Source organism: Lysobacter sp. DMC104, from assembly GCF_056313665.1.
On sequence record NZ_JBQUZW010000005.1, the window covers coordinates 115344 to 171646 of the forward strand.

The following is a 56303-nucleotide window of genomic DNA, read 5'->3' on the forward strand; positions in this document are numbered from 1 at the left end:
CTTGCCGTCGCGATCGGGGCAGCCGCGATGCACGTAGCGCACGTCGTGCAGCGTCATCGGCCCGGACGCGGGGCCTTCGGCGCGCGACCACGTCAGCGAATCGCCTTCGGGCAGGCGCGCGACGATCTGCCGCAGCAGCACGTCGCGGCCGCCCAGCGTGTTGAGCAGCCAGTACAGCAGCACGACCGCGCCGACGGTCAGCGCCGCCAGCGACAGCGCGCCGCGGATCGCCAGCCAGCGCAGACGCGCGCGGCGACGGTCGCGCAATTCGGCGATGCGCGCCTCGCGCGCTTCCTGCGGCTGCGGCGGTTCGACGGGCGGGGTGTCGGGCGGATTGTCAGGCATGGGCTCGTCCGTGCGCATGGCTCAGAGATCCGCGCCGAGGTTGATGTGCAGCGTCACCTTCGAATCCGGATCGTCCAGGCCGTGGCCGATGTCGATGCGCAGCGGGCCGACCGGCGATTTCCAGCGCACGCCGATGCCGACGCCGGTGCGCCAGCGGTCGATGCGGCCGTCGAAGGCGCTGCCGCCGTCGACGAACACCGCCGCGCCCCAGGTCGGCGTGAAGTAGCGCTCGTACTCGGCGCTGGCGACGACGACGTTCTTCGCGCCGACCGAATACAGGCCGCGGTCGGTCTCGATGCGCGGGCCGATCTCGCGGTAGCCGTAGCCGCGCACGCTGCGGTCGCCGCCGGCGTAGAAGCGCAGGCTCGGCGGCATGTCGACCAGCGCGCCACTGAAGGTGTGGCCGAGTTCGCCGCGCACGATCAGCCGGTCCTGCGGGCCCAGGCCGCGGAACCAGCTGCCGCGCACGTGCACCTGGGCGAAGTTGGCGTCGGAGCCCAGCGCGCTGGCGCCGGCGCGCAGCGTGAGCGCGCCACCGAAACCACGGCGTGGCGCGATGCGGTCGTCGACGTTCGCGTATTCGGCGACCAGCGCCGGGAAGGTGGCAGTGGCGTAGCGGTACTGGACCGGCGCCAGCGCGCCGCCGCCGTCGTCGGCCAGCGCCGGGTAGGCCCAGCGTTCGCGCAGCACGTGCATCGACGCGACGAGGTTGAGGTTGCGGCTGTACTGGCCGCTGCGGCTGCCGACGAATTCCATCCGTCGCGAGTCGATGTAGTCGGTCTGCTCGTCGGCGAACTGCAGGCCGGCGGTGTACCAGCCGTCGCGCCACGCGAACGCCGGCACGCGGTACTGCAAGGTCAGCGTCTTGCGCTTCTCGGCGTAGTCCAGCTGCGCCAGCGCCTTGTGGCCGCGCGAGTTGAGATAGCGCCGCTCGACGCCCATCGACACACCGGCGCCGCTCTCGGTGCCGTAGCTGGCGCCGAGGCTGTAGATGCTGCGCTTGGCCGGCGTCAGCCGCACGGTCACCGGCACGCGGCCGTCGACGGCGTCCTCGGGCCGCGGCTCGATGTCGATGCGGCTGAAGTAGTCGAGCCCGTCGAGCGACTTGCGCAGGCGGTCGAGGCGGCCCTGGTGGTAGTACTCCCCTTCCTTCCAGTAGATGAAGCGACGCAGCAGCGCGTCGCGCACCGCCGGCTTCGGGCCCTGGTCGAAGACCACCTCGCCCATGTCGTAACGGTTGCCGCTGTCCCAGCGCAGGTCGATGTCGGCGGCGCGTTCGGCGCGGGTCACTTCGACGCGACGGGCGAGGAAATCGGCGTCGAAATAGCCGCGCTCGGCGAGGCGGCGGGTGATGAACGCCTTGCTCTTCTCGTAGGTCGCGTGCTCGAACACGTCGCCGACCTTCGGCTGGAAGGCGTCCAGCTCCTGCTTCAGGTAGCGGTCGTCATGGCCTTCGCCCTCGATGGCGACCGTCGCACTGCGCACGCGCACCGGCTCGCCGGGCGCGACCGTGATGCGCACGTCGACCTTGGCCTCGGGCGCGAGGCCTTCGACCGACGCGGGCACGGTGGCGATGGTGATCTGCGGCGAATAGCGGCCGAACGGTTCCAGCGCCTCGCGGGCCTCGTCTTCGGCCACGCGCAGCAGATAGGCCAGGCGCGCATCCGACACCGCCTTGCCCTGCGCATCCTCCAGCGACAGCGCGGCATGGACGTTCGTGGTCATCGCCGGATCGAGGCCGGTGACGTCGACGGTGCCGATCGTCGCCGCGTGGGCCGCGCCGCAACACAGGACACACACGGCGGCGGCGACGGGACGAGGGGCGATCGGCATCGCGACAGGATAACCGCCGCCCGCGACACCCCGGCCGCATGACGCGGCGGCCGTTCATCTTGCAATCGAGGCCGCGCGCGATCGTGCGCGGCCTCGGCGGGACGCAGACCCGCAGGATCAGGGCGCGTTCGATGCCACCGGCGCCGTGGCCGGCGGCAGCTGGTCGGCGTACTTCTTCATGCACTTCGGAATCGGCTCGGAGGCCAGCACGCGCGGCTGCCAGCTGCGGTTGGGTTCCGGGTGCGAATGGTCGGCGGCCAGCACGTAGCGGGTGCAGGGTTGCATGTCCACCGAGAACGGCTGCGCGGTCATCTCGCCGCTGGGGCCGCGCTTGTAACTGGCCAGGCGCAGGCCATGGCGGCCGGGCGCGAGTCGGTAGACCGACTGGTCGGGGAAATCCATCGAGCCGTCGATGACGGCGACCATCACGTCGTACTGCGCGAGCTTCGCGTCGGTCCGACCACCGACGCTGATCTCGGCCCAGGGGCCGTCGGCGGCAAGGGCGAGAACGGGGAGACACGCACAGGACACGGCCAGCATGGCGAGGGACTTCCGACGTCGCATGACGGCACCTCGAAGCATCGGGAACGCCATCACTCTAGGCCCGCCGCATGACAGCCCGCCGAGACTTCCATTTCAGATTTGCACGACCGCGGTGCGCGGCGCGGCGATCGGACCTGGCGGTCAGACCGGCCGGAACGTCTCCAGCCCCGGCATCGGCGGCTCGCCGGCCTTCGGGCGGAACTCGCCGGAGGCGGTGTCGAAGACGTAGTCGTCCTTCCACGTGTCGTAGTGCCGCATCACCTCGTGGATGGCGCGGGCCACGTAGACCACTTCGGCGTCGGTCATGGTCGGATGCAGCGACACCCGCACCCAGCCGGGCTTGTTGCTGAGGTCGCCGGCATCGATCTGGCAGGTGATCCGGTGCGAGGTCTCGGGGTCCACGGCCAGCAGGATGTGGCCGTAGGTGCCGGCGCAGGAACAGCCGCCACGCACCTGCACGCCGTAACGGTCGTTGAGCAGGCGCACGATCAGGTTGTGGTGCTTCTCCAGCGAATAGAACGAAAAGATGCACAGGCGGTCGCACTGCTCCGGCTCCAGCAGCTGGATGCCCGGCTCCTTGCGCAGCTCGGCGAGGAACAGCTCGCGCAGTTCGCGCTCGCGCGCCTCGATGTTGGCGACGCCCATCGCTTCCTTGACCTCGACCGCCAGCGCCGCGCGGATGGTCTGCAGGAAGCCCGGCGTGCCGCCGTCCTCGCGTGCCTCGATGTTGTCGACGAAACGGTGGCCGCCCCACGGGTTGGTCCACGCCACGGTGCCGCCGCCGGGGGCATCCGGCACCTTCAGCCGGTACAGCGAGGCATCGAACAGCAGCACGCCGCTGGCGCCGGGACCGCCGAGGAACTTGTGCGGCGAGAAGTACACCGCGTCGAGCTTCTGCGCCGGGTCGGCCGGGTGCATGTCGATGTCGACGTACGGCGCCGAGGCCGCAAAGTCGACGAAGCACACACCGCCGTGGGCATGCATGATCGCGGCCATCTCGTGGTACGGCGTGGCGATGCCGGTGACGTTGGAGCAGGCCGAGAACGCGCCGATCTTCAGCGGCCGGTGCGCGTTGCGGCGCAGGATGCCCGGCAGCGCGTCGACGTCCGGGCGACCGCAGGCGGCACGCGGCAGGATCTCCACGTGCACCGCGCATTCCTCCCAGCTGGTCTGGTTGGAGTGGTGCTCCATGTGCGTGAGCACCACCAGCGGTTTCTCCTCGTCGCGCATCGCCACGCGGTCGGCCACGTGCTCGGGAATGCGCAGGCCGAGGATGCGCTGGAACTTGTTGACCACGCCGGTCATGCCCGAGCCCTGCGCGATCAGCACGTCGTTCGGGCCGGCGTTGCAGTGGCGTTTGATGATCGCCTGCGCCTGGTGGTAGGCGTGGGTCATCCGCGTGCCGGTGAGCGTGGTCTCGGTGTGCGTGTTGGCCACGTACGGGCCCAGCACGTCGGCGATGTAGTCCTCGATCGGCCGGTACAGGCGACCGCTGGCGGTCCAGTCGGCGTAGACCACGCGCCCGTCGCCCTGCACCCGCGGGTCGACCAGATCGTGGCCGATGACACCGGCGCGGAAGGGAGCGAACCAGGCTTCGAGGCTGGCCGGACGGGGAGCGCGGAGAGGGGCGGCGGCAGGCATATCGATATTATGCCTCGTCATTTGCCACGGTCGCAGCGGTATGGCATGCGCGCCGCCAGCCGGTTGCGCCGCTTCGCCCCTCATCCGCCCTGCGGGCACCTTCTCCCCGCGCGCGGGGAGAAGGAGATGGGCCGGGTCGGACATGCCCCGGTCACGGCCCGCGTCAACGTGGCGCAACGGATGGGCTGAAGGAAGCACCATGGGCGCCTGCCGGGCACCCTCTCCCCGCCTGTGGGGAGAGGGTGCCCGGCAGGGCGGGTGAGGGGCACGACGGATCAGACCGACAAATGCTCGATCGCGGCGACATTGCCGAGGCGGTCCGCGAGGCGTTGCAACAGCCCGGGCAACGAGCACGCCCCATGGCTCACACGGACAAACCTTTTCCGGCAGCGCTATCGGGCTGCGGCCCGCCGCCCCTCATCCGCCCTTCGGGCACCTTCTCCCCGCGCGCGGGGAGAAGGAAATGCGGTCGGGCGGAAGCGGTCGGGGGGCGCGTCCGGCGTGCCGTGTCAGGGGAGGTTTGGCGGGTGTGTCGCCGGATTTCCTCCGGCAAGCTCGGCGATTGGCTGCCCGTCGCCCTTCATCCGCCCTGCGGGCACCTTCTCCCCGCGCGCGGGGAGAAGGAGATGGGCCGGGTCGAGTGCTTGGCGCGCGTGCCTCAGGGCGCCGGCGCGACGGCGGCGTCGCCGAACTTCTTCCGGCAGCGCTTGATCGGGGTCTGCCCACGCAGCTCCGGCGCCCAGTGGCGGTTGTCGTCGCTGGTGCCGGGCGTGCGCCGGCCGATCAGCTCGTAGTTCATGCACGGCTGCATGTCGATGGCGAGGGTCTGCACCACCAGCGCCCCGGCGGTGTCGGTGCGCTGGATGGCGACCGTGATCTCGTGCCGGCCTGGGGCAAGCTGGTAAAGGGTTTCCGGATCGAAATCGCGTTTTCCATCGATGGCGATCATCACCAGCGACTCCTGGCGCGGATCGGAAGCCTTGGGCTGGCCCAGCAGGACCTGCGACCACGGCTTCGACTCATCGGCGAAGGCGGGCGCGGCGACGGCAAGGACCAGCAGCACGGACAGGGCGAGTCGGGACATGGGCGCACCAGTGATCAGGAAGGGGGATATGCCTGACAGCGGAGAACGGCGGGCAACGGGATCATGCACCCGCGCCGCCACCCCATGCGACAACGCCCCTCTCCCCATGCGGGAGAAGGGTTGGGAAAGGGGCCGATGATCCGCGTCGCTCGCCGGAGGCCATCCCTCTCCCCGCCCGCGGGGAGAGGGTGCCCGGCAGGGCGGGTGAGGGGCGCGGCGGATCAGACCGAGAGATGCTCGATCGCAGCCACGCTGCCGAGGCGGTCGGCGAGGCGCTGCAGCAGCGCGAGGCGGTTGGCGCGCACGGCCTGATCGTCGGCGTTGACCATCACCTTGTCGAAGAAGGTGTCGACCTCCGGGCGCAGCCGCGCGAGGTGGCCGAGCACGGCAACGTAGTCGCGGTTCGCGAGCAGCGGATCGGTGTCGGCGATGGCCTGCTCGACCACGTCGTGCAGCGCGCGTTCGGCGTCCTCGACGAACAGCGTGGCGTCGACCGACGCCGGGATCGCGATGTCGGCCTTCTTCAGGATGTTGCGGATGCGCTTGTTCGCCGCGGCCAGCGCCTCGGCTTCCGGCAGCTTCACGAATTCGCCGATCGCGCGCAGGCGGCGGTCGAAGTCGAGGAGGGAGCCGGAGGTCGTCGCTGCGTTCGTCGCGACTTCCGTCGCTCCCACAGTAGACGTCGTCGCATTCGAATCGTCGCCGGAAGATACGCCTTGGGATTTGCTCGCAGCCCCACCTGTGGGAGCGGCGTGAGCCGCGACCGGGCGCATCAGCGCGGCCACGGCCTCGAACTGCTGCGGGGTCACACCTTGATCGGCGTAGTAGGCGCGGAGGCGGTCTGGCGTGAATTCAAACAAACCAAGCATTGTTCCTGCAGTAATTGCAGCCTGACGTGCTAGCTGATCTTGTGCAGCATCCCATTCGGGAGTGAACAAAAGCTCGTTTACGTCTTTCTTTTCTCCTGACAACAAGTTCGCCAAATCATGAACAGCTTGGCCAGGAGGAGGTGGCAAGAAATTGGTAAGCGCCTTTGACAGGCGATAGTCAAAGTTGAAGTCAAACTCGCCCTCAATCACCGTCCTCGCCAACCCCAGCGCATTGCGCCGCAGCGAGAACGGATCCTTGTTGCCCGTCGGCTTCAGGCCCGCGGCGAACCCGCCCGCCAGCGTATCCAGCCGTTCCGCGATCGCCAGCACCTGCCCGAGCTTGCTCGGCGCGATGTCATCGCCCGCGAAGCGCGGCATGTAGGCTTCGTCGATCGCATCCGCCAGCTGCTTGCGTTCGTCGGCCGACAGATCGTCCAGCAACGCATCGTGCATCGCGTAATAACGCCCCGCGATGCCCTGCAATTCCGGGAATTCGTTGACCATTCGCGACTGCAGGTCGGCCTTCGCGAGTTCGGCCGCACGCTTCGCGAGCTTCGGATCGACGCCGACTTCAGCGGCGATGCTTTCCGCCAGCGCGGCGACGCGCGCGACCTTGTCGGCGACGGTGCCCAGCTTCGCCTGGTACGTCACCGTCTTCAGGCCGTCGTTCATCGACGCGAGGCCCTGCTTCAGGTCTTCGTCGAAGAAGAACTTGGCGTCGGCGAAGCGCGGGCGAATGACACGTTCGTAGCCCTTGCGGACTTCGCTTTCGTCCTTCGATTCGATGTTGGCGATGCCGATGAAGTGCTCGGTGAGCTTGCCGGCGACGTCGAGCACCGGGAAGAACTTCTGGTTGGCTTCCATCGTCGCGATCAGCGCTTCCTGCGGCACCGCCAGGAAGTCGCGCTCGAACGCGCACAGCACGGCCTTCGGCCATTCGACCAGGCACAGCACCTGTTCGAGGTTGTCGTCGGTCTTGCGCGCGGTGCCGCCGGCCTTCGCCGCGGCGGCGTCCACTTCGGCGACGACGCGGGCGCGGCGCTCGTCGGGATCGACCAGCACCTTCGCTGCGCGCAGGGCGTCGACGTAGTCGCCGGGCGTGGCGATCCACACCGGCTTCGGCGCTTCGAAACGATGGCCGCGGCTCATGCGGTCGGCACGGATGCCCAGCACGTCGCCTTCGACGACCTGATCGCCCAGCAGCAGCACCAGCCAGTGCACCGGGCGCGCGAAGCCGACGTCGCGTTCGCCCCAGCGCATGGGCTTGGGGATCGGCATGCCGGCCAGCGCCTCGCGCAGCACGTCCGGCAGCAGCGCGGCGGTCTTCGCGCCGGGCTTCACGCTGCGCAGGACGAAGCGCTCGCCCTTCTGGTCGCGGGTCTTGTCCAGCGCGGTCCACTCGACGCCGGCCTTGGCGGCGAAGCCTTCCAGCGCCTTCGTCGGCTTGCCTTCGGCATCGAGCGCGATGTTGAGGTACGGGCCCAGCACTTCGCTGTGCTGCTCGGGCTGCTCGACGGCAACGCCGGGCAGCAGCACGGCGAGGCGACGCGGCGTGTACAGCGGCTTCGCGCCCGCGCGATCGAAGGCGACGCCGCGCTTGGCGAGGCCGTCGACGATGCCGTCGAACAGCGCCTGCGCGAGGCCGGGCAGCGCCTTGACCGGCAATTCCTCGGTGCCGAGTTCGATGAGGAGGGGGAGCATCTGGGTCATCGGGTCAATCCTGTCTGCGCTTCGCCGCCCTCGGGACCGTAGAAGATCACCCAGGTGGCGAAGTCGTCGCTGAAATCGAGAAAGCGGTGGTCCATGCCGGCCGGGACGAACAGCAGTTCGCCGGGGCAGAAATCGCGGGTTTCGCCGTGGCAGAAGAACTTTCCGGTGCCGGCGATGATGACGTAGACCTCGTCGCGCGCGTGCGCCGCCTGCAGGTCGTGCCCGCGCGGCGCGTACAGTTCGGCGACGAGGCTGCCGTGGCTGAAGACTTCGAGGAAGCGCGGCGAGTCGCCGAGCCGGGAGACGAGATCGGGCGTCAGGCGTTCGGGCAACGGGTTCATGCGCGCGGCACCCCGGTGGCGTCGGGCTGGAAGAACGGCGCGTGGTAGCGGCGGAAGACCGGCAGCGCTTCATAGCGCGCATGGCGCGCGCGCAGGGCGGGATACGCGTCGAGCGGTTCGGGCACGGCTTCGTGCACGTAGGTGACGAAGCAGGCGAGGGTGATGTCGGCCTGGCTCATGCGTTCGCCGACCAGCCACTCGCGATCGCCCGCGGCCACGCACGCGCGTTCCAGTTCGCCCAGCGCACCGCGCATCTGCGTGCGGCAGCGTTCGACGAACGGCGCGTGGTGCAGCGCCTCGGGGCGGAACACGCGCTCCATCACCACCTGCAATCCCTTCTCGACCGCGCCGGTGGCGAAGGCGATCAGGCGCAGCGCGGCGCGACGATCGGGGCCCGACGGCGGCATCAGCGCGCGCTCGGGGCCGACCACGTCGTCGAGGTGTTCGAGGATCATCGCCGACTCGATCAGCGGCTCGCCGTCGGCCGGCACCAGCACCGGCACGCGGCCGAGCGGGTTGTAGTCGCGGATGCGGTCGAAGTCCTTGCCCACCGACCAGTCACGATGCTCGAACGGCAGGCCGAGCAGATCCATGCTCACCGCCACCCGCCGCACGAACGGCGAGTCGAACATGCCGATCAGCAGCGGCGCGGCGGCGCTCACGCCGCCGCCTGCGCGCCCAGCGGGGCGAGGCCCAGCGCGGCGCGCCTGGCCTCGTCCTTCAGGCCCGGGAAGCCGAGCTTCTCGCGCTGGGCGTGGTAGGCCTCGGCCACCGAGCGGGCGAGGTTGCGCACGCGCAGGATGTAGCGCTGGCGTTCGGTCACGGAGATGGCGCGGCGGGCATCGAGCAGGTTGAAGCTGTGGCTGGCCTTGCAGACCTGGTCGTAGGCCGGCAGAGGCAGGCCGAGCTCGACCAGCTTCAGCGCTTCTTTCTCGCAGGCGTCGAAGCGGTGGAACAACTCCTCGACGTTGGCGTGCTCGAAGTTGTACGCGCTCTGCTCGCGCTCGTTCTGCAGGAACACGTCGCCGTAGCTGACCACGCCCTGCGGGCCGACGGTCCACACCAGGTCGTAGACGTTGTCGCAGTTCTGCAGGTACATGCACAGGCGTTCGAGACCGTAGGTGATCTCGCCCAGCACCGGCTTGCATTCCAGGCCGCCGGCCTGCTGGAAGTAGGTGAACTGGGTGACTTCCATGCCGTTGAGCCACACCTCCCAGCCCAGGCCCCAGGCGCCGAGCGTCGGCGATTCCCAGTTGTCCTCGACCAGGCGCAGGTCGTGGACCTGCGGGTCGATGCCCAGCGCCTTCAGCGAATCGAAGTACAGCTCGACGATGTTGTCGGGGTTGGGCTTCATCACCACCTGGTACTGGTAGTAATGCTGCAGCCGGTTGGGGTTCTCGCCGTAGCGGCCGTCGGTGGGGCGGCGGCTGGGCTGGACGTAGGCGGCATTCCAGGGCTCGGGGCCGAGCGCGCGCAGGAAGGTCGCCGGGTGGAAGGTGCCGGCACCGACTTCGAGATCGAGCGGCTGGATGAGGACGCAGCCCTGCGCGGCCCAGTAGGCGTTGAGGCGCTGGATCAATTCCTGGAAGGTCGGTCCCTGCATGAGAACGGCACGCGGTATGGGGACTGGGTAGTATAAGCGGCACACCCCACCCGCCTGCCGCCGTGACCCCTCGCCGCGCCCGTCGTTACCTGATCGTCGAAACCGGACAGCCCATTCCCACCCTGCGCCGGCACGGGCGGTTCCCGCACTGGATCCGGGTCGCCGCCGGCCTGTCGGCCGACGAGGCCGACGCCGTGAACGTGGAGGCCGGCGAGGCGCTGCCGTCGCACCGGCACTACACCGGCATCATCGTGACCGGCTCCAGTTCGATGGTCACCGACCGCCACGACTGGAGCGAGCGCACCGCCGAGTGGCTGCGCGACGGCCTCGACGCCCGCACGCCGGTGCTGGGCATCTGCTACGGCCACCAGCTGCTGGCGCACACCCTCGGCGGCCGGGTCGACTACAACCCGCAGGGCCGGGAGATGGGAACGGTCGCGATCGACCTGCACGACCCCGCCGGCGCCGACCCGCTGTTCGGCCCGCTGCCGACGCGGTTCCAGGTACAGGTCAGCCACCTCCAGAGCGTGTTGCAGCCGCCGGACGGCGCGACCGTGCTGGCCCGTTCCGACCAGGACGCCTGCCAGGCCTTCCGCTGGCGCGACCACGCCTGGGGCCTGCAATTCCACCCCGAATTCAGCGTCGACCACATGCGCGGCTACGTGAACGCCCGCCGCGAGGCGCTGGAACGCGAAGGCCAGTGCCACCGGCGCATGGCCCGCGAAGTGAAACCGACGCCGCAGGCCCGCGGGGTGCTGCGCCGGTTCGTGCGCCACGCGGCGACGCTGCGCGGCCACTGACACGTCGCCACGACACCCGATTCACGACACCCGATTCGACGAGCGAGAGGATCTGCATGGACATGCGCAAGGTGCCGGCGTCCGCCGGCGCGGAATGGCTGCTGGCCACCTTCCGGCTGCTGAAGCGGTCGCCTGCCGGGTTCGGCGCACTGGGCGCGATCTATGCCGGGCTGTGGCTGGCGACAGTACTCGGCACGACCGCCGCGCCCGGGGCCGCCGCGCCGTTGCAGGCCGTGATGATGCTGCTGGGGCCGCTGCTGCTGGCCGGCATGATCTTCGCCGCGCACGAGGTCGACCACGGCGGCGGTGCCACGCCGGCGCACCTGATGGCCGCCTTCCGCACCGGCAAGGCCGGCCGGGTAGTCACCACCCTCATCCCGCAGGTGCTGGTGCTGATGCTGTGCATGGTGCTGCTGGTGGCCATCGTGGGCATGGACAACCTGGAAAAGCTGGCCGCGCTGATGGCCAAGTTGCAGGCCGAGGCGCAGAAGGGCGGCCAGGTCGACCCGAAGCTGTTCATGGACCTGCCCGCCGGCCGGATGCTGGTGTGGCTGCTGCTCGTCATCGTGATCGGCGTGTTCTCGACCCTGCTCACGCTGACCGTCATCCCCGACATGCTGTTCGGCGACGTGCGCCTGCTGGCCGCGATGAAGCGCAGCTTCGGCGCCTGCCTGCGCAACCCGGCGGCGGTGATCGTGTTCCTGGTGCTGGGCGTGGTGGTGCTGTTCGCCGCCGCGATCGGCCTGGGGCTGGCGGTCGGCACCCTCGGCCTGATCCTCGGCGACGTGGCGGTGCTGGCCGGCCAGGCGATCACCAACGGCTTCTTCGCCTGCTTCCTGTCCGGCGCGATGTACCACGCCTGGAAGGGCCTGCTCGGCCCGACCGACGCCACTGCCGGCGCCGCCACCGCCCCGCCGAGCGGCGTGGCGATGTAACGACGCGACCGCCCGCCGCACCGGCGCTCACTTGCCCTGCGGCGGTGCCGCCAACTCCTTCGCGTCGAGGAAACCGCTGCGGTCCACGTCCTGGCGACGGAAGCGTTCCGCCAGCCGGGCGCGGTGGGTGTCGCGGGTGATCGGTTCGCCGCGGCCGCCGGGCTGTTCGGCCGGGCTCAGCACGCCGTCGTGGTCGCGGTCCATGCCGTCGAAGGCGTAGCTCAGCCAGTCCTGGTATTCGGTCGGGGACACCCGGCCATCGCCATCGGTGTCCATGCGGCCGAGATAGTCGCCGCTGCGCTGCGGCGGAGGCGGCGCCGGAACCACGGCGGGCGCGGGCGTGGCGACGGGAGTACCGGCAGGCGGCACGGTCACGCGCAGGGTCTGCGCGGTGGCGGCGCCGGTCGCCAATGCACAGGCGACAAGCACCGACGGCAGCATGATCGACAGGCTCGGGCGGGCAGGCATGCGCGCAGGGTGCGCACTCGCACCGGGCGATGCAAGCCCGTCAGGGCACGGCCCGGAGGCCGCCATCTGGCGACCTCCGGACCGAACGGGGTCGATCAGGGCAGCTGGCAGCAGCCGACGCGACCGCCGCCGTACTTGCAACCGGCCTTGGTCGCGCAGCCGGTATCAGGGTTGGTGCCGCCGGCGGCCTGCACGGCGCCGAAGCTCAGGGCGCCGACGACGGCGAGGGCGAGCAGGGCGTTCTTCCAGTGCTTCATGGCTTTCATGTGGAGTTCCTTCAGGGTGTGTGTCCCGCCGCCTTCCTTCCCGGGAGGCGCACGGCGGAGAGGAGAGTGGCCGCTTCCGTGCGGTCGAGCTTGCCGGCGTGCGCGTACACGACGCGGCTGTCGCCATCCACGACGATCGTCAGCGGCACGATGCTCACGCTGAACAACGCGCGGATCTTCGACGTGGAATACGCGATCGGGAAATCGAAACCCTGCGCGTGCGCATACGCGGGCTGCGTGGCATCGACGCTGGCGGTGACGCCGTAGAGATCGACGCCGGGCGCTTCGCCGCGCGCCAACACAGCAGCAAGCTCGCGCACCGTCGGTGCCGTCGCCTTGCACACGACGCAATCGGGATCGAAGAAATAAAGGACCTGCAGGCGGTGCGCTGCCTGCCCGAGCATCAGCCGCTCGCCGGTGGCAGTGCGGCCTTCGGTGGCCGGGACCCAGGTGCCGACCTGCGGCTGCAATCCGGCGAGCGCGAGCTTGTCGTAGTCGTCCTGGACGCTGCGCTTCTGCACCGCCAGCAGCACGACGAGCGCGCAGGCGGCAAGCAGGGCGATGTGGACGAACAGATCTTTCCTTGGCGGCATGGACACCGATCCGTGGCGGGGGAACATCGGACCCGCGACGACGTCGCGGAGCCCGACCGTAGCACCCGTGCGCGGAACGCGGCAAGCGCCGCGCACCGGAAAGCCCGTCGCGGCGCGCCTCAGGCGCGGACGGGTTGCAGCGCGTAACCCTTCATCCGCAGCGAGTACGCCTGCAAGGCCTGGATGCCGCTGGCCTCGGCCTCGCGGCACCACTGCTGCAACGCCAGCAGCGTGTCGGACGCGTTCTGGCTGCGCGTTTCGAGCACCGCGGCGAGGCGTGCACGGAATTCGATCAGCGTGCCGATGCGCGGACGCTGCGCCACCCACTGCCGCAGTTGTTCGCGCGCGTCCGGCTTCAGCCAGCGGCCGTCGTCGACGATGCCCTTGCGCAGCTTGCGCGGCAGCAGCGCGCGCAACTTCTCGCCGGCGATGCGCGCTTCTTCCTGCAGCGCCGGCTTCAGCACGTTGCGCTGGTAGTCCGTCATCGCCTGGAAACGCATCGCCAGCAGCGCCTTCAGCGTATCGGTGTCGGGCACCGGGATGTTCGGGCGCACGTCCAGCGACGGCGCGACGCGCAGCACCTTCGCCAGGCCCACGGCTTCCAGCGCCTTGATCGCCGCCCAGCCGATGTCGAACTCCCACTTGCGCAGCGCGAACTTGGCCGAGCTCGGGAACGCGTGGTGGTTGTTGTGCAGTTCCTCGCCGCCCACCCACACCGCCCACGGCGTGAGGTTGGTCGCGGTGTCGGTGGTCTCGAAGTTGCGATAGCCCCACCAGTGACCCAGACCATTGATCACGCCGGCGGCCCAGATCGGGATCCACGCCATCTGGATCGCCCACGCCGCCACGCCCTTGAAGCCGAACAGCGCGAGGCTGATCGCGAACAGCACGATCGGGCCCCAGTTCGCGTACGGCGTGTAGAGATGCCGCTCGATCCAGTCGTCCGGCGCGCCCTTGCCGTACTGCGCGATCGACGCGCGGTCGCGGCGGGCTTCGCGATACAGCTCGGCGCCACGCCACAGCACGGTGCCGATGCCGCGGGTCATCGGGCTGTGCGGGTCTTCCTCCGTCTCGCACTTCGCGTGGTGCTTGCGATGGATCGCAACCCATTCCTTCGTGATCATCGACGTGGTCAGCCACGTCCAGAAACGGAAGAAGTGGTTCAGCACCGGATGGAAATCCACGCCGCGGTGCGCCTGGCTGCGATGCAGGTACAGCGTGACGGCGAAGATGGTGATTTGCAGGACGACGAGGAGGTACACGAGCCATTCGCCCCAGCCGATCTGGAACAGACCGCCGGAGAGAAAGTCGAGCAGGGACGCGGGCATGGGCAGACGCCGGAAAGAGGATGGGAGGCATGATGGGGGCGGCGAATGACGTTTGCCATCCGTTCGAATGCGTATGGTCGGCGCGCCGCAACACGACCTTCGTCGAATCGCCACGTTCATGCGCATGCCGGCGTGATGGCCGTCGTGAACCGGGGACAACGGACGCCACGGTATGGAATCATGCGTGCATGTCGATCTACGCCCTGAAGCCGAAGTTCCAGGCCCTGCTGCGGCCGCTCGTGCGCGGCCTGTTCGCGGCCGGCGTCACCGCCAACCAGGTCACGCTGGCCGCCTGCGCGGTGTCGATCGCACTCGGCCTGTGGCTGTTCCTCGCCCCGGTGCCGCCGCGCGCCTTCCTGCTGCTGCCGCTGTGGCTGTTCCTGCGCATGGCGCTGAACGCGATCGACGGCATGCTCGCGCGTGAATTCGGCCAGCAATCGAAACTCGGCGCGTACCTCAACGAACTCACCGACGTGATCGCCGATGCGGCCTTGATCCTGCCGTTCGCCGCGATCGCACCGTTCGCGCAGGGACATGGCCCGCTGTGGCTGGCGGCGCTGGCGCTGCTCGCGGCGCTGAGCGAATTCGCCGGCGCGCTGGGCGTCACCGTCGGCGCGAGCCGCCGTTACGACGGTCCGATGGGCAAGAGCGACCGCGCGTTCGTGCTCGGCGCGCTCGGCCTGTGGTTCGGCCTCGCGGGCGCGCTGCCGGCGTGGGTCGCGTGGCTCGCGCCCGCGCTGTGCGTGCTGGTCGCATGGACGATCGCACGGCGCGTGCGCAACGGGCTGCGCGAAGCGGCGACGAAGGGCTGACGCACATGCTCGAACGTCTCGTCGCCCGCGCCTTCATCGGCTTCATCCGTCTGCTGACCGGCGCACAGGCGTACTGGCGCGGCGTGCGGCCCACCGCGTCGCTGCGCATCTACTACGCCAACCACAGCAGCCACGGCGATTTCGTGCTGCTGTGGGCGTCGCTGCCGCCGTGGCTGCGCCGACGCACGCGGCCGGTGGCAGGCGCCGATTACTGGAACCGCGATGCGCTGCGCCGCTACGTCGGCGGCCGCGTGTTCCGCGCGGTGCTGATCGATCGCGAACGCCGCGAAGGCAGCCCCGATCCGATCGCGCAGATGGCCGACGCGCTCGCGGCCGGCGATTCGCTGATCCTCTTCCCCGAAGGCACGCGCAACGTCACCGACGCGTTGCTGCTGCCGTTCAAGAGCGGCCTCTACCACCTCGCCGCGCGCTGCCCGCAGGCGGAGCTGGTGCCGGTGTGGATGAACAATCTCGCGCGGGTGATGCCCAAGGGCGAACCGCTGCCGCTGCCGCTGCTGTGCACCGTGACGTTCGGCCCTCCGCTGCGTCTCGGCGATGGCGAGAACAAGGCCGCGTTCCTCGCACGCGCCCGCGACGCGCTGCTCGCGCTGCGTCCCGAGGATCCAGAGGCCGATGCGCCCAGCGACGCGGCGCCGTTCGACGCGCTGCATCCCATCGATCCGTCCCCTGCTGTTCCTTCGCCAGACCCCGTGGAGCCCGCGTGATGCAGAACCCGTTCCCGTCGCTGTACGCACTGCCGATCTTCGCCGGCGCGGTGGTCGTGCTGACGATCGCGTCGATCATCGGCTGGGTGCTGAAGCTGCGCCTCGCGCCGGAGGAACCGCACGCGGTCATCGACAACCTCAACAGCCGCATCCGCGCGTGGTGGTGGATGGTCGCGGTGCTGGCGACGGCGTTCTGGATCGGCAAGGCCGGCGTGATCGTGCTGTTCGGTGCGCTGTCGTTCTTCGCGCTGCGCGAGTACATCACGCTGTGCTACACGCGCCGCGGCGACCACCTCGTGCTGCTGCTCGCGTTCTTCGTCGCGCTGCCGGTGCAGTACGCACTGGTGTGGATCGAGTGGTACGGGCTGTACGCGATCTTCATCCCGGTGTACGCGTTCCTGGTCCTGCCGATCTTCGCCGCGCTGGGCGCCGACACGACGCGCTTCCTCGAACGCGCGTCCAAGGTGCAGTGGGGCCTGATGATCTGCGTGTTCTGCCTGTCGCACGTGCCGGCGCTGATGACGCTGAACATCCCCGGCTACCAGGGCCACAACCTGCTGCTGATCGCGTTCCTGGTGATCGTGGTGCAGGGCAGCGACGTGCTGCAGTACGTGTGGGGCAAGCTGCTGGGCAAGCACAAGGTCGCGCCCGCACTGTCGCCGTCGAAGACCTGGGAAGGCCTGATCGGCGGCGTCGCCAGCGCCACCGTCCTCGGCGCCGCCATGTGGAAGATCACCCCGTTCACCGCGCTCGAAGCCGCGATGGTCGCCTTCGTGATCTGCCTGATGGGCTTCTTCGGCGGCCTCGTGATGTCCGCGATCAAACGGGACAGGGGCGTGAAGGACTGGGGCCACATGATCGAAGGCCACGGCGGCATCCTCGACCGCCTCGACTCCGTCGTGTTCGCCGCGCCGATCTTCTTCCATATCGTGCGGTACGGGTGGCAGTGAGCATACCGGGCTCCCGCATCTTCGACCCACTGGCGCCCTTCTGGCCCGATCGCCATTGGCGACGTGAACTGTTCCGGCCGTGGAAACTGCTCAGTTTCGCTGTCGGCATGGCATGGCTGCTGTACGGCGCCACGCATTACGAGATCGGCGACTGGGACATCGGCGTCAGCCTGATCATGGGCATCCTGACGTACCTGTTCGCACCCTGGACGGTTTTCACGATCGCCAACGCACTGCGTTACCGGGCCCCATACTGGTGGCTGCGCATCGCGGGCGCACTGGTGCCAGCGGTATTCACCGTCGACACCGTTTACGTGCTGTACCACACGCTGGCCGGGAATCCGATCTATCGCGATGCCAATTTCCCGGCATCGATGTCGCTGTATTGCCTGTGCGGTGCGCTGTGGTGGTATCGCGGCGCACTGGCTGACCCGTTCCGGGATGCCGCCGCACGAGACGTCCGTCAGCACCTCATGGCTGCGAGCGAGGCAGTCGATGGCATGATCCCGCCCTCGTGCAAGTCAGGCGAGGAGGGTGTTCGCGTCCAGCCAACGACGAGGACGCCGACCGACGACGAGATCCGGGGCGCCCTCGTGTTGATCCTGTCGGACAGCTTCAACCGGAGCGCGGGCGCGCTGCGCGACGTCGGCGCCATCGACTGGCGAAAGTGGGCGCCGCATTACAAGGGCGTCGGCTCCACCTATTACGACGTCGTCACGGACCAGATCATCCTCAGTGCAACGCTTTCCACGCCCGTGATCCGCGCGCTGTTCGAGTCCCGGCCGCTGGAACGGGACGGTGCAACGCAGGATCAGGTGAAACCGGATTGAATCCGGCACGATCACGACAGGCCTCATCGCCTCAGTTCAATCGACGGGTCGTGATGGCACGCACCATCTCCACGCCCGTTTGCAGCCAGTCGGCCAGCACCCGCCGGTCCGCGGCCGTCATCGACTGCACGGGAACATCGACGATCTCGCCTGCGCCGGTCTGCGAGAACACGACATCGTAGAGTTCCAGTCGCGTGCGGATGCCTCCGAATGCGGCGGCCTGGCCCGTGGCGCTGCAGGCGCGCGCGACGTCATCGAGCAGATTCAGGGCATTGAGCAGTGCTTCGAAGTCCGGCGCATCGGTCGAGCGCAGGCCTGCGATCAGCGCATCCAGATCGACGATCGTGACGTCGGAATCGATGTCGACTCGGGGATGTCCCGCACGCCATGCCGCAACGAGCCCCGGCAACGTGGACGACCACAGCACGCCGTCCGCATCGTGCACGATCGCGTACTCCGGGTCGTCGGCATGCCGCCACGCGAACCAGTGCTCGGCACCGCGGGCACGCAGGCACACCGGGTACATCCTGTCGGTCATCGTGCATGCCCGCCGGGCCAAAGGCCCCGCAGTATCATCCCCGCACGCCCCCGCACTCCACCCCCATGCCCGAACTCCCCGAAGTCGAAACCACCCGCCGCGGTCTGGCGCCGCATCTGGAAGGGCGGCGGGTGCTGGGCGCGACGCTGCGGCGGCCGGATCTGCGCTGGCCGATTCCGCGCGAGATCGAGACGGTGCTGCCGTCGCAGCGGATCACCGGCATCCGGCGGCGGGCGAAGTACCTGCTGATGGACACCGACGCGGGTTCGGCGCTGTGGCACCTGGGCATGTCCGGCAGCATGCGCGTGCTGCCGGCGGACACGCCGGTGCAGGCGCACGATCACGTCGACCTGCTGATCGAAGGCAAGGGTCGCGCGGCGCCGAAGGTGCTGCGCTTCAACGATCCGCGCCGCTTCGGCTGCCTGCTGTGGCAGCCGCCGGGCGAGATGCATGAACTGCTGCGCGATCTCGGCCCGGAGCCGCTGTCGGACGATTTCGACGGCGACTCTCTTTTTGAACGCAGCCGCGGGCGCAGCGCGCCGGTGAAGGCGTTCCTGATGGACCAGAAGATCGTCGTCGGCGTGGGCAACATCTATGCCGCCGAGGCGCTGTTCGCCGCGGGCGTGTCGCCGCTGCGCGCAGCGGGCAAGGTCTCGCGCGAGCGCTACCACGCGATCGCGCAGGAGATCCGGCGCATCCTGACGTACGCGATCACGCGCGGCGGCACCACGCTGCGCGACTTCCTCAGCCCCGACAGCACGCCGGGCTATTTCGCGCAGGAGCTGTCCGCCTACGGCCGCGGCGGCGAGCCCTGTCCGAAATGCGGGCGGCCGCTGAAGCAGGCGATGCTGGCCCAGCGCGCCACCGTCTGGTGCGGCCACTGCCAGCGCTGAGCGGCGGCGCGGTATAGTCCTCGCCCGACCGTCGGCGCCTGCGAACCCCCGTCCATGAGCGATCACGAGCCACAGAAGGAACCTGCCGAGATCACCCAGTGGCTGGACGCGGCCCGCGGCGGCGACCGCGCGGCGCTGGACCGGGTGCTGGGCACGCTGTACCACGAGCTGCACGCGATGGCGCGGCGCCAGCTGGCGGGCCAGTACGGGCAGACGCTGGACGCGACCGCGCTGGTGCACGAGGCCTACCTCAAGCTGATCGGCCGCCGCGACGTGCGGTTCGACGATCGCGCGCACTTCTTCGCCTACGCCGCCTCGGCCATGCGCAGCGTGGTGGTCGACTACGCCCGCCAGCGTCTGGCGCAGAAGCGCGGCGGCGACCTGCACCGCGTGACCGAGCTGCCGGACGATGTCGAAGGCGGCCTGCGCCTGGACGAGGACATGCTGGGCCTGGACACGGCGCTGACCAAGCTGGCCGGCGTGGACGCCAAGCTGGCGCAGGTGGTCGAGCTGCGCTACTTCGCGGGCCTGTCGGAGCAGGAGATCGCCGAACTGCTGCAACGCTCCGAGCGCAGCATCCGCCGCGACTGGCAGAAGGCGCGGATGTTCCTGCTGGCCTCGCTGGGCGGTCCCGAGGGCGAACGCTGACGGACCGTTCGGAAAGCGGGCCGTTCAAGAAAACGATCCACCCGATCGTTTTCCTCGACACTTTCCTCGACACCCCGACGCCCGGTTGCCGGCCGCAACGGCCCGGGCGACGATAGGCCGCCTTTCCCGCCGCTTCCCGGACCGCGATGGACGCCGAACGCTGGCAGCGGCTGTCGCCGCTGCTCGACGCGCTGCTCGAACTGGACGCCGACGCCCGCAAGGCCCGGCTGACGGCGCTGCACGAGGAAGATCCGGCGCTGGCCGCGGAACTCGAAGGCCTGCTCGCGCTGGAAGAGGAGAACGCCGACTTCCTGGCCGAACCGCTGGTGGCGCCGCCGCCGATGGCCAAGCCCGACACCACGATCGGCCCGTACAAGCTCGACCGCCTGCTGGGCGAGGGCGGCATGGGCCAGGTCTGGCTGGCGCGCCGCGCCGACGGCCTGTACCAGCGCCGGGTCGCGCTGAAACTGCTGCGCCCCGGGCTGGCCGACCCCAACCTGCGCCAGCGCTTCACCCGCGAGCGCCAGATCCTCGCCCGCCTCGGCCATCCGCACATCGCGCGGCTGCTGGACGCCGGCATCAGCAGCGACAACCAGCCCTACCTCGCGCTGGAGTACGTCGAGGGCGAGGCGATCACCGACTGGTGCCGTGCCCGCGACCTCGACGTGGAGGCGCGGCTGAAGCTGTTCCTGCAGGTCTGCGAGGCGGTGAGCCACGCCCACGCCAACCTCATCGTCCATCGCGACCTGAAGCCGTCGAACATCCTCGTCACGCCGCTGGACGAAGTGCGGCTGCTGGACTTCGGCATCGCCAAGCTGCTCGATGGGCCGGAACCCGGCCGCGAGCACACCCGCACCGAAGTCCGCGCCTTCACCCTGCACTACGCCGCGCCGGAGCAGATCCGCGGCGAGCCGGTCACCACGATGACCGACGTCTACTCGCTGGGCGTGGTGCTGTACGAACTGCTGGCCGAGACCAAGCCGTACCGGCTCAAGCGCCAGAGCGACGCGGAGTGGGAGGAGGCGATCCTCCTCGCCGATCCGCAGAAGCCGTCTGCGAACCTGCTGCGCGAGGCCGACAGCGACCCGTCGCGCATGGCCGCGCTGCGCCGGCGCGCGCGGCAGATTTCAGGCGACCTCGACAACATCGCGCTGAAGGCGCTGCAGAAGCGGCCGGAGCATCGTTATCCGTCGGTCGAGGCGCTGGCACTGGACCTCAACCGCTACCTCGAAGGCAAGCCGGTGCTGGCGCGGCCGCAGAGCGTCGCCTACCGCACGCAGAAGTTCGTGCACCGCCACCGCTGGGCGCTGGCGACCACCGCGCTGGTGCTGGCGGTGCTGACCACCGCACTGGCGCTGGTGACGTGGCAGGCGCAGCAGGCGGTGCGCGAGGCCAGCCGTGCGCAGGCGCTGCAGGATTTCGTCACCGGCCTGTTCGAGCAGGCCGGCGGGCGCGAGACCTCCGGGCCGCTGGACGTGCGCAAGCTGCTGGAGGCCGGCGAGGAGCGCGGCAACCGCGAGCTGGCGACGCAGCCGCAGGCGAAGGCGGAACTGTTCGGCGTGATCGCACGCCTGCGCCTGGGCCTGGGCGACTATCGCGAGGCCGAGCGCCTGCTGAAGACGCAGAACGCCATCCTCGACAGCCTGCCGAACGTGCCCGACAGCCTGCGCCTGGCCGCGACGTCCGACTACGGACGCACGCTGCGCCTGCTCGGCCGCGCGGACGACTGCATCCACCACATGAGCCCGCTGGAGGACCTCGCCCGCGGCCAGCAGCGGACGCTGCCGGTGCAGGCGGCGGACTTCTACTCCGAGCTGGGCCGCTGCCTGCGCACGCTGGGCAAGCCGAAGGCCAAGGCAGCGCAGTTGCTGTTCCAGCGCTCGCTGGAAGTGCGCCGCAACACGCTGGACGACATCCCCGGCGTGGTCGAAAACCTCGCCGATCTGGCCGACCTCGAAAGCGACGCCGGCCGCACCGCGCTGGCGCTGGAGGGGTTCCGCAATGCGCTGGCGCAGCTGCAGGCCAGCGCCGGCAGCCGTCATCCGCTGGCGATCGACCTGCACCGCCGCATGTGCGACCTGGAGCGGCTCGGCGGCGACCTGGTGCTGGCCGAACGCGACTGCCACGACGCGCTGACGCTGGCGCTGGACCTGCGCGGCGAGGAAAGCCGGGCCACGCTGGACGCACGCCGCCAGCTGGCCGCGATCCACGTCGACCTGGGCCGGCTGAAAGAAGCCGATGCCGCCTTCGCGCAGGCGCAGCGCTGGCTGGTCGCGCGGGTCGGCCGCAACCACGTCGACACCGCGCGCAACGACAACAGCATCGGCATCGTCGCCTGGGAACTGGGCGACAACGAGCGCGCCCTGCGCCACATCGACCAGTCGTTGTCGGTGCTGCGCAAGACGCCGTCGTCGTACTGGTATGCCGGCGTGCTGTTCAACAAGGCGATGATCCTGCACGACATCGGCCGCGACACCGAGGCGCTGCCGCTGCTGATGCAATCGCGGCGGCTGCGCGTGCAGTACCTCGGGCCGAAGCATCCGCTGGTGGGCGACATCGACCGGTTGATCGGCGAAGTGCAGGCCGCGCTGGGCCACGACGACGAGGCGCGCCAGCGGCTGGTCGACGCGGTCGCCATCACCACCGACGCCGCGGACAACGGACCGGCGCATCCGCACACGCGGCGTGCGCAGCTGTCACTGGCGCGGTTCGAACTCGATCATGCCGGCACGGCGCCGGACGGCATCGCGCCGGAGGAAGGACCGCCGGCGGAGGCGATCCACACGCTCGAAACGCTGGCCGCGCTGCCCCTGTCCGATCCTGAACTGCGCAAGACGGCGTGGCTGGCGGCCACCGCACTCGCTCTGCAACACTGTCGCGAACCGGGATACGGCGGCGGTCCGGAAGCACTGGACGCCCTCGCCCGGGAAATCCACGAGGCGTTGCCCGAAGGCGGCGCCATCGTCCGCGAGTTCGAACGCCAGCGTCGCCGCTGCCGCTGATCCGGAGGTTCCATGGCCGTCATCCGTGCTTTCCCGTTGCCGCTGCTCGCGCTGGCCGCGACGCTGTCGACCACCGCCTGCGCAGGCGCCGGCGCGCGCGACGGCAGCGCGCAGGACACCACGCCGGCACCGGCCGCCACGCCGGCCACGCGCAGCAGCACGGGCGGCACGATTACCGGCCGCATCGCCTACGACGACGGTGCCGCGCCCGCGCTGCGCATCTGCGCGATCGGCAGCGGCGACCCGGCCACGTCGCGCCACGTCTGCACGACCACCGCCGCGGGCGCGACCGACTACCGCATCACCGGCCTGCCCGCGGACGACTACGGCGTGTTCGCGTGGACGCGCTCGGAGCCGTCGCGCGTCGGCGGCCACGTGCAGCAGGTGCAGTGCATCCGCGCGCCCTGTCCGCCGATGCCGATGGACGTGACCGTGGGCAGTGGCGCACGCGTCGACGGCGTCGACCTCAACGGCTTCTACGACAGCCGCGACGATTTCCCGCCGATGCCGAGGGATTGATCCGACGGAGTGAACCGGCGTCTCACCCCAGCGGCAGCGGGGTCTGCATCGGTTCGATCAGGCCCTCGCCGCGCATCACCTTCTTGAACTCCGCGCGGCTGACCGAGATGTAGCGCTCGTTGCCGCCGATCTCGACCTGCGGGCCGTCCTGCACGGCGTGGCCCTGTTCGTCGACGCGCACGGTCATCGTCGCCTTCTTGCCGCTGTGGCAGATCGTCTTGATCTCGCTCAGCTCGTCGGCCCAGGCCAGCAGGTACTGGCTGCCCTCGAACAGCTCGCCGCGGAAATCGGTGCGCAGGCCGTAGCACAGCACCGGGATGCGCAGGTTGTCGACGACCTCGCTCAGCTGCCACACCTGCGGCTTGGTCAGGAACTGCGCCTCGTCGACCAGCACGCAGTCGAGCTTGCCGCGGCGGGCGATGTCGTTGCGCACCCAGACGTCGAGATCGTCGTCGCGCTCGAACGCCTGGCCTTCGGCGCTGAGGCCGATGCGCGAGGCCACCGTGCCGGAGCCGGCGCGGAAATCCAGCTTCGGCGTGAAGATCAGCACGCGCATGCCGCGTTCGCGGTAGTTGTGCGCGGACTGCAGCAGGGTGGTGGTCTTCCCGGCGTTCATCGCCGAGTAGTAGAAGTAGAGCTTGGCCATGCCGCACAGTTTAAAGGCGGAGGCCGGACGGCGGCATCCGCCCGCGCGCGGGGCACGGCGTCACGGCGGCGAGGCGGGGGCCGGTTCCGGCGCGGCGGATTCGGGCGCCGCGGCCGGTACGGGCTTCGCGTCCTCGATGTCGCCGATGCGGACGATCGCGTGCTTCCAGACGCGGTCCTCGTGCGCCCAGTAGCGCGCGGGATCGTCGCGCTCGCGGGTGTGGATCTTCGCCACTTCCAGGCCGTCGACGACGTTCGGCAGCGTGCCGCCCAGCTTCTCCGGCGTGCTCACGCCGAGGAAGCCGACGAAGCCGGTGTGCGAACCGGTGACGTTCATGCGGCCGTGGCCCAGCGCGTCGGCGAAGCGCTTCTTCGCGGCCGGATCGCCGAACTCGGCGTAGCGCGCGGGCCCGCGTTCGGCCACCGCCGCCTGCTGCGCCGGCGTCAGTTCCGCCCACATCTTCTCGCGGATCGCGAGGAACTGCGGATAGCCACGCTCGGCGGCGATGTCGGCCCAGAGATAGGCCTCGATGCGATCCTCGGCGACGCCCACGCCGTGCCAGTACATCAGGCTGAGCCGGTGCTGCGAATACTTGTCGGCGTAGCGCGCGGCCATGCGGAAGTTGCGCGCGGCGTCGCCCCAGTTGCCGGTGGCCGCGGCCTTCTGGCCGTAGAGGCGGAAGCGTTCGTTGGGATGATCGGCGCTGAGCGCGTACAGCGTGTCGAAGTGCGACAGCGCCTCGGCGTCGGTGTCGACCGCCACGGCCTCCTGCGCGGGCGTCGGCGGCGATGCGGCAGCGTGCACGTTCACGACGGCCGCGTTCGCGGCGAGGGCCAGCAGCAGCGCAGCCAGCAGCGGACGCGGATCGCGTCGGGACAGCGGCTTCTGCAGGGCGGTCATCGTGATGTCTCCTCGTCGCGGCTTCGCGCTGTGCCGGCACCATAGCGCCGCGGATCGCGCGCCACCTCTGCCGGAAGCCACGCAGACCTGTGGCCGGCTACGGCGTCGCAGGCGCGGGATCGGTCACCTCGGGCGCCGGCGCATCGACCTCCGGCGCGGTCTCCGGAATGCGGGAGACGGTCTCGATCTCGCCGATGGTGACGCGGCCGATCTTCGGCTTCTTCCACACGCCGTCCTGCCACGCCCAGTATTTCTTCGCGTCCCAGTAGCGCGGGTCGTAGAACTTCGTGCCGGGGATGGACTGGCTGCCTTCGGGGCCGGGGATCTCGATCGACACGCCGCGGTTGAAGCCGGTGCGGCTGCCGGTCATCTCGCGCCGGCCGATGCGCAGCTGGTGCTCGTAGCGCGGCTTGGCCGCGGCATCGCCGAAGCGGGCGAAGACGGCCTGGCCTTCCTCGATCGCGCGGGCGCGTTCGGCTTCGGTCAGCGCCTGCCAGTAGCGCTCGCGCAGGCCGAGGAAGCCGACGTAACTGCGCTCGGCGGCGAGGTCCATCCAGATGTAGGCCTGCACCGGATCGCGCGCCACGCCTTCGCCGTTCCAGTACATCTCCGCGACCATGCCCTGCGCGGGCTTGTCGGCGAAGAACGCCGCGCGGCGGAAGAAGCGCATGGCGTCCTCGAAGCGCTTCGCCTTGTACGCCTCCATGCCGTACAGGCGGTACTTGATGTCCTGGTGGCTGTCCAGGAACCCCGCGGTCATCAGCATCGGATCGTTCGTCGGGTCCGGCGGCGGCCCGGCGGGCGCGGCGGCGGCGAGCGGGCCGGTCGCGCAGGCCAGCGCGAGACCGAGCAGGAGGGCATGACGCATGGGGAACTCCATGGGGAAATCGATCCGTTCCGGGCATTGCGGCGGCGAAGGATGCGCAAGTTACCCGATCCTGCGGACGCCGGCGGGTAAACTGACGACCTACTTCGTCGCGACAAGTTCCTTCCCACGATTTCCATGCACGGCCTCAATCCCCCCCAACGCGAAGCGGTGCTGCTGGCCGACGGCCCGGTGCTGGTACTGGCCGGCGCCGGCAGCGGCAAGACCCGCGTGATCGTCGAGAAGATCGCGCACCTGATCCAGTCGAACCGCTATCCCGCCAAGCGCATCGCCGCCATCACCTTCACCAACAAGGCGGCGAAGGAAATGCGCGAGCGCGTCGGCAAGCGCATCCGCGGCGACGCGGCGGAGGGCCTGACGATCTGCACCTTCCATGCGCTGGGCCTGAAGCTGCTGCAGATCGAACACGCGAAGGCGGGGCTGAAGCGCGGGTTCTCGGTGTTCGACATCGACGACGTCGCCGCGCAGATCAAGGACCTGATGCCCGGCGCGAAGACCGATGCGGTGCAGGCGATGCAGGGCCTGATCTCGCGGGTGAAGAACGCCGGGCTGTCACCCGAGGAAGCGCTGGCCGCCGCGCAGAGCCCGCGCGAGCGCGAGGCCGCCAACCTCTACGTGCGCTACCAGCAGCGCCTGACCACGTTCAACGCGGTCGACTTCGACGACCTGATCCGCCTGCCGGTGCAGTTGCTGGAAAGCGACGAGGATTGCCGCCTCGGCTGGCGCGAGCGCATCGGCTACCTGCTGGTCGACGAATGCCAGGACACCAACGACGCGCAGTACCGGCTACTGAAGGCGATCGCCGGCGAGAAGGGCAACTTCACCTGCGTGGGCGACGACGACCAGAGCATCTACGCCTGGCGCGGCGCGAATCCGGAGAACCTCGCGCAGCTGGGCAAGGACTATCCGGCGCTGCGCATCGTCAAGCTGGAACAGAACTACCGCTGCAGCAACCGCGTGCTGCGCGCGGCCAACGCGCTGATCGCCAACAACCCGCACGAACACCTCAAGACGCTGTGGAGCCAGCAGGCCGACGGCGAACGCATCCGCGTGCTGGAATGCCGCGACGGCGAACACGAGGCCGAGCGCATCGCCTCGGAGATCCAGTTCCTGAATCAATCGCGCCAGGCCGAGTGGGGCGAGTTCTGCATCCTGTTCCGCGGCAACCACCAGTCGCGGCCTCTGGAAAAGGCGCTGCAACTGCTGCGCGTGCCGTACCACCTCAGCGGCGGCACCGCGTTCCTCGACCGCGGCGAAGTGAAGGACGCGCTGTCGTGGCTGCGGCTGATCGCCAATCCCGAGGACGACGCGGCGTTCCTGCGCGCCGTGCAGTCGCCCAAGCGCGAGGTCGGCACCACCACGCTGGCGAAGCTGGCGGAGCTGGCGCACCACGCCGGCCTGCCGCTGTCGCGCGCCGCCGAATCGGTCGGCCTGCTGAAGCAGTTGCAACCGCGCGCGGCGAACGCGCTCAGCGGGTTCGCCGACATCGTGAAGGGCCTGCGCCACGAGTCGCGTACGCTCACGCCGGCCGAACTGGTGAAGCAGCTCAACGAGCGCTCCGGCCTGCTCGCCGCACTGCGCGCGCAGTGCAAGAACGACCAGATCTTCCAGCTGCGCCGCGGCAACCTCGACGAACTGGCGAACTGGTTCGACGGCGCCCGCGGCGGCGCCGGCCCCGGCGAACTGGCGGCGTCGCTGGCGCTGCTGAGCCACGCCGACAAGGGCGAGCCCGGCAACCAGGTGCGGCTGATGAGCCTGCACGCGGCCAAAGGCCTGGAATTCCGCTACGTGTTCATCATCGGCATGGAGGACGGCACGCTGCCGCACGAGGCCAGCCTGGAAGAAGGCCGCCTCGACGAGGAGCGCCGGCTGCTCTACGTCGGCATCACCCGCGCCAAGGAGCAGCTGTGGCTGTCGCACTCGCGCGAGGCGCAGCGCTGGGGCACGAAGCTGCGGCTGACGCCCAGCCGCTTCCTCGACGAACTGCCGGCGGCCGAACTCCAGCGCGACGGCGCCGACCCGGTGGCCGACGCCGAGCGCAAGAAGGAGCGCGCGAGCGCCGGCTTCGCCGCGATCAAGGCGCTGCTGGACGGCTGAGCCGACGCGGCACCGGCGTGTCGTCATGGCCGCGGGCTACACTCTGCGGCCCGTTCGCCACGCTTTCCGGAGTCTCCATGCGCAGGTCCACGCTGCACGTCGCCCTCTTCGCCGCGGTCCTGGGCCTCGGCGCCTGCCGCACGATGACGCCGGTGGCCGCAGCCACGACCACGGCCGCCGTGCCCGAGAACGACAACCTCAACGCGGTGCTGTGGATGCAGCGCGCGGCCGAGTACCGCGCCACCTGCGAGACCGTCTACCACGCCGCCGCCGACCGCCTGGACGCCGCGCTGAAGGATCCGGCCTGGGACGCCATCGTCCCCGGCGAGCGCGCCAACCCGACCCGCGGCCTGCCGCCGGCGATCGTGCTGGACGTCGACGAGACCGTGCTGGACAACTCGCCCTACCAGGCGCGGCTGGTCCGCAGCGGCGACACCTACGACGAAGCGACCTGGGACGCCTGGGTCCGCGAGGAGAAGGCGCAGGCGCTGCCGGGCGTGCTCGACTTCGCCAAGGCCGCCACCGCACGCGGCATCACCCTGATCTACATCTCCAACCGCGCCGAGCACCTCGGCCCGGCCACGCTGTCCAACCTGCGCAAGGCCGGCCTGCCGGTGAAGGACGACAGCGTCTTCCTGGGCCTGGGCACGTTCGTCGAAGGCTGCGAGCAGGAAGGCTCGGAGAAGCTCTGCCGCCGCCAGCTGGCCGCGCGGAAGTACCGGGTGCTGATGCAGTTCGGCGACCAGTTGGGCGACTTCACCCAGATCGTCGCCAACACCCCGGCCGCCCGCGACGCGCTGGAAGCGCAGTACCGCGGCTGGTTCGGCCAGCGCTGGTGGGCGCTGCCCAATCCGAGCTACGGCAGCTGGGAACCGGCGGTGTTCAACAACGCCTGGTCCGAGCCGGTCGAGCGCCGTCGCGCCCTCAAGCGCGACGCGCTGAACACGGCGGAGTGATCGACCGGGAAATCCTGTCGAGATTAATCCTTCAATTTCAATGGTTTGAATCGTATAACTTCACGTATTGCGTCAGGATCTGCGGCCGGGTAGGCTGTGCGCCAGCCGGCCTCGCCGGCGCCATGCCACAACCGTGACCTGCCGGCGCGAGCCGGATTTGAGGGAGACCCCACCGGGTCTCCTTTTTCTTGCCGGTCGCTTGTCGGCCCCGCGCCGGCCGGCCAAGATGCCGGACCATGTGCCCCGCCGCCGCCCCTGCCATCGCCTCCCGCGCCTGCCCGCCGCCGCTCGCGGCCCTGCTGGCGCTGGCCCTCGCGCTGGGTGCGGCCGGCTGCGGTGATCGCGAACGCACGCACGCGCCGCACGTCGGCGCGACCGATCCGGTGCAGGCGGTGGCCCTGCTCAACGCCGACCTGCGCGACAACGACCTCGCCGCGTTCGCCCGCGACGCCGTGCCGCCCACGCTGCATGCGCCGCTGGTCGCGGCCTGGCAGGCCGGCCGTACCCGCTGGCCGCTGGACGAACTGCCGTTCGACCAGCGCATCCCCGGCGTGCTGGCCAGCCTCTCGGCCGATGACGCCGAGAAGCGCCTGCGCAAGGGCTACGACCGCCAGTTCGCCCACGCCGACGGCGAGATCCGCGCCGCGGCGCAGGCGCTGGGCCTGTTCGGCGAGAAATACCTGCAGACCGACGGCGACCTCAGCGCGGAGGAACGCGCCCACTACGTCCAGCTGGTGCGTGCGGTCACCGCCTGGGGCGGCCGGGCCGGACTGGGCGATGCCCGGCGCGGGCATGCCGCGATCCCGAAGCTGGCCCTCGCCGCCCGCGGCACCGGCCTGCGCGACCCGGCTGACTTCCGCCGGCACGGCATGGACGAGAGCCTGCGCCGGCTGGGACCGATGGCCGCGGCGCTGAAGGACGTGCTGCGCGGCTACGGCCTGGACCTGGATGCCAGCCTCGACGCGATGGCGCTGAGCCTGGAAGGCCAGGATGGCGACCGCGCACGGGTCCGCATGCGCTATCCCCTGGCCGGCGCGACCATCGACACCGTGGTCGCGGTGGAACGCGTGGACGGCCACTGGTATGTCAGCGACTTCCTGCGCCACGCCCGCGCTGCGGCGGCCGTGCCCGACGCGCCGCCGTCGTCCTCGGTGCCCGTCGCGCCGCCCGCGCCGGCCTCCGCATCGACCCCGGCGGCCACGACGCCGTAGGCAACTTCGTCATAATGGCGGGGATCATGCCGAACCGCCCGACATCGCCCGACCCATCCGCCCTCTTCGCCGCGTCCGACGCGCCCGTCGACGGCGCCACCGCGCCCGGTCCCGAAGAAGGCGACGCGACGCCGGCGTCCGACGCCGCGGAACCGCCGCACGAGACGCCGGCGCCGGCCGATCCGGCGCCTGAGGTGACGCCGACCCAACCGGCGCTGGCGATGCCGCCGCCCCCCGCGCCCGAACCGCCGCCCGCACCGCCCCAGGCACGTGGCCGCCGTCCGCTGTGGGCCGGGTTGCTGGGCTGGTTCCTGGAACCGTGGATCGAGCTGCACATCGACCCGCTGCCCGAGGCGCTGGCCGACGATCCGCGCCCGGTCTGCTACGTGCTGGAAGACTACGGGCTGTCCAACGCCCTGATCCTCGAACGCGCCTGCCGCGAGGCCGGGCTGCCGTCGGCGCTGCGCCCGCTCACCGGCGACCCGCTGGGACGCAAGCGCGCCTACGTCGCGCTGGCCCGCCGCCACAGCGCGCTGGGCCTGGCCGCGGACATGGCCGTGGACCTCGCCACCGGCAAGCCGCCCAAGCTCACCCGCCCCGCGCGCCGGCATTCCGAAGCCTTGGCCCGCCTGCTCGACGCCCACCGCGCCGATCCCGGGCTCGACGTGCGCCTCGTGCCGGTGTCGATCTTCGTCGGCCGCGCACCGGACCGGAACAACGGCTGGTTCTCGGTGCTGTTCTCCGAGAACTGGGCGATCGTCGGCCGCTCGCGCCGGCTGCTGGCGATCCTGCTCAACGGCCGTGATACCCACGTGCAGTTCGCCGCGCCGGTGTCGGTGCGCGAGACCCTCGCCGAGGACCTGCCGCCCGAACGCACGGTGCGCAAGCTTTCGCGCGTGCTGCGCATGCACTTCAACCGCATCCGCGAGGCGGTGATCGGGCCGGACCTGTCCACCCGCCGCCTGCTGATCGACAAGGTGCTGGCCGCCGACCCGGTGAAGCAGGCGATCGCCGACACCGCGCGCCGCGAGAACGGCAAGCCCGAGGACGCCTGGAAGCGGGCCCACGCCTACGCCTACGAGATCGCCGCCGACTATTCGCCGCCGGTGGTGCGTTCGGCGTCGTTCCTGCTCACCACGGTGTGGAACCGCATCTACCGCGGCGTGCTGGTGCACCACCTCGACCGGCTCAAGCAGGTCGCGCCGGGCTACGAAGTGATCTACGTGCCCAGCCACCGCAGCCACATGGACTACCTGCTGCTGAGCTACCTGCTCTACACCAAGGGCGTGGTGCCGCCGCACATCGCCGCCGGCATCAACCTCAACCTGCCGGTGATCGGCACGCTGCTGCGCAAGGGCGGCGCGTTCTTCCTGCGCCGCAGCTTCCGCGGCAACGCGCTGTACTCGGCGGTGTTCTCCGAATACGTCGCGCAGCTGGTCGCCGGCGGCTACTCGATCGAATACTTCATCGAAGGCGGACGCTCGCGCACCGGCCGCCTGCTGCAGCCCAAGGGCGGCATGCTGGCGATGACGATCCGCGCCTTCCTGCGCCAGCCGGCGCGCCCGGTGCTGTTCCAGCCGGTCTACATCGGCTACGAGAAGCTGATGGAAGGCGGCAGCTACCTCGACGAACTCTCCGGCAAGGCCAAGCAGAAGGAATCGATCTGGCAGCTGCTGATGGGCATTCCCCGCGTGCTGCGCAGCAACTACGGCCAGGTCGTGGTGAACTTCGGCGAGCCGATCAAGCTCGGCGACATCCTCGCCGAGGAAGCGCCGGACTGGAACGGCGAGCCGGTGCAGGAAGACGAGAAGCCGCAGTGGCTGGCGCCCGCGATCGACACGCTCGCCGACCGCATCCAGATCAACATCAACCGCGCCGCCGACGTCAACCCGATCAACCTGCTCGCGCTGGCGGTGCTGTCCACGCCCAAGCACGCGATGGGCGAGGCCGACCTGCTGGCGCAGATCGCGCTGTCGAAGACGCTGCTGGCGGAAGTGCCGTACTCCGACCGCGTCACCGTCACCCCGCACACGCCGCAGGAGATCGTGAAGCACGGCGAGGAGATCGGCGTGCTCGCGCGCACCGCGCACCCGCTGGGCGACGTGCTGCACGTCGACGGCGACACCGCGGTGCTGCTGAGCTACTTCCGCAACAACGTGCTGCACCTGTTCACCGCGACCGCGTGGATCGCCTGCTGCTTCCTGCACAACCGCCGGATGAGCCGCAACACGCTGCTGCGCATCGGCCGCTCGCTGTACCCGTTCATGCAGGCCGAACTGTTCCTGCCGTGGGACGAGGCCGGCTTCGCCGAACAGATCGAACGCACCATCGCCGTGTTCGCGCGCGAAGGCCTGCTGCAGCAGGTCGGCGACGACGACGGCGGCATCCTCGCCCGCAACGCCGGCCAGTCCGACGAAGTGTTCCGCCTGCGCGGCCTGGGGCATCCGCTGCAGCAGGCGTTCGAGCGCTACTACATCGCGATCTCGGTGCTCGCCAAGAACGGCCCCGGCACCCTCGCCGCCGCCGAACTCGAAAGCCTCTGCCACCTCGCCGCGCAGCGCCTGAGCCTGCTCTACGCCCCGGCCGCGCCCGAGTTCTTCGACAAGAGCCTGTTCCGCACCTTCATCCGCAAGCTGCGCGAACTCAAGCTCGTGTCCACCGACGAGAACGCCAAGCTCGTCTTCGACCAGCGCCTCGACAACTGGGCCAAGGACGCGAAGACCATCCTCGGCCGCGAACTGCGCCACACCATCGAGAAGGTGAGCCCGGAGGCGGTGAAGCAGGAAGGCACCGCGGAAAAACGCGAAGACTGATCGCCGCGGTCCGGCACCGCGACCCGCGGACGGACCGCTTCACCCTCCAGAGCCACCATCAGAGAAGACCATGTCGCTCCATCGCATCGCCATCGCGGTCGCCGCATTCGTCATCACCCTGTCCTCCGCCACCTCGCACGCGGCGGCGCCGGACGCGGCGGGCTACACGCCCGCACGCGCTGCCGAAGCCGGCGCACTGCCGATCCACATCGGCATCGTGCCCGAGCGGATCCGTCCACAGGTCGCGTTCCAGTACGTCAGCATCGCCGGGCCTGCCTACACCGGCGTCTACCCGGGAATGTCGGTGGGCCAGACCATCGGCGTGAACGCGCTGGGTGGTGCCCTCGGCAGCGTGATCGCCAATGCGGCGATGCGGGCGGAGGCGGAAGGCTTCGCGCGTCAGGCGTTCGCGGGCATTCCCGCCGCGGGCTGCGACCTTGTCTACGGCGAACGCCTGGCCACGCAGCTCACCGCGGACCTGCAGGCCGCGTGGCCGCAGGCGCAGATCCAGGTGCACATGCTGAAGCCGGACCAGAGCATCGCGGACATCGTCGGCAAGCGCACGCCGCGATACGAGGTTCTCGCCAGCGTCAGCCTGGCGACGGATTTCTCGGCACTGGTCGCGAGCATCGATGCCGATGCCTACCCGGCCGGCACCGACGACGGTCGCGCCGAGCGCAAGCCCGGCTGGCGCAACACCCTGATCGCGGTCAGCGACCGGGTGACGCTGCCGCCGAAGACCCAGGCCGACATCGACCAGATGGTGGCCGACGAAAATGCACGCTACGAGGCACTGAACCTCGGCCCCGTCATCCGCAAGCTCAACCAGGAAGGCGTCACCAACGCGAACCAGCCCGAGCGCCGCCGCGTCGGGGAGCTCATCGCGCAGCACAAGCGGGCACTCAAGGAAGCCAACCGCGACAAGTGGACGCCGCTGAGCGAAGCCACGCGCCGCGCGTCCCTGCTGTCCGCGTCGGAGTGCACCGGCATGCGCACCGCGCTGGACCAGGTGCTGGGCGAATCGCATGCGCTCGTGCAGGCCCTGACCGGCGGCACCCTGCCGACCCCGCTGCAGACGGTGACGACCAAGCGCAGCGCCTTCGTGAAGGTCACGGAATTGGTCGGCGAAACCCCCGGGCAGCGCGCCATCGTCGGCCTGCCCGACGGCAGCTACGTCTCGCGCAAGGGCGGGGAAGTGGTCAACACCGGCTTCCGTTACGCGTTGCTGCTGGAACCCTGAGAAGAGACGCCCGGCACGGCCTCACGGCACGCCGCCGCCCAGCAGGAACCCCAACGGCACCTCCGCCCGCGCCCGCCACGCGACTTCGCTGTGCTCCGCCCCGTCGAACGTGCGGCTGACGAAGTCGCGACCCTCGCGCCAGCCGGCGCGGCGCAGGGCGGCGTCCATGCGCTGCTGGTACGGCGCGTAGCCGGCGTCGAGGGTGGCGGTGCCGTGGTCGAAGTAAATGCGGTGCGTGCGGCGGTCGGGCAAGTGCGCGGCGAACCAGTCGATCGTGCAGCCATTGCAGGCGGGCCAGTGCGTCGACACCGCGGCGGCGCGGCCGAACACGTCCGGCCTGCGCGCGATGGCGTACAGCGAGATCAGGCCGCCCATGCTCGATCCCATCACCGACGTGTCGTCGCGACCGGGCAACGTGCGGTACTGCGCGTCGATGAAGGGTTTCAGATCCTCGACGAGGAAACGCTGGTAAGCATCCGACTGCAGGCCGCTCGCATCGAACGGCGGCACGCCGTCGATGCCGCTGGCGATCGTCGGCGTGCGCACCGGCGCCTGCGGCATGTATTCGAGGAAACGCTGCGGCGAGTTCCACACGCCGACGACGATCGCCTCGCGGATCGCGCCAGCATCGATCAGCCGCGTCATCGTGCCGTCGATGTCCCAGTCGGTGCCGTTGAACACCAGCGACGGATCGAACAGGTTCTGGCCGTCGTGCATGTAGACGACGGGATAGCGCTTGTCCGGATTGCGGCCGTACGACGGCGGCAGCCAGACGTCGACGTCGCGCGCGGCGACGAAGCGCGACGGCACGGCGTGCCACGACTCGACACGGCCCGTCGCCTGCAGCGGCGGCGCGTGCACGGCATACGCCCAGCGCAGGAACACCGGCAACATCCGCGACCAGCTCGGCTGGCGATGCTCGCCGCCAGGCAACACGTACAGCGCGACGTCGGCGCGCGTCGTCGACGCGGCATGGTCGACGTTGATGGAATGCCCGAGCTGGTGCAGACCCTTCATCCGCGGCGCGTCTTCGCCCGCGACGCGCCAGCCGTCGACCAGATCGCGCGCGTCGTCGACCACGTCGATGACGCCGTCGCCGTCGCGGTCGTCGGTTTCCTCGGCGTCACCGACGGCGAGGAACGCATGCAGCCCGGGATGGTAGCTGCCGTTCGCGATCATGCCTTGCGCGATGCGCGTGCGCTGCACGGCATCGGCATCGCGGCGATCGGTCGCCAGCCACAGCGACGGCGAGAACGCACCGATGCGACCGAACGTTTCGGGATACTGCCAGCCGCTGTTCAACGCCTGCGCGCCGCCCAGCGACCAGCCGAGCAGCGCGCGCGCATCGGCGCGCGGCTGTGTGCGGTAGCGCGCGTCGATCGCGGGCACCAGCGCGTGTGCGAGCCATTCCGCGTACGCATGCGCGTTCGCGCCGACCGCGCCGGCACGCGTGTCCGCGATGACGCTGCGTCCCGACGCGCGATCGGAAAAGCCGTAGGCACCAAGCCGATCGTGCGGCATGTCGATCGCCACCGCGATCACCGGCCGGATCTCGCCGCTGATCGTCAGCGCGTCGAGCCACGGCTGCAGCGCGAGGGCGTCCGCATCCTGTCCGTCGTCGACGTAGAGCACCGGATACCCAAGCTGCGCGTTCGCGTCGTAGCCCGGCGGCAGGAACACGCGCACGCGCAGGCCGTCGGGATCGATGCCGGGCGCGCCGATCCGGAACGTATCGATGCGCGTCGAGGCCGTCGTCGGTTCCTCCGCCGGCGCGACGCCGGCAAACAGCCCGAATGCGCACAGCAGGACGCGGGCGGCAGATTTCATGCGGCGACGCTCCGGCGGCAGGTGAAGAACCCGTTGAGCGTGAGCCTCCCAGTGCGCGGGTCGTCGGTCAGCAGCTCGGGATGCGCGATCTCGCCGCTGTGGAAGATCGTGCCGGTGTAGAAGATCAGCCGGTTCCAGCGCGCGGGGACGCTCGCGACCTTGTCGAACCATGCGTTCGACGCGGTCATGTAGCCGGTGCGCAGGCCGTACTTCGCCTCGAACGCCGCGGCGTCGAGCTGCGAGGATTCGAGCACGAGCGGCACGATCTCCTCGGGCGGCCGCTTCGGCGCGTAGAAGCTGGTGCCGCCGAGGCGCGGATCGTGGAACAGGTACAGCACGCCCGCGACCACGCACTGGCTCGGGTCGACGCTGAGGCGGTCGACGTGGCAGATCGACTGTGCCGGCGACAGCCGTTCCGCCGGCGTCGCGGTGAGCGCCAGCCGGCTGTACATGCGCTCGGTGCGGCGCGCATCGAGATGGCGACGCACGTGTGCGGAAAAGAACGCGTCGAGCTGCGCGGAAAAGGCCTCCGGCATGCGCAGCTCCGGTCCCGGATACGCGTTGTGCCCGGTTTCGACGAAGGCACCGCGCTGCGCGACCGCGTAGGCGACCAGCGCGTCGGGATCGAGCAGCGCATCGTCGATCACGCAGCAGACGTGGCGACCGCCTATGGACACGGTCTCGATGCGCGGATGCGGGTTGAACATGCGAACGACCTCAGCGTTTCGGCACGAAGCGGATCGCCGCGCCGCCGACTTGCGCCAGCCGCAGCGTCAGCGTATCGGCGCGGGTGACGATGCGGGTTTCGCGCACGAACGAGAAGCGGTGGTCGGTGTCGTCGGCATCGTCGCCATCGCGGTAGATCTGCGCCTCGTAGCGCTTGCCGGCATCGAGGAAATCCAGCGGCACCTGCAGCGTGCGCGCGTGCTCGTCGGTGACGCTGCCGAGATACCAGTCCTGGCTGTTGCGGTCCTTGCGCACCAGCGTCACGTAGTCGCCGACCTCGCCGTTGACGGCGCGCGTCTCCTGCCAGTCGACCGGCACGTCGCGGATGAAGCGGAACGCGTCCATGTGCTGCGCGTAGTGCTCGGGCAGGTCCGCGGCCATGTGGATCGGGCTGTAGAGCACGACGTAGTCGGCGAGCTGGCGCGCGATCGTGCTGCGGATCGGCTGGTTGCGGCCTTCCAGGCTCAGCACGCCGGGCGTGTAGTCCATCGGGCCGGCAAGCATGCGCGTGAAGACGAGGTTGGTCTCGTGCTCCGGCGGATTCGGCGGATTGCCCCAGGCGTTGAATTCCTGGCCGCGCGCGCCTTCGCGCGACACCCAGTTCGGATAGGTGCGGCGCAGGCCGGTGTCCTTGATCGGTTCGTGCGCGTCGATTGCGATGTGATGCTTCGCCGCCGCCAGCAGCACGCGCAGGTGGTGGTTGCTCATGAACTGGCTTTCGTGCCACTCGCGGAGTACCGGGCCGCCTTCGACGTCCTGGCGTTCGATCTGTCCCGCGTCGCAGACATAACCGGTCTTCACGCTGTCGATGCCGAGCTTTTCGAACAATGCGAACGCCTCGTCCATCTGCCGCTCGTAGTGGCTCACCGCGCAGGCCGTCTCGTGATGGCCGATCAGGTGCACGCCCTTCGCCTTCGCGTAGGCGGCGAGCCCGGACAGGTCGTAGTCGGCGGTGGGCTTGCGGAAATCGAACTGCCAGCCGTTCGCGAACCAGTCGCCGTCCCAGCCGGTGTTCCAGCCTTCCACCAGCACGCCGCGGAAGCCGTTCTGCGCTGCGAAGTCGATGTAGCGCCGCGTGTTCGCGGTCGTCGCGCCGTGCTTCGGCCCGGTGGCCCAGCTCTGCTGGTCGAGGTGCATCGCCCACCACACGCCGACGTACTTCGACGGCTTGAACCAGCTGACGTCGCCGAGCTTGTTCGGCTCGTTGAGGTTGAGGATGAGGTTCGACTCGACCAGCCCGCCGGCGCGGTCGGCGATCTGGATCGTGCGCCACGGCGTGGTGAACGGCGCGCGCCGCACCACCTTCGCCGGACTGCCGGGCGTGAGCGACGCGCGCAGCACGCCGCCGTCCCCGCGCATCAGATTCATGCCGGCGTAGTCGACCAGCGCGGCCTCGTGCAGCGTCACGTGGGTGCCATCGTCGGTGCGCAGCGTGATCGGCGTCTGCGCGGTGCCGACCTCGGCCAGCGGCGTGCGCTGGTAGAGGTATTCCTCGCGGTTCCACTCGTACGCCGGAATCCACCATGCGGTCGCGGGACGCGCGATCGCGAACTCGGTCAGTTCCTCGGCGATCTGCACCTCGTCCAGCGCCCGCTGCTTCGGGAATTCGTAGCGGAAGCCGACACCGTCGTCGAACACGCGGAACACCACGTCGAGGCGGCGATGGTCGTGGTCACGCTCGATGAACTGTGCGCGCAGTTCGTTGTAGTGGTCGCGCACGAAGCGGCGCTCGCCCCACGGCTGCTCCCAGGTGTCGTCCGCGCTGCGCGTGGCCTTGTCATGCAGTTCGAGCCCGCGAAGGAACTGGCGGCCGTTGCGCAGCAGGAAGCCGAGCCGCGAATCGCCGATCAGCGGCTTGCCGTCGCGCGCGACGCGATAGGCGAGGCGGCCTTCGCCGCTGACGTCGATTTCGACCCGGGTGCGGCCGTCGGGCGACGCGACCTCGGCGACGGTGGCCGCCTGCGCGGCACCCGCGGCGGCGAACGCGAGCAACGCGAGCGCGAAACGGGAAGGCATGAGTGGTTGGCGCATGGCGAACGAACCTCGGACGTCATTCGACGACATAGACCACGACGCTGCGTGGCGGGATGGAAAAGGTGCCGGTGGCGGTCTCGACCCGCGCGTCGCGGGCGCGGGCATCGGCGGCCTGCGGATCGCGCTGCACCGGATGCAGCGTCCATGCCTTGCCGGCCTGCGCCGGCAGCGACAGCGTCCGCGCATCGGCGGACGCGTTGAGGAAGTACAGCACCTCGCGGAAACGTGCGCCATCGAGCCCGGCACCGTCGAGATGCGCGACCACGACGCGCGGATCCTGTTCCGCGCCACTGCTCGGGAACGTGAGCCGCCGCGCCACGTCGTCCGCGGTGCGCAGGCGGAACAGCGACGAACTCGCGCGGATGCGCAGCAGGTCGCGGAAGGCGCCGGCCATCCACGCGATGTCCGCGGGCGCGGGCTTGATCCGCGCGTCGGCCAGCACCGGCCGCATCCACGGCCAGTCGCCGCCGTTGTCGGCCTGCTTCGGCAATCCAGCGCCGAAGCCGTTGTCGGCCAGCGTCCAGTCGAGGCGATTGAACGCATCACCGGAATCGAAACTGTTCTTGTCGAGCGACTTCGAGCGCAGCACGTCGATGCCGGCGTGGTAGTAGGCCACGCCCTGCGCCAGCGCCACGGACGCGGCACCGAGCAGCTGCACGCGGGCGCGGTCCTCGCGCGAGGTGTCGCGCGGCAGCCGCATCGCGCCGAGGTCGAACAGCGTCATGTTGTCGTGGTTCTCGACGTAGTTCACCGCCTCGCCCGGCGCCGCGGCGTAGCCCGCGGGCTGGCCGGCGTAGTCGATCGCCGAGAACGGCTGCGTGCGTCCGTCCGCCGTCGTCATGCGCATGCCCGCGAGCGTGCCGCCCAGGCCCACGCGCACGAGGTCGGCGGCGCGCTTCGCCGCCGCGTCGTCGCCGCCGTCGGCGAGGCCGTTGAGCCAGCCCTTGGCGTCGACCAGCGCCGCGCCGCCGTCGCAGCAGCCACCGCCACGCAGCGCATCGCGGGCGCGGTCGCTGAAGCTGCCGATGCCGCTGCCGGCGAGCGAACGCTGCGACGCCTGCACGAAGCGCGCGCCGTCGGCGACCTCGCCGAAGTTCCAGCCTTCGCCGATCAGCGGCACGTGCCGGCCCGCGGCGGCGTCGACCGCGTGCTGCAACCGTTCCATTGCCGCGCGCGGCTGGTGGCCCATCAGGTCGAAGCGGAACGAATCGATGCGGTAGTCGCGCACCCAGCGCGCCGCGGTGTCGATCATCAGCTTCGCCATCATCCGGTGCTCGGTCGCGGTGTTCTCGCAGCACGTCGAGCGCGCGATCTTCCCGGCCGCGTCCAGCCGGTGGTAGTAGCCGGGCACGATGCGGTCGAGTACCGACTTCGGGTCCTGGCCCGCGGCGAAGGTGTGGTTGTAGACGACGTCCATGCCGACGCGCAGGCCGGCGTCATGCAGCGCCTGCACCATCGCGCGGAACTCGCGGACGCGCGCCGCGCCGTCGGGCTGCACCGCGTAGCTGCCTTCCGGCGTGCCGTAGTGCCACGGATCGTAGCCCCAGTTGAAGCAATCGGTCGCCGCGGTCTTCGCGACGGCGGCCTGCTGCGCCTCGCCATCGGGCGCGCCCTTCGGCACCTGTGGCACGAGGCAGCCGCGCTCGGGCACCGACGCGAAGTCGTACACCGGCAGCAGGTGCACGTCGGTGAGACCGGCGGCCTGCAGCGCGCGCAGATGGCGCATGCCGGCGGAATCCCTTTCGGTGAAGGCGAGGTACTTGCCGCGCCACGGCGCGCGCACGCCAGCATCGTCGCGCGAGAAATCGCGCACGTGCAGTTCGTACACGACCATGTCGACGCTGTCCGCCGTCGGCGCGGGCCGCGGCGCAGCGTCCCAGCCGGTCGGCTTCGTGTCGGGCGCGTCGGGATCGAGCACCACGCTGCGCGCCGAATCGACGGTGAGCGCGGCGGAATACGGATCGGTCACGCGATTGCGCACGATGCCCGTGCCCGGCGCGAACACGTCGACGAGATACGCGTAACGCGTGCCGTGCAGCGTGCCCGGCAGGTCCAGCGTCCACGTGCCGGTAACGTCGTCGCGATGCGCGGGCAGCGCGCGGGTCGCACCACGGTCTGCGTAGACGCACACGGCGACGCTGCGCGCGGTCGGCGCCCACAGCGCGAAACGGGTGGCGAAATCTTCCGCGCCCGGCGGCGGCACGGTGCGGAACGCGCCCAGCGCGACGTCGTCGGCCGCGGCGTACAGGTCATCCAGCGCGCCGGGCATCTGCACCGCGGTGGCGTCGAGCACGCGGCCCGCGTCATCCTCGCGCACCAGCAGCAGTTGGTCGCGCAACAGCGCACCGACGTCGACGGCATCGCCGAACACCAGCCGCGGACCGTCGCCGACGAAGCGGAAGCGCTCGGCCAGCGCGGCGGTCATCTCGACCTTTGCCGGCGCCAGATCGACATGGCCGTCGGCACCGGCGACGACCTGGCCAGGCACCGCGCGCAACGCGGCGGTCGCCGATCGATACAACCGGAAGCGACCCGTCACCGGCGCGCCAGGCCACTGGATCAGATGGCGATCCAACCAGTAGGCGCGGGCGTCGACAGCGAGCCCGGCCTGCGCGTGCAACACGGTCGCGGCGGCGGGCGCATCGCAGGCGGCGCGCAGGCCGGCGTCCGCGCGCGCGGACGCGGCCGCGATGGCCGGGATGCACGCGAGAATCGTTACAAGCGCCCTGAATACGTATGCAGTGCGCGGGTGTCGTGGCCGTTGCACCGCGGGATGACCGGGATTGCCGTGCATCGCATACTGATTGCGCATCCCAACGAGCCTCCGCCGCATGAACACCACGCCCGACAGTTCTTCGCCGCACCGCGTCAACCAGATCGTGATCGTCGGCGGCGGCACCGCCGGGTGGATGACCGCGGCGGCGCTGGCGAAGGTGCTGAACCCATCGTATTCGATCCGGCTCGTGGAATCCGACGAGATCGGCATCGTCGGGGTGGGCGAGGCGACGATCCCGATGATCAAGCTCTACAACACCGCGCTGGACCTGGACGAGGGCGACTTCATCCGCGAGACCATGGGCTCGTTCAAGCTCGGCATCGAGTTCGTGAACTGGGGCCGGGTCGGCGACAGCTACATCCACGGCTTCGGCAAGATCGGCCAGGACCTCGGGTTGGTGCCGTTCTACCAGTACTGGCTGAAGATGCGCCGGGCCGGCAAGGCCGCGCCGCTGGACGACTACTCGATCAACACCTTCGCCTGCCGGCACAACCGTTTCATGCCGCCGGTGACCGACCGCCCGAACTCGCCGCTGGCGGACATTGCCTACGCCTACCACTTCGACGCCAGCCTCTACGCGCGCTTCCTGCGCCGCTACGCCGAGGCGCGCGGCGTGGTGCGCACCGAGGGCAAGGTGATCGGTGTCGAGCAGAATCCCGAGAGCGGCTTCATCAACGCGATCACGCTGGACAACGGCGAGCGCATCCCGGGCCAGCTGTTCGTCGACTGCTCGGGCTTCCGCGGGCTGCTGATCGAGCAAACATTGAAGACCGGCTACGACGACTGGAGCCACTGGCTGCCCTGCGATCGCGCCGTGGCCGTGCCCTGCGAACGCACCACGCCGCTCACGCCGTACACGCGATCGACCGCACGCGAAGCCGGCTGGCAGTGGCGCATCCCGCTGCAACACCGCGTCGGCAACGGCCACGTCTTCAGCAGCCAATTCATCAGCGAGGACGAGGCCACCGCGACGCTGATGGCCAACCTCGAAGGCCCGGCGCTGGCCGAGCCGCGCGTGCTGCGTTTCCTCACCGGCAAGCGCAAGAAGTTCTGGAACAAGAATGTCGTTGCGGTGGGCCTGGCGAGCGGCTTCATGGAGCCGCTGGAATCGACCAGCATCCACCTGATCCAGTCGAGCATCGCGCGGCTGACCGCGTTCTTCCCGCACGCCGGCTTCGACCAGACCGACATCGACGAATTCAACCTGCACTCCGAATTCGAATTCGAGAAGATCCGCGATTTCCTGATCGCGCACTACCACGCCACCGAGCGCGACGACACGCCGTTCTGGACCTACTGCCGCACGATGGACGTGCCGGAGTCGCTGACCCGCAAGCTGGAGCTGTTCCGCAGCTGCGGCCGGATCTTCCGCGACTGCAACGAGCTGTTCGCCGAGCCCAGCTGGATGCAGGTGCTGTATGGCCAGCGCCTCGTGCCGCGCAGCTACCACGCGATGGTCGACGTGTATCCGGAAGAGAAGATCATCGAGTACATGGAAGGCATCCGCGGCGTGATCGCGAACTGCACGCGGGTGATGCCGACCCACGAGGAATTCATCGCCAAGCACTACGCGGCGAAGGCGATGTAGCGCCACGGCGATGGCAGACGGGCGGGCGCCGCGATCACATTCGCCGCGCCCGTCCCGTTGAATACGTTTGCATCCCGCCATTGCTGCGCTGCAGCGCGACGTCCTGCGCGCATCGGCGCATGTGATGATGCGCGTCCGCACGCCGCGCACGCACAGGGACCCCCGCCGATGACCTCCGCATCGCAGACCACGAAGCCGACGCTGTCGTTCTGGCAGATCTGGAACATGTGCTTCGGCTTCCTCGGCATCCAGTTCGGGTTCGCGTTGCAGAACGCCAACGTCAGCCGCATCTTCCAGACCCTCGGCGCGGACATGGACGCGCTGCCCGGCCTGTGGATCGCCGCGCCGCTGACCGGGCTGATCGTGCAACCGATCATCGGCCATCTCTCCGACAGCACCTGGACGCGTTTCGGCCGCCGCCGCCCGTACTTCATGGTCGGCGCGATCCTCGCCTCGCTGGCGCTGCTGGCGATGCCGAACTCGCCGTCGCTGTGGATCGCCGCCGGCCTGCTGTGGGTGCTGGACGCCTCGATCAACGTGTCGATGGAACCGTTCCGCGCCTTCGTCGGCGACCAGCTGCCGGTGTCGCAGCGCGCCAAGGGCTACGCGATGCAGAGCTTCTTCATCGGCGTGGGCTCGGTGGTGGCGAGCATGCTGCCGTGGCTGTTCGAGAAGGCCGGCGTGGCCAACGCGGCGGACGCCGGCCAGGTGCCCGACACCGTGCGCTACGCGTTCTACGCCGGCGCCGGCGTGCTGCTCGGCGCGATCGCGTGGACGGTGCTGCGCACCCGCGAATACCCGCCGGAAGCGCTGCAGGCCTTCGATGAGGCACCGGCACTGGACCGCGCGCCGCTGGACCGCACGCGCAGCACGCGCTTCGGCACGTTCTGGTTCTTCGTCGGCGCCATCGCGATTGCCGCGGTCGCGGTGCAGGGGCTGCCGAAGGAACTGTTCCTGCTCGGCGCTCTGCTCGCGGCCTACGGCCTCGCGCTGTTGCTGCTCAACGTGCTGCCGGCCGAGAGCGGCTTCTCGACGGTGATGACCGACATCTACGCGATGCCCGACACCATGCGCCGGCTGGCGCTGGTGCAGTTCTTCTCGTGGTTCGCGCTGTTCGCGATGTGGATCTACACCACCTCCACGGTGACCGCGGTCTACTACCACACCACCGACACCGCCTCGGCCGAATACAACACCGGCGCGAACTGGGTCGGCGTGCTGTTCTCGGCGTACAACGGCTTCGCCGCGCTGGCCGCGATCGCGATCCCGTTCATGGCCCGCCGCATCGGCCTGCGCCGCAGCCACCTGTTCAACGTGACGCTGGGCGGCCTCGGCCTGATCGCCATCCCGTACATGCCGAACGAGAACTGGCTGATGCTGCCGATGGTCGGCGTCGGCTTCGCCTGGGCCTCGATCCTGTCGCTGCCCTACGCGCTGCTCTCCGACAGCGTGCCGGCGCGCAAGATGGGCGTGTACATGGGCATCTTCAACTTCTTCATCGTCATCCCGCAGCTGGTGGCGGTGGCGACGCTGGGCTTCCTGCTCAAGCGCGTCTTCGGCGATGCACCCGCCGGCATCCTCGTGCTCGGCGGCGCCTCGATGATCCTCTCCGGCCTGCTGGTGCTGCGGGTGCGGGAGCCCGAGGCGCACTGAGCGACGCGGCTTTCTGCAGGAGCGACGTGAGTCGCGACCCGACCACGCAACAGCAGTCGCGACTTCCGTCGCTCCCACAGGAAAGGTCGACGGCGTTTCGTTGCCAAGGCCGCCCGGTGACGTTTGCATGGCGACATCGCGAATCCCGGCCGCACCGGGTCGCGACTCACGTCGCTCCTACGAAGATCAACGGCGCGGTTGCCTGCTTTTGTAGGAGCGACGTGAGTCGCGACCCGAAAGCGCATCGTTGTTCCGCGCAGCATCCATCGCGCCCGCAATCGAAATCTGCGCGGCTCAGCCGCCGGCGCCGCTCGACCTGCGCACCACCAGCGTCGCCGGCAGCATCGCGCTTTCGGCGGGCTGGTCGTGGATGCGCTTGAGCAGGGTGCCGACCAGCAGTTCGCCGGCGCGGGCGGTGTCCTGGTAGACGGTGGTCAGCGGCGGGTTGCAGAAGCGGGCCATCGCGATGTCGTCGAAGCCGACGACGGCGACGTCCTCGGGCACGCGCAGGCCGTGTTCGTGCAGGGCGCGGATGGCACCGATCGCGATGAGGTCGCTGGCGGCGAAGATGGCGTCGAACAGCACGCCGCGGCCGAGCAGCGCCTTCGCCGCTTCGTAGCCTTCTTCCTCGGAGCTGAGCGCGTCGACCTGCAGCGCGGGTTCCTCGGGGATGCCGGCCGCGCGCAGCACCTGCTCGCAGCCGCGGTAGCGCGCGTGGAATTCGGGGTAGTGCGGCGAGGCGTCGCCGAGGAAGGCGATGCTGCGGCGGCCGAGGCCGAGCAGGTGTTCGCCGACCAGGCGGCCACCGTCGGCGTTGTCGCAGCCGATCGAGATGCCCGGCTGGTCCGGCAGCACCGCGCCCCAGCGGACGAAGTGCGTGCCCTGTTCGACCAGCCGTTCGAGCTTGGGCCGGTAGTCGACGTAGTCGCCGTAGCCCAGCAGGATCAGGCCGTCGGCCTTCATGCTGTCCTCGTAATCGGCGTGCCAGTCGTCCGACAGCTGCTGGAACGACACCAGCAGGTCGTGGTGATGGCGGGTGCAGGCGCGGGTGATCGAACCCAGCATCGACAGGAAGAACGGGTTGATGTTCGACTCGTCCTCGGTGGGATCCTCGAACAGCAGCAGCGCGAGCGTGCCGGCGCGCTGGGTGCGCAGGCTGGAGGCGCGACGGTCGACCTTGTAGTTGAGTTCCTGGACGGCGTCGAGCACGCGCTTGCGGGTCTCGGCGTTGACCAGCGGACTGCCGCGCAGCACGCGCGAAACGGTCGCCTGGGAAACACCGGCGCGGTGGGCGATGTCGACCGAAGTGGCCTTGGTCTTGCGGAGGGCCATGGCTGTGCCGTACGTCTTGGGCTGGTCCGCAGTGTAGTCGGCGCGGGCGGCGGGCGCGACGGGGTCAGTGCCCGCCGCCGGCACCGGCCGACGCGGTCGCATGCGGGGCACCCTGCTTCACCGCCAGCCACGCCAGCGCCGAGACCAGCATGCAGACGCCGCCGAGGGCGAACACCAGCGCCTTGTTCTCCACGCCGGCGAGCAGCGCGCCCACGCCCAGGCTCACCGCCAGCTGCGGCAGCACCACGCTGAGGTTGAACACGCCCATGTACAGGCCGATGCGCGCCGGCGAGACGCTCTGCGAGAAGATCGCGAACGGCAGGCTGACGATCGCGCCCCAGCCCAGGCCCATCACCGCCATGCCGAGATACACCGCGGCGGTGGCATGGCCGAAGACATAGACGAAGCCGAAGCCCAGCGCCATCGTCGCCAGGCTGGCGGCGTGCACGCGCACCTCGCGGAAGCGGCGCGCCAGCGGGTTCAGCACCAGCGCCGGCACCAGCGCGGCGACGGCATTCAACGACAGGAAACTGAAGGACATCAGCCGCCCGGTGGCGTCGGCGTCGAGCTCGGGAAAGCGCTGCTGCACGAAACCGATCATGTAGACGAACAGGCTCTGCATGCCGAACCAGCTGATCGCGTGCGCGGCCAGCACCTTGCGGAAGCCGGCGATGTCCTCGCGGCCGTCCAGCACCTGTTTCTCGGCCAGCGCGTGCGCGATCAAGGCCAGCGTCGCGATGCCGAACACGACTTCCAGCCACATGCCGTGGCTCTGCACGCCGGCGAGCTTCAGGCCCATCGCGATCGGCGCGTACACCGCGAACGCCCACAGCGGGCGCATCAGCAGCAGCAGGCGGCCGACGCTGAGTTTCTCGGCCGGCGTGCCGGTCTCGGTGTGTACCAGCGTCCGTGGCTCTTCCACCAGCATCGCCGGCACCAGCGAGAACACCAGCACCAAGCCGGCGCCGAAATAGATCAGCGCGATGTTGCCCCACACCGCGCCCACCGCGTAGGCCAGCACGCCGAACGTGCCGGAGACGGTCTGCATCCAGGTGTAGCCGGCGGTGCGCTTGGGCCCTTCCGGCGTGAGGTCGGCGATGATCGCGCGGGTCGGGTTGAAGCCGAGGTTGATCGACAGGTCCAGCGCCATCGCCACCGTCACCGCGACGCCAAGGATGGTCTCCAGCCCCAGTGCCGCGCCGATCGCGCCGATGGAAGGCAGCGCCAGCAGCATCAACGCGGTCAGCACGCCGCCGACGAGGATGAAGGGCCGCCGCCGCCCGCCCCACAGCCACACGTTGTCGCTGATGATGCCGATGATGACCTGGCCGAGGATGCCCGCCAGCGGGCCGGCCGCCCACACGATGCCGATCTCGTCGAGCTTCAGCCCGTACTTCGTCGACATCAGCCAGCTCAGCGCGGAGATCTGCACCGCCAGCGCGAAACCCATCGCCGTCGACGGCAGGCTCAGCAGCATCAGGAACGGCGATGACAGGCGTTCTTGCATCCGCAGCATGGGCGGTCCTCCCCGGGTGACCCGGCAGGATAGCGTGCCGCCCGGAGCGCGGCGTTGAATACGGTTGCTGCTGCGACGCAGCATGCCGCTCGTCATCGCCGCGTCGCCTTCCGGCGGGATGGCGACGGCGCACCCGGATGGCGGCGAACGGCGCGGGTATGCTGGCGGGCGACCTGCGAGGACCCACCGTCATGGCCATCTGGAACTGCGCCAGCTGCGGCGAAGACAACGATTCGGTGTACGGCATCTGCTGGAACTGCGGTCTGGCGCTCGCCGCCGAAGCCGACGGCACGGACGCCGCGGTCGTGGCCGACGACGGCCTGCTGGTGGACGACGACACGCCCGAGGCCCGCGACCTGCGCTGCACCCGTTGCGGCGCCGCGATGCAGCCGCTGGGCCGGCTGCGCTTCCAGGACGGCAACCGCATGGTGCCGCTCATCGACGGCCAGCTGGGCGAACGCCTGATCGACCGCACGTCGCTCGACGCCTACGCCTGCACCGGCGCAGCCTGCGGCAAGGTCGAGTTCTTCACGATCACCGTCGCGGAAGTGTCGCAGTCGGGCTGAGGCCCGCAGCAATAACGCGACCGTCGCGCTGCGATCGCTTACGCCGGTTCGTCCGGGATCAGCGCCGATTCCATCCGCGCGATCGAATCCTTCAGCTGCAGCTTGCGCTTCTTCAGGCGCTTGATCGCCAGTTCGTCGGCGGCGATGTTCTCGTGCAGGCGCTCGATGGCGAGATCGAGGTCACGATGCTCCTGGCGCAGCTCGCCCAGCCGCTGCACCAGGCGGGCGAGTTCGGCGGGGTCGGAGAGGCGGCTCATGCGCGGCAGCTTAACATCGCCGCCACGACGCGCCCCACCGCCGGGCGGGCGCGGGGGCACCGGATCAGCGGTCGCCGACGTAGAGCGCAGCGTCGGACACGTGCTGCCAGTCGGCCAGCGCGCCTTCGGTGTCGACCGAGATCTCCGGCTCGCCCGCGGAGGCGGGCGCGGGGCTGCCGTCGTCGTAGTCGGACACGTCGTCGGCGAACCAGGCCGCGCGCGGGGTCACCGGACCGATCGCCGCCGCCGCGACGCCGTGCGCCTCGGCGGCACGGTCGTGGCGGACCGCCGACGCCAGCGCCCAGCCGAACAGAACGGCCCAGACCGCCAGCAACGCGACCATCGTCCGCAGGCGACGGCGACGACGGCGGGACAGGCGACCGGGGGACATGCGGACGAGGGACGTGCTGACGAGGGAAGCGGGCATGGCGGGTTCCTCGCGGGACGGAGGGGCGGGCACGCATTCCCTCCATCAAATAGCGTGCCATCCGTAACCACGCGAATTCGCGGGGAAACAGGCCGCCGCAACATCGCCGGCGGCACCGGCGACGTTGCATCGCGCACGGCCGCGTGCAGATCGCGCGGCCTGCACGGTCCGGCACGCATGCGGCAAGCGCGCACCGCCACCACCGCACCTGTCGCAAACTGCTGAAAACACGGACGTTGCCACCGGTTCACCGGCGCGGCGCGACTGGCACGCGATTTGATGTTCTCCCGGTGCGTCCGCGATCGCGGACCCGCATCCGCCCCCGAGGAGAATCGTCATGCTGTACTACGCGCTCGTCTTCCTGATCGTCGCCCTGGTCGCCGCCGTGCTCGGCTTCGGCGGCATCGCCGGTGCCGCCGCCGGCATCGCCAAGATCCTGTTCTTCGTGTTCCTGGTGCTGTTCGTGGTGTCGCTGATCTTCGGTCGTCGCCGACCCGCGGTCTGACCGGCGCACTGCACGCAGAGCGAATATGCAACGCCCCGCGCGATCGCATCGCGCGGGGCGTTGTCGTGATGGTGCATGCGAACGTCGCCGCCGCGGCGACGACGCGTCCGGCTCAGGCCAGCGCCAGCTCGAACACGAACGTGGCGCCGCCGCCGGGACGATCCTCGTACCAGAGGTCGCCGCCCATCGTCCGCGCACGCTGCTTCGCCAGCGCCAGCCCCAGACCGGTGGCGCTTTCGCCGCCGGTGGGTTTCGACGACAGGCGCACGAAGCGCTTGAACAGGTTCTCGCGATCCTTCGCCGAAATGCCGGGGCCGCGATCGTGCACGGCCAGCGCGCCGAACTTGCCGCGCCGCGCCACCGACACCGCGACCTGGCTGTCGTGCGGCGAATACTTGATGGCGTTGGACAGCAGGTTCTGCAGCACGTGGCCCGCGCCGGCTTCCTCGGCCATCACCAGCAGGTCGGGATCCTCCTGCACCAGTTGCAGCGCGATGCGCTTGTGCGCGGCCTGCGCGGCGAGCAGGTGGATCGCGCGGCCGGCCAGTTCGGTCGCCTGCATCGGCTTCACCGGCACGCCGTGCGCCTGGTCGTGCTGCTGCTCCAGGAACGCCTGCAGGAACAGCACACCGGCGTCGGCGGATTCGCGGATCGACGCCGCCAGCGCGCGGCGCGCGTCCTCGGGCAGGCCGTCCTCGCGCAGCATGTCCGCCGAGAACAGGATGTTGCCGAAGTGGTTGCGCAGGTCATGGCTGACGATCTCGGCCATGCGCTGGCGCTCCTCGGCGACGCGCGCGAGGCGTTCGCGCGAACGCTTGAGGTCGAGGTGCGTGCGCACCCGCGCCAGCAGTTCCTCGGCGATGAAAGGCTTGGTGATGTAGTCGACGGCGCCGGAGGAGAACGCGCGCACCAGGCTGTCGCGCTCGTGGTCGGCGGTGAGGAACACCACCGGCACCTCGCGCGTCTGCGGCATCGCCTGCAATCCTTCGAGCACCGCGAAGCCGTCGAGCCCGGGCATGCGCATGTCCAGCAGCACGAGGTCGGGTGGGCTGCGTTCGGCCAGCGCCAGCGCCTCGCGGCCGTCCAGCACCGGCACCACGTCGTAGTCGGCGTGCGTCAGCAACTGGCCGACGACCTGCACGTTCGCGCTCTGGTCGTCCACCACCATCACCACCGGCAGCGTCACCGGCGACTGGAACCTGTTAGGCATCTTCGGGCATCTCCTGTGCGATCTCGCCGGCGTCGCCGGCCAGGCGGTCGAGCACCGCCTTCATCTGGTGCGCGTCGAAACGCTGCACGGCCAGGTGCAGGCGCCGCGCTTCCTCGGCGAGCACGGCATCGCCGATGTCCTCGGCGAGGACATCGAGCCGGCGCGAGAATTCGCCGATCTCGCGGATGCGCATGCGCCGCCGCAGCGGGTCCAGCGACATCGCGCGGATGGTGCGCCATTCGGCCAGCGCGACGTCGCGCGCGGCGGCCCCGTGCCCGGCACCGCCAGCCGCGGCGAGGGCCGGGACTTCGGTCTGCGCGGCCACGGCCTCGCCGAACAGCGACAGCAGCACGTTCAGCAGTTCGGTCGGCGCATACGGCTTGCGGATGTAGCCGTCGAACGGAACGCTCTGCGGACCGTGTTCGTCGACCAGGCTGGACGCGGTGACCGCGATCACCCGCACGTGTTTCAGCGCCGGATGCTCGCGGATCGCCTCCGTCGCGCGATAGCCGTTCATGCGCGGCATGCGCAGGTCCATCATCACCGCGTCGGGCCGGAAGCTCTGCGCCATCGCCACCGCCTGTTCGCCGTCGCGCGCCACCGCGACGACGTGGCGGCTGCCGTGCAGGTAGCCGCGGGCGACCTCGATGTTCCACTCGACGTCGTCGACGATCAGGATGCGCAGCGGCGGGAGGCGATCGAAATCCGCGCGCTCGTCGCCGTCGCCGGCACCGGTCGCGGCGACGGGCATCGCCTGCGGCAGGTCGGGCAACGTGACCTGGAAGGTCGAGCCTTCGCCGACCCGGCTGCTCAGCTGGATGTTGCCGTGCATCAGGTCGACGAGGCGGCGGGTGATGCTCAGGCCCAGGCCGGTGCCCTGGCGATGCCGGCCGTCGGGGCTGTCGGCCTGGAAGAACGGCTCGAAGATCTGCGCCTGCGCGTCCGCCGCGATGCCGGTGCCGGTGTCGCGCACTGTCAGCCGCAGGTCACGGCCATCGCCCAGCGGCGCGGGCCGCATCGCCACCGACACCACCACTTCGCCGCGCTCGGTGTACTTCACCGCGTTGCTGATCAGGTTCATCAGGATCTGGCGCAGGCGATGCGCATCGATCGCCACCGGCACCAGTTCGGTCTCGTCGATCTCGCTGCGCAACGAGAGGCGCTTGGCCTCGGCCATCGGCTCGAACAACGCGACGATCTCGCCGGTCAGTTCGGCGATGTCGGTGCCCTGCGGATTGAGCTGCAGCTTCCCGGCCTCGATCTTCGACAGGTCCAGCACGTCGTTGATCAGCGCCAGCAGCATCTGCCCGCTCTTGCGGATCGAGGCCACCCACTCGCGGTGCAGCGGTTCGCGCACCTGGTCGGCGAGCAACTGCGCGAAGCCGAAGATCGCATTCATCGGCGTGCGGATCTCGTGGCTCATGCTGGCGAGGAAGGCGCTCTTTTCCTCGCTGGCGCGGCGCGCCTGCGCGGCATGCAGCTCGACCAGCAGCGTGTTCTCGGCCTCGCGCTGGGCGCGGCGCAGCGCGAAGAAGCCCAGCAGGCCGGCGAACAGCGCCAGGCCGTTGGCGATGAGCAGGGTGGCGTTGGTCTGCTTGACCAGCGAATCGCGCTCGATGCGGCGCTGGACCAGCAGCCGGTCCTCCTGCGCCGCCATCTCCTCGATCCGGGCGCGCATGCGGTCGACGATGGCCTCGCCCTTGCCGTCGCGGATGCGGCGGATCGCCGCCAGCTCGTCGCCCCGGCGCATGTCGGCGCGCTTGATCGCGACCGAGGCTTCGGCGCGCTGCACCAGCAGGGCGTAGTCGTCCGACAGCCCGGCCAGCGCACGCTGGTGCGCCGGATTGTCGGTGGTCATGCCCTTCAGCTGGCGGATGCCGTCGCGGATCTCGTCGAGATGCCGCTGCATGCCCTCCAGGTGCCCGTCGTCGCCGACGATCAGGTAGCGCAGGCCATCGGCCTCCATCCCGCCCATCGCGTTCTGCAGCACGGCGAGGCGGTCCTTGACCTGCACGGTGTGGCTGATCCACGAGATCGACGTGCGCAGTTCGTCGATGGACTTCACCGACACGAACGAGGTGACCAGGATCACCCCGAAGGCCAGGGCGAGCAGTCCGATGTTGGCGCGGTTGCGGAACTGGCTGACGCGGGTAAGCGGCATCGGCGCGGGACCCGTGGGGCGATGTCTGCCGGAACTCCGCCGGCCCGGCGACTCAGGCGTTCATCAGCCAGATGGTACCGTTCAGCACCAGCGCGAACGACACCCACAGCATGTAGGGCAGCAGCAGGTAGCCCGCCACCGGGCGCACCCGGCCGAAGGCGAGCGTCGTCGCCAGCAGCGCCAGCCACAGCAGGCAGATGTCGAGGAACGCCAGCGCGGGGCTGTGCAGACCGAAGAACAGCGGCGTCCACACCAGGTTGAGCACCAGCTGGATCGCGAACAGCTGCGTGGCGCGCCGGCGCAGCGGCCGGTCGTCGGCGTCGCGATGGCGACGGACCAGCCACAGCGCCACCGCCATCAGGGCATACAGCACCGTCCACACCGGGCCGAACACCGCCGACGGCGGGTTGAACGTCGGTTTCAGCAGCGCGTCGTACCAGTCGTCGGGCGCGAACAGCACGCCGGCGCCTGCCCCGAGGGCGACCAGCAGGAAGATCCAGGCGACGAGGCTCAGCCCGTCGCCCAGCGGCGTCGCGGCGAAATCCTCGGAAGGCGTGTCTCGGGAATCGGTCATGCGGAACTTCATCTTGTGTTGCGACGGCGCGGCAGGGACGCGAAAGGCCCGGGCACGAGGGCCCGGGCCCGCCACGCGCGGGATCAGAAGCCGTAGAGCTTGCGTTTGCGGTACAGCGTCGACGCATCGATGCCGAGCGTGCGCGCGGCGGCGTCCAGGCTTTCGCTGACCGCGAGGATGCGTTCGATGTGCAGGCGTTCGAGCTCCTGCAGCGACATCAGCGTGCCCGGCTGCACGTCCGCGCGCTGGCCGCTGTTGAACGCCAGCTGGTCGGGGCCGATCTCCTCGCCGCGGGACAGGATCACCGCGCGCTCCATCATGTTCTGCAGCTCGCGCACGTTGCCCGGCCACGCATAGGTGCGCAGCTTCGACAGCGCCGACGGCGACAGCCGGCGCGCCGGCAGGCCGTAGTCGGCGGCGTAGCGGCGGACGAAGGCGTTGGCGAGGTCTTCGAGATCTTCCTGGCGTTCGCGCAGCGGCGGCAGGGTGATGGCGATGACGTTGAGCCGGTACAGCAGGTCGAGGCGGAACTGGTTGTCGCGGACCATCGCCTCCAGGTCGCGGTTGGTCGCGGCGACGATGCGCACGTCGGCCTTGCGCGTGGCCGGATCGCCGACGCGCTCGTATTCCTTGTCCTGGATGAAGCGCAGCAGCTTGGGCTGCAGCGACAGCGGGAAGTCGCCGATCTCGTCCAGGAACACCGTGCCGCCGTCGGCATGGGTGATGCGGCCGACGGTGCTCTGCACCGCACCGGTGAACGAACCCTTGGAATGGCCGAACAGCTCGCTCTCCATCAGCTCCGCCGACAGCGACGGGCAGTTGACGGTGACGAACTCGGCCGACGCGCGGCTGCTGCCGCGGTGCACGGCGCGGGCGAGCACGCCCTTGCCGGTGCCGCTCTCGCCGAGGATCAGCAGGTTGGCGTCGGTGCGCGCGACTTGCAGGGCCATGTCGATGGCGGCCTGCATCGCCGGATTGCGGCTGGTCAACTCGGACGGCATGGTGCGGCCGACCTCGCGCTCCAGGCTGTCGATGCGATCGAGCATCCGCCGGGTCTCGATCTGGCGGGCGACCGCGATCCGCAGCTGTTCGGGCGAGCACGGCTTGACCAGATAGTCGGCCGCGCCCAGCGAGATCGCGCGCACCGCGTCCTCGACGCCAGCGTTGGCGGTCACCATCACCACGCGCATCTGCGGCGCCAGCTCGGCCAGGCGCGGCAGGGCGTCGATGCCGGAGTCGTAACCGATGTTGTGGTCGAGCAGACAGACCTGGAACGGCCGGGTCGCGGCCAGGCGCAGGCCCTCGGCCAGGCTGTCGGCAGTCTCCACGCTGTAACCGTGGCGGCTCAGCGCCATCGAGAAGTTCTGCAGCTGGCGGCTGTCGTCGTCGATCGCGAGGATGCGACCGGCGGGCTTGGTGTCGGACTTCGGCACGGCGCGGGCATCGGCGGAGGACGATCCCACTATATCGGCGCCGGTCGCCGGCGGCAGGCTGCTGCCGAGGATGGCGACGGGGGACATGGGAAGCGGGCGGACGGGCGTGCTGACGGCAGCGGGCATGGGGGATCCTCGGGAACGCCACGCGACCCTTTCGCGTGGTGGGCAATGCGATTGCAAGACGCATGCCACGGCGCAAACCCTTGATTTCTCGATGTTCGCCGCTCCGGGATCGTGCGCTTCGCACGTCGCCGCGCACGGCATCGTGCATTGCGCACGACGCCATCCGGACCCTTCCTCACAAAGAAACCGCCCCGCGCGGGGAGACGCGGAGCGGCAAAGCCCGGAGCCACCGGGACTGGAGGGAGAGGCTGGCGGGAGGGATCGGAGCGCGCGACCTGGAGCGCCACACTCGGGGGGAGAGAGAGGCCGCCCTCCCGGCCGGGGATCGGAGACCGGTCCGGGAGAACGACGGGAGGCGTGCCGCCGCACGGCGGGGGGAAGCGGCGGGCGGCACGGACCGCGGCGCGCCTGCACGGGCGCGGACGCGGCGGGACGGAATCAGTGGAGGTTCTTCTCGAAGTCCTTCACCTGCTGCTCGGCGATGTCCCTGGTGACGCCGTAGCGCTCCTGGACCTTGCCGGCGAGGTATTCGCGGCTGCCTTCGAGGACGGTCAGGTCGTCGTCGGTCAGCTTGCCCCACTGCTGCTTGATGCGGCCGTTGAGCTGCTTCCACTTGCCCTTGATGATGTCGGTGTTCATTGCGTCACTCCTCGGGGGATTCGGAGAAAGGTGTTGCGGGGGAGCCGCGTGGACGCGACGGTCCCGCGCGGGTGCCGGCGGCCGGGACAGGGATCGGCGGACCGGCGGGAGACGCCGCGGTCGCTCAGCCCTTCGGCTTGACCGTCAGCGTGGTGGTGTCGACCGATTTCACGCCCTTGATGGCACGGGCGACGGCGGCGGCCTTGTCGACCTGGGCCTGGCTGTCGAGACGGCCGGCCAGCGTGACGACGCCGTTCTGCGTGCTGACATTGATGTCGAGGCCCTTGGTCTCTTCGGTGATCAGCAGATCGGCCTTCACCTTGGTGGTGATCCAGCTGTCGGTGACCGGCTGCTCGGACGCGGAAGCATCGGCCTTGGCCTGGTCGCCGAGGCTGCCCTGCGCCATCGCCAGCGGCGCGGACAGCGCCAGCGCGAACGGCAGTGCGATCAGGGCCAGCTTCGGAACGGGAGGCATGCGGTTGCGTTGCATGTGCGAACTCCATTGCGGGGGAATGCCGACGGATCGCATCGGCAGGGTGATGACTGCACACCGCGTGCCAACCGCCTTCGCCCATTGGAATCAATGCGTTACAAAGTTCGCCGCGACGCGCGCCCTTGCAGCCTGCGCGGACGTCCTGCGCGCTGCCCGATGCGCCATCGCTTCGGGGCTAGAATGCGCGGCCCACGCTGTGCCTTCGCATGAACACGACCCTGCCCCTGCCGGACCCCTTGCCGCCGGCCTCGCGCCGCGTCGCGCACGAGGCCAACAAGCTCGCCAAACGCCTGCGCCACCAGGTCGGCCGCGCGATCGCCGACTTCGGCATGATCGAGGACGGCGACAAGGTCATGGTCTGCCTCTCCGGCGGCAAGGACAGCTACACGCTGCTGGACATCCTGCTGCAATTGCAGAAGAAGGCGCCGGTGTCGT

50 protein-coding genes and 1 pseudogene (2 of these 51 cut by a window edge) are annotated in these 56303 nt (G+C 69.9%); 20 read left to right on the forward strand and 31 right to left on the reverse strand.

Annotated features, from left to right (window positions below; genetic code table 11):
• The 9 genes from ACT53R_RS08615 to glyQ form a co-directional block, all read right to left on the reverse strand.
• Positions 1-345 carry the 5' end (the start) of a translocation/assembly module TamB domain-containing protein gene (locus ACT53R_RS08615; protein ID WP_476171450.1) on the reverse strand. The gene continues 3585 nt to the left of window position 1, outside the view, so only the first 345 of its 3930 coding nucleotides appear in the window; its start codon is at positions 343-345; the stop codon falls past the left edge of the window.
• A gap of 21 nt (positions 346-366) precedes the next feature.
• Complete coding sequence (locus tag ACT53R_RS08620) at positions 367-2178, reverse strand: autotransporter assembly complex protein TamA (protein ID WP_476171451.1); 1812 nt, start codon at positions 2176-2178, stop codon at positions 367-369.
• 117 nt (positions 2179-2295) lie between these two features.
• On the reverse strand, positions 2296-2718 hold the full coding sequence (locus ACT53R_RS08625) for a hypothetical protein (RefSeq protein WP_476171452.1): 423 nt from the start codon (positions 2716-2718) through the stop codon (positions 2296-2298).
• Between the two features lie 144 nt (positions 2719-2862).
• Positions 2863-4362: an aminotransferase class V-fold PLP-dependent enzyme gene (locus ACT53R_RS08630; RefSeq protein ID WP_476171453.1), complete on the reverse strand. Its 1500-nt coding sequence runs from the start codon at positions 4360-4362 to the stop codon at positions 2863-2865.
• Positions 4363-5020: 658 nt separating this feature from the next.
• The gene (locus ACT53R_RS08635; protein WP_476171454.1) at positions 5021-5446 is read right to left on the reverse strand and encodes a hypothetical protein; all 426 of its coding nucleotides are present in this window, start codon (positions 5444-5446) and stop codon (positions 5021-5023) included.
• Positions 5447-5667: 221 nt separating this feature from the next.
• Positions 5668-8025: a glycine--tRNA ligase subunit beta gene (glyS, locus tag ACT53R_RS08640; protein ID WP_476171455.1), complete on the reverse strand. Its 2358-nt coding sequence runs from the start codon at positions 8023-8025 to the stop codon at positions 5668-5670.
• Complete coding sequence (locus ACT53R_RS08645) at positions 8022-8366, reverse strand: cupin domain-containing protein (RefSeq protein WP_476171456.1); 345 nt, start codon at positions 8364-8366, stop codon at positions 8022-8024. Before ACT53R_RS08645 ends, glyS begins: the two co-directional genes overlap by 4 nt.
• A complete protein-coding gene (locus ACT53R_RS08650) occupies positions 8363-9028 on the reverse strand; it encodes a glutathione S-transferase family protein (RefSeq protein WP_476171457.1) in 666 nt (221 codons plus the stop codon). The genes ACT53R_RS08645 and ACT53R_RS08650 overlap by 4 nt, the downstream gene beginning before the upstream one ends.
• Positions 9025-9969, reverse strand: a complete 945-nt coding sequence (glyQ, locus tag ACT53R_RS08655; protein ID WP_476171458.1) for a glycine--tRNA ligase subunit alpha — start codon at positions 9967-9969, stop codon at positions 9025-9027. Before glyQ ends, ACT53R_RS08650 begins: the two co-directional genes overlap by 4 nt.
• Positions 9970-10031: 62 nt before the next feature.
• Here glyQ and ACT53R_RS08660 point away from each other — a divergent pair, with 62 nt between their 5' ends.
• Together ACT53R_RS08660 and ACT53R_RS08665 are read left to right on the forward strand one after the other, a co-directional pair.
• A complete protein-coding gene (locus tag ACT53R_RS08660; protein WP_476171459.1) occupies positions 10032-10769 on the forward strand; it encodes a glutamine amidotransferase in 738 nt (245 codons plus the stop codon).
• A gap of 56 nt (positions 10770-10825) precedes the next feature.
• The gene (locus ACT53R_RS08665; protein ID WP_476171460.1) at positions 10826-11704 is read left to right on the forward strand and encodes a BPSS1780 family membrane protein; all 879 of its coding nucleotides are present in this window, start codon (positions 10826-10828) and stop codon (positions 11702-11704) included.
• A gap of 27 nt (positions 11705-11731) precedes the next feature.
• Here the strand turns inward: ACT53R_RS08665 and ACT53R_RS08670 are convergent, their stop codons facing one another.
• The 4 genes from ACT53R_RS08670 to ACT53R_RS08685 form a co-directional block, all read right to left on the reverse strand.
• Positions 11732-12172 carry an EF-hand domain-containing protein gene (locus tag ACT53R_RS08670; protein ID WP_476171461.1) on the reverse strand — a complete coding sequence of 147 codons (441 nt, stop codon included), beginning with the start codon at positions 12170-12172 and terminating at the stop codon, positions 11732-11734.
• A gap of 95 nt (positions 12173-12267) precedes the next feature.
• Positions 12268-12438: a hypothetical protein gene (locus ACT53R_RS08675; RefSeq protein WP_476171462.1), complete on the reverse strand. Its 171-nt coding sequence runs from the start codon at positions 12436-12438 to the stop codon at positions 12268-12270.
• 11 nt (positions 12439-12449) lie between these two features.
• Complete coding sequence (locus ACT53R_RS08680; protein ID WP_476171463.1) at positions 12450-13127, reverse strand: TlpA family protein disulfide reductase; 678 nt, start codon at positions 13125-13127, stop codon at positions 12450-12452.
• 23 nt (positions 13128-13150) lie between these two features.
• Positions 13151-14359 carry a DesA family fatty acid desaturase gene (locus tag ACT53R_RS08685; RefSeq protein ID WP_476171464.1) on the reverse strand — a complete coding sequence of 403 codons (1209 nt, stop codon included), beginning with the start codon at positions 14357-14359 and terminating at the stop codon, positions 13151-13153.
• Positions 14360-14547: 188 nt separating this feature from the next.
• Here ACT53R_RS08685 and ACT53R_RS08690 point away from each other — a divergent pair, with 188 nt between their 5' ends.
• From ACT53R_RS08690 to ACT53R_RS08705, 4 genes and pseudogenes are all read left to right on the forward strand, one after another.
• Positions 14548-15171 (forward strand): CDP-alcohol phosphatidyltransferase family protein, encoded by a 624-nt coding sequence (locus ACT53R_RS08690; RefSeq protein ID WP_476171465.1) that lies wholly within the window; start codon positions 14548-14550, stop codon positions 15169-15171.
• A 5-nt stretch (positions 15172-15176) separates the two neighbouring features.
• Positions 15177-15809, forward strand: a pseudogene (locus ACT53R_RS08695) (lysophospholipid acyltransferase family protein); the annotation flags it as partial.
• 86 nt (positions 15810-15895) lie between these two features.
• Positions 15896-16846, forward strand: a complete 951-nt coding sequence (locus ACT53R_RS08700) for a phosphatidate cytidylyltransferase (RefSeq protein ID WP_476171466.1) — start codon at positions 15896-15898, stop codon at positions 16844-16846.
• Between the two features lie 107 nt (positions 16847-16953).
• Entirely contained in the window at positions 16954-17676 is a 723-nt protein-coding gene (locus ACT53R_RS08705; RefSeq protein ID WP_476171467.1) for a hypothetical protein, read from the forward strand.
• Positions 17677-17707: 31 nt separating this feature from the next.
• Here ACT53R_RS08705 and ACT53R_RS08710 read toward each other — a convergent pair whose 3' ends face one another.
• Positions 17708-18214, reverse strand: coding sequence for a hypothetical protein (locus ACT53R_RS08710; protein WP_476171468.1), 507 nt, complete (start codon positions 18212-18214; stop codon positions 17708-17710).
• A gap of 65 nt (positions 18215-18279) precedes the next feature.
• Between ACT53R_RS08710 and mutM the strand changes: the two genes are divergently transcribed.
• The 4 genes from mutM (at position 18280) to ACT53R_RS08730 (ending at position 23276) form a co-directional block, all read left to right on the forward strand.
• Positions 18280-19107 (forward strand): bifunctional DNA-formamidopyrimidine glycosylase/DNA-(apurinic or apyrimidinic site) lyase, encoded by an 828-nt coding sequence (gene mutM / locus ACT53R_RS08715; protein ID WP_476171469.1) that lies wholly within the window; start codon positions 18280-18282, stop codon positions 19105-19107.
• A 54-nt stretch (positions 19108-19161) separates the two neighbouring features.
• Complete coding sequence (locus ACT53R_RS08720; RefSeq protein ID WP_476171470.1) at positions 19162-19755, forward strand: ECF-type sigma factor; 594 nt, start codon at positions 19162-19164, stop codon at positions 19753-19755.
• A 146-nt stretch (positions 19756-19901) separates the two neighbouring features.
• The gene (locus tag ACT53R_RS08725; RefSeq protein WP_476171471.1) at positions 19902-22757 is read left to right on the forward strand and encodes a serine/threonine-protein kinase; all 2856 of its coding nucleotides are present in this window, start codon (positions 19902-19904) and stop codon (positions 22755-22757) included.
• A gap of 12 nt (positions 22758-22769) precedes the next feature.
• Positions 22770-23276 carry a hypothetical protein gene (locus ACT53R_RS08730; protein WP_476171472.1) on the forward strand — a complete coding sequence of 169 codons (507 nt, stop codon included), beginning with the start codon at positions 22770-22772 and terminating at the stop codon, positions 23274-23276.
• Positions 23277-23298: 22 nt separating this feature from the next.
• Here the strand turns inward: ACT53R_RS08730 and ACT53R_RS08735 are convergent, their stop codons facing one another.
• The 3 genes from ACT53R_RS08735 to ACT53R_RS08745 form a co-directional block, all read right to left on the reverse strand.
• Positions 23299-23922, reverse strand: a complete 624-nt coding sequence (locus ACT53R_RS08735; protein WP_476171473.1) for a thymidine kinase — start codon at positions 23920-23922, stop codon at positions 23299-23301.
• Between the two features lie 60 nt (positions 23923-23982).
• Entirely contained in the window at positions 23983-24822 is an 840-nt protein-coding gene (locus ACT53R_RS08740) for a hypothetical protein (protein WP_476171474.1), read from the reverse strand.
• Positions 24823-24919: 97 nt separating this feature from the next.
• Positions 24920-25690, reverse strand: a complete 771-nt coding sequence (locus ACT53R_RS08745) for an SEL1-like repeat protein (protein WP_476171475.1) — start codon at positions 25688-25690, stop codon at positions 24920-24922.
• Positions 25691-25825: 135 nt separating this feature from the next.
• Here ACT53R_RS08745 and ACT53R_RS08750 point away from each other — a divergent pair, with 135 nt between their 5' ends.
• From ACT53R_RS08750 to ACT53R_RS08770, 5 genes are all read left to right on the forward strand, one after another.
• Positions 25826-27805 carry a UvrD-helicase domain-containing protein gene (locus ACT53R_RS08750; protein WP_476171476.1) on the forward strand — a complete coding sequence of 660 codons (1980 nt, stop codon included), beginning with the start codon at positions 25826-25828 and terminating at the stop codon, positions 27803-27805.
• 77 nt (positions 27806-27882) lie between these two features.
• Positions 27883-28761: a 5'-nucleotidase, lipoprotein e(P4) family gene (locus tag ACT53R_RS08755; RefSeq protein ID WP_476171477.1), complete on the forward strand. Its 879-nt coding sequence runs from the start codon at positions 27883-27885 to the stop codon at positions 28759-28761.
• Positions 28762-28997: 236 nt separating this feature from the next.
• The gene (locus tag ACT53R_RS08760; protein ID WP_476171478.1) at positions 28998-29972 is read left to right on the forward strand and encodes a hypothetical protein; all 975 of its coding nucleotides are present in this window, start codon (positions 28998-29000) and stop codon (positions 29970-29972) included.
• Positions 29973-29998: 26 nt separating this feature from the next.
• Positions 29999-32785 (forward strand): glycerol-3-phosphate 1-O-acyltransferase PlsB, encoded by a 2787-nt coding sequence (gene plsB / locus ACT53R_RS08765; RefSeq protein WP_476171479.1) that lies wholly within the window; start codon positions 29999-30001, stop codon positions 32783-32785.
• 70 nt (positions 32786-32855) lie between these two features.
• Positions 32856-34025, forward strand: coding sequence for a hypothetical protein (locus tag ACT53R_RS08770; RefSeq protein WP_476171480.1), 1170 nt, complete (start codon positions 32856-32858; stop codon positions 34023-34025).
• Between the two features lie 21 nt (positions 34026-34046).
• On the opposite strand, the gene ACT53R_RS08775 is transcribed toward ACT53R_RS08770, so the two are convergent.
• Genes ACT53R_RS08775 through ACT53R_RS08790 form a run of 4 tightly spaced genes read right to left on the reverse strand, consistent with a single transcriptional unit; the run spans position 34047 to position 41424 of the window.
• Positions 34047-35852: an alpha/beta hydrolase-fold protein gene (locus ACT53R_RS08775; protein WP_476171481.1), complete on the reverse strand. Its 1806-nt coding sequence runs from the start codon at positions 35850-35852 to the stop codon at positions 34047-34049.
• Positions 35849-36559: a DUF6445 family protein gene (locus ACT53R_RS08780; protein ID WP_476171482.1), complete on the reverse strand. Its 711-nt coding sequence runs from the start codon at positions 36557-36559 to the stop codon at positions 35849-35851. Before ACT53R_RS08780 ends, ACT53R_RS08775 begins: the two co-directional genes overlap by 4 nt.
• Before the next feature lie 10 nt (positions 36560-36569).
• Entirely contained in the window at positions 36570-38609 is a 2040-nt protein-coding gene (locus tag ACT53R_RS08785) for a glycoside hydrolase family 97 protein (protein ID WP_476171483.1), read from the reverse strand.
• A 19-nt stretch (positions 38610-38628) separates the two neighbouring features.
• A complete protein-coding gene (locus tag ACT53R_RS08790) occupies positions 38629-41424 on the reverse strand; it encodes an alpha-1,6-glucosidase domain-containing protein (RefSeq protein ID WP_476171484.1) in 2796 nt (931 codons plus the stop codon).
• Positions 41425-41443: 19 nt separating this feature from the next.
• On the opposite strand from ACT53R_RS08790, the gene ACT53R_RS08795 reads away from it, so the two are divergent.
• Both ACT53R_RS08795 and ACT53R_RS08800 read left to right on the forward strand, forming a co-directional pair.
• Positions 41444-42976, forward strand: coding sequence for a tryptophan halogenase family protein (locus ACT53R_RS08795; protein WP_476171485.1), 1533 nt, complete (start codon positions 41444-41446; stop codon positions 42974-42976).
• Between the two features lie 168 nt (positions 42977-43144).
• Entirely contained in the window at positions 43145-44629 is a 1485-nt protein-coding gene (locus tag ACT53R_RS08800) for an MFS transporter (RefSeq protein WP_476171486.1), read from the forward strand.
• A gap of 294 nt (positions 44630-44923) precedes the next feature.
• On the opposite strand, the gene ACT53R_RS08805 is transcribed toward ACT53R_RS08800, so the two are convergent.
• Together ACT53R_RS08805 and ACT53R_RS08810 are read right to left on the reverse strand one after the other, a co-directional pair.
• Positions 44924-45961: a LacI family DNA-binding transcriptional regulator gene (locus tag ACT53R_RS08805; RefSeq protein WP_476171487.1), complete on the reverse strand. Its 1038-nt coding sequence runs from the start codon at positions 45959-45961 to the stop codon at positions 44924-44926.
• A gap of 64 nt (positions 45962-46025) precedes the next feature.
• On the reverse strand, positions 46026-47477 hold the full coding sequence (locus tag ACT53R_RS08810) for an MFS transporter (protein ID WP_476171488.1): 1452 nt from the start codon (positions 47475-47477) through the stop codon (positions 46026-46028).
• 191 nt (positions 47478-47668) lie between these two features.
• On the opposite strand from ACT53R_RS08810, the gene ACT53R_RS08815 reads away from it, so the two are divergent.
• On the forward strand, positions 47669-48043 hold the full coding sequence (locus ACT53R_RS08815) for a hypothetical protein (protein WP_476171489.1): 375 nt from the start codon (positions 47669-47671) through the stop codon (positions 48041-48043).
• Between the two features lie 38 nt (positions 48044-48081).
• Here ACT53R_RS08815 and ACT53R_RS08820 read toward each other — a convergent pair whose 3' ends face one another.
• The gene (locus tag ACT53R_RS08820) at positions 48082-48300 is read right to left on the reverse strand and encodes a YdcH family protein (protein ID WP_476171490.1); all 219 of its coding nucleotides are present in this window, start codon (positions 48298-48300) and stop codon (positions 48082-48084) included.
• Positions 48301-48364: 64 nt separating this feature from the next.
• On the reverse strand, positions 48365-48727 hold the full coding sequence (locus ACT53R_RS08825) for a hypothetical protein (protein WP_476171491.1): 363 nt from the start codon (positions 48725-48727) through the stop codon (positions 48365-48367).
• Between the two features lie 337 nt (positions 48728-49064).
• On the opposite strand from ACT53R_RS08825, the gene ACT53R_RS08830 reads away from it, so the two are divergent.
• Positions 49065-49232 carry a DUF1328 family protein gene (locus ACT53R_RS08830; RefSeq protein WP_476171492.1) on the forward strand — a complete coding sequence of 56 codons (168 nt, stop codon included), beginning with the start codon at positions 49065-49067 and terminating at the stop codon, positions 49230-49232.
• A 112-nt stretch (positions 49233-49344) separates the two neighbouring features.
• Here ACT53R_RS08830 and ACT53R_RS08835 read toward each other — a convergent pair whose 3' ends face one another.
• The 6 genes from ACT53R_RS08835 to ACT53R_RS08860 all read right to left on the reverse strand — a co-directional run bounded on the left by ACT53R_RS08835 (position 49345) and on the right by ACT53R_RS08860 (position 55865).
• Positions 49345-50442, reverse strand: coding sequence for a hybrid sensor histidine kinase/response regulator (locus ACT53R_RS08835; RefSeq protein ID WP_476171493.1), 1098 nt, complete (start codon positions 50440-50442; stop codon positions 49345-49347).
• Entirely contained in the window at positions 50435-52603 is a 2169-nt protein-coding gene (locus ACT53R_RS08840) for an ATP-binding protein (RefSeq protein WP_476171494.1), read from the reverse strand. The genes ACT53R_RS08835 and ACT53R_RS08840 overlap by 8 nt, the downstream gene beginning before the upstream one ends.
• 52 nt (positions 52604-52655) lie before the next feature.
• Positions 52656-53177 (reverse strand): TspO/MBR family protein, encoded by a 522-nt coding sequence (locus tag ACT53R_RS08845; RefSeq protein WP_476171495.1) that lies wholly within the window; start codon positions 53175-53177, stop codon positions 52656-52658.
• Between the two features lie 83 nt (positions 53178-53260).
• Entirely contained in the window at positions 53261-54697 is a 1437-nt protein-coding gene (locus ACT53R_RS08850) for a sigma-54-dependent transcriptional regulator (protein WP_476171496.1), read from the reverse strand.
• 477 nt (positions 54698-55174) lie between these two features.
• On the reverse strand, positions 55175-55375 hold the full coding sequence (locus ACT53R_RS08855) for a CsbD family protein (protein WP_476171497.1): 201 nt from the start codon (positions 55373-55375) through the stop codon (positions 55175-55177).
• A 124-nt stretch (positions 55376-55499) separates the two neighbouring features.
• Positions 55500-55865 carry a BON domain-containing protein gene (locus ACT53R_RS08860; protein WP_476171498.1) on the reverse strand — a complete coding sequence of 122 codons (366 nt, stop codon included), beginning with the start codon at positions 55863-55865 and terminating at the stop codon, positions 55500-55502.
• Positions 55866-56074: 209 nt separating this feature from the next.
• Between ACT53R_RS08860 and ttcA the strand changes: the two genes are divergently transcribed.
• A protein-coding gene (gene ttcA, locus ACT53R_RS08865; protein ID WP_476171499.1) for a tRNA 2-thiocytidine(32) synthetase TtcA crosses the window boundary here: on the forward strand, positions 56075-56303 show its 5' end (the start). Its footprint extends 689 nt past the window's final position; the window shows 229 of its 918 coding nt (coding positions 1-229); it begins with the start codon at positions 56075-56077; the stop codon falls past the right edge of the window.

Excerpts from the sequence above, each read along its gene's own strand:
- ACT53R_RS08805 (WP_476171487.1), bottom strand. The coding sequence starts at position 45,961 with ATGGCCCTCCGCAAGACCAAGGCCACTTCGGTCGACATCGCCCACCGC.
- ACT53R_RS08860 (WP_476171498.1), bottom strand. The coding sequence starts at position 55,865 with ATGCAACGCAACCGCATGCCTCCCGTTCCGAAGCTGGCCCTGATCGCA.
- ACT53R_RS08815 (WP_476171489.1), top strand. The coding sequence starts at position 47,669 with ATGGCCATCTGGAACTGCGCCAGCTGCGGCGAAGACAACGATTCGGTG.
- ACT53R_RS08685 (WP_476171464.1), bottom strand. The coding sequence starts at position 14,359 with ATGCCCGCGTCCCTGCTCGACTTTCTCTCCGGCGGTCTGTTCCAGATC.
- ACT53R_RS08625 (WP_476171452.1), bottom strand. The coding sequence starts at position 2,718 with ATGCTGGCCGTGTCCTGTGCGTGTCTCCCCGTTCTCGCCCTTGCCGCC.
- ACT53R_RS08730 (WP_476171472.1), top strand. The coding sequence starts at position 22,770 with ATGGCCGTCATCCGTGCTTTCCCGTTGCCGCTGCTCGCGCTGGCCGCG.
- ACT53R_RS08770 (WP_476171480.1), top strand. The coding sequence starts at position 32,856 with ATGTCGCTCCATCGCATCGCCATCGCGGTCGCCGCATTCGTCATCACC.
- ACT53R_RS08775 (WP_476171481.1), bottom strand. The coding sequence starts at position 35,852 with ATGAAATCTGCCGCCCGCGTCCTGCTGTGCGCATTCGGGCTGTTTGCC.
- ACT53R_RS08690 (WP_476171465.1), top strand. The coding sequence starts at position 14,548 with ATGTCGATCTACGCCCTGAAGCCGAAGTTCCAGGCCCTGCTGCGGCCG.
- ACT53R_RS08790 (WP_476171484.1), bottom strand. The coding sequence starts at position 41,424 with ATGCGCAATCAGTATGCGATGCACGGCAATCCCGGTCATCCCGCGGTG.
- ACT53R_RS08830 (WP_476171492.1), top strand. The coding sequence starts at position 49,065 with ATGCTGTACTACGCGCTCGTCTTCCTGATCGTCGCCCTGGTCGCCGCC.
- ACT53R_RS08725 (WP_476171471.1), top strand. The coding sequence starts at position 19,902 with ATGGACGCCGAACGCTGGCAGCGGCTGTCGCCGCTGCTCGACGCGCTG.
- ACT53R_RS08635 (WP_476171454.1), bottom strand. The coding sequence starts at position 5,446 with ATGTCCCGACTCGCCCTGTCCGTGCTGCTGGTCCTTGCCGTCGCCGCG.
- ACT53R_RS08820 (WP_476171490.1), bottom strand. The coding sequence starts at position 48,300 with ATGAGCCGCCTCTCCGACCCCGCCGAACTCGCCCGCCTGGTGCAGCGG.
- ACT53R_RS08700 (WP_476171466.1), top strand. The coding sequence starts at position 15,896 with ATGCAGAACCCGTTCCCGTCGCTGTACGCACTGCCGATCTTCGCCGGC.
- ACT53R_RS08800 (WP_476171486.1), top strand. The coding sequence starts at position 43,145 with ATGACCTCCGCATCGCAGACCACGAAGCCGACGCTGTCGTTCTGGCAG.
- ACT53R_RS08745 (WP_476171475.1), bottom strand. The coding sequence starts at position 25,690 with ATGCGTCATGCCCTCCTGCTCGGTCTCGCGCTGGCCTGCGCGACCGGC.
- ACT53R_RS08645 (WP_476171456.1), bottom strand. The coding sequence starts at position 8,366 with ATGAACCCGTTGCCCGAACGCCTGACGCCCGATCTCGTCTCCCGGCTC.
- ACT53R_RS08630 (WP_476171453.1), bottom strand. The coding sequence starts at position 4,362 with ATGCCTGCCGCCGCCCCTCTCCGCGCTCCCCGTCCGGCCAGCCTCGAA.
- ACT53R_RS08620 (WP_476171451.1), bottom strand. The coding sequence starts at position 2,178 with ATGCCGATCGCCCCTCGTCCCGTCGCCGCCGCCGTGTGTGTCCTGTGT.
- glyQ (WP_476171458.1), bottom strand. The coding sequence starts at position 9,969 with ATGCAGGGACCGACCTTCCAGGAATTGATCCAGCGCCTCAACGCCTAC.
- ACT53R_RS08675 (WP_476171462.1), bottom strand. The coding sequence starts at position 12,438 with ATGAAAGCCATGAAGCACTGGAAGAACGCCCTGCTCGCCCTCGCCGTC.
- ACT53R_RS08795 (WP_476171485.1), top strand. The coding sequence starts at position 41,444 with ATGAACACCACGCCCGACAGTTCTTCGCCGCACCGCGTCAACCAGATC.
- mutM (WP_476171469.1), top strand. The coding sequence starts at position 18,280 with ATGCCCGAACTCCCCGAAGTCGAAACCACCCGCCGCGGTCTGGCGCCG.
- ACT53R_RS08785 (WP_476171483.1), bottom strand. The coding sequence starts at position 38,609 with ATGCGCCAACCACTCATGCCTTCCCGTTTCGCGCTCGCGTTGCTCGCG.
- ACT53R_RS08665 (WP_476171460.1), top strand. The coding sequence starts at position 10,826 with ATGGACATGCGCAAGGTGCCGGCGTCCGCCGGCGCGGAATGGCTGCTG.
- ACT53R_RS08850 (WP_476171496.1), bottom strand. The coding sequence starts at position 54,697 with ATGTCCCCCGTCGCCATCCTCGGCAGCAGCCTGCCGCCGGCGACCGGC.
- ACT53R_RS08735 (WP_476171473.1), bottom strand. The coding sequence starts at position 23,922 with ATGGCCAAGCTCTACTTCTACTACTCGGCGATGAACGCCGGGAAGACC.
- ACT53R_RS08710 (WP_476171468.1), bottom strand. The coding sequence starts at position 18,214 with ATGACCGACAGGATGTACCCGGTGTGCCTGCGTGCCCGCGGTGCCGAG.
- ACT53R_RS08840 (WP_476171494.1), bottom strand. The coding sequence starts at position 52,603 with ATGCCGCTTACCCGCGTCAGCCAGTTCCGCAACCGCGCCAACATCGGA.
- ACT53R_RS08705 (WP_476171467.1), top strand. The coding sequence starts at position 16,954 with ATGGCATGGCTGCTGTACGGCGCCACGCATTACGAGATCGGCGACTGG.
- ACT53R_RS08740 (WP_476171474.1), bottom strand. The coding sequence starts at position 24,822 with ATGACCGCCCTGCAGAAGCCGCTGTCCCGACGCGATCCGCGTCCGCTG.
- ACT53R_RS08760 (WP_476171478.1), top strand. The coding sequence starts at position 28,998 with ATGTGCCCCGCCGCCGCCCCTGCCATCGCCTCCCGCGCCTGCCCGCCG.
- ACT53R_RS08755 (WP_476171477.1), top strand. The coding sequence starts at position 27,883 with ATGCGCAGGTCCACGCTGCACGTCGCCCTCTTCGCCGCGGTCCTGGGC.
- plsB (WP_476171479.1), top strand. The coding sequence starts at position 29,999 with ATGCCGAACCGCCCGACATCGCCCGACCCATCCGCCCTCTTCGCCGCG.
- ACT53R_RS08750 (WP_476171476.1), top strand. The coding sequence starts at position 25,826 with ATGCACGGCCTCAATCCCCCCCAACGCGAAGCGGTGCTGCTGGCCGAC.
- ACT53R_RS08670 (WP_476171461.1), bottom strand. The coding sequence starts at position 12,172 with ATGCCTGCCCGCCCGAGCCTGTCGATCATGCTGCCGTCGGTGCTTGTC.
- ACT53R_RS08810 (WP_476171488.1), bottom strand. The coding sequence starts at position 47,477 with ATGCTGCGGATGCAAGAACGCCTGTCATCGCCGTTCCTGATGCTGCTG.
- ACT53R_RS08855 (WP_476171497.1), bottom strand. The coding sequence starts at position 55,375 with ATGAACACCGACATCATCAAGGGCAAGTGGAAGCAGCTCAACGGCCGC.
- ACT53R_RS08835 (WP_476171493.1), bottom strand. The coding sequence starts at position 50,442 with ATGCCTAACAGGTTCCAGTCGCCGGTGACGCTGCCGGTGGTGATGGTG.
- ACT53R_RS08825 (WP_476171491.1), bottom strand. The coding sequence starts at position 48,727 with ATGCCCGCTTCCCTCGTCAGCACGTCCCTCGTCCGCATGTCCCCCGGT.
- ACT53R_RS08845 (WP_476171495.1), bottom strand. The coding sequence starts at position 53,177 with ATGACCGATTCCCGAGACACGCCTTCCGAGGATTTCGCCGCGACGCCG.
- ACT53R_RS08720 (WP_476171470.1), top strand. The coding sequence starts at position 19,162 with ATGAGCGATCACGAGCCACAGAAGGAACCTGCCGAGATCACCCAGTGG.
- ACT53R_RS08780 (WP_476171482.1), bottom strand. The coding sequence starts at position 36,559 with ATGTTCAACCCGCATCCGCGCATCGAGACCGTGTCCATAGGCGGTCGC.
- glyS (WP_476171455.1), bottom strand. The coding sequence starts at position 8,025 with ATGACCCAGATGCTCCCCCTCCTCATCGAACTCGGCACCGAGGAATTG.